At 65.0% G+C, this 57,671-nt stretch carries 49 protein-coding genes and 3 pseudogenes (2 of these 52 running past the window's edge); 35 read left to right on the top strand and 17 right to left on the bottom strand.

Going from position 1 to position 57,671, the window contains the following annotated elements; translation table 11 throughout:
• The 6 genes and pseudogenes from POS17_RS32565 to selO form a co-directional block, all read left to right on the top strand.
• Window positions 1-678, top strand: the 3' portion of a protein-coding gene (locus POS17_RS32565; RefSeq protein ID WP_442963164.1) for a methyl-accepting chemotaxis protein. It extends 195 nt beyond the left edge of the window; 678 of the gene's 873 nt are visible here — the last part of the coding sequence; its start codon lies beyond the left edge, outside the window; the stop codon is at window positions 676-678.
• A gap of 196 nt (window positions 679-874) precedes the next feature.
• Window positions 875-1,645, top strand: a pseudogene (locus POS17_RS32560) (MCP four helix bundle domain-containing protein); the annotation flags it as partial.
• Window positions 1,628-2,500: a methyl-accepting chemotaxis protein gene (locus tag POS17_RS32555; protein ID WP_442963163.1), complete on the top strand. Its 873-nt coding sequence runs from the start codon at window positions 1,628-1,630 to the stop codon at window positions 2,498-2,500. The pseudogene POS17_RS32560 and the gene POS17_RS32555, both read left to right, overlap by 18 nt.
• 166 nt (window positions 2,501-2,666) lie before the next feature.
• The gene (locus POS17_RS02395; protein ID WP_060837197.1) at window positions 2,667-4,409 is read left to right on the top strand and encodes a potassium/proton antiporter; all 1,743 of its coding nucleotides are present in this window, start codon (window positions 2,667-2,669) and stop codon (window positions 4,407-4,409) included.
• Window positions 4,410-4,474: 65 nt separating this feature from the next.
• A complete protein-coding gene (gene mscK, locus POS17_RS02390; RefSeq protein ID WP_060837196.1) occupies window positions 4,475-7,828 on the top strand; it encodes a mechanosensitive channel MscK in 3,354 nt (1,117 codons plus the stop codon).
• Window positions 7,829-7,877: 49 nt separating this feature from the next.
• Window positions 7,878-9,341: a protein adenylyltransferase SelO gene (gene selO / locus POS17_RS02385; RefSeq protein WP_060837195.1), complete on the top strand. Its 1,464-nt coding sequence runs from the start codon at window positions 7,878-7,880 to the stop codon at window positions 9,339-9,341.
• A 1-nt stretch (window position 9,342) separates the two neighbouring features.
• On the opposite strand, the pseudogene POS17_RS02380 reads toward selO, so the two are convergent.
• Window positions 9,343-9,659: pseudogene (locus tag POS17_RS02380) on the bottom strand (helix-turn-helix domain-containing protein); the annotation flags it as partial.
• Window positions 9,660-9,763: 104 nt separating this feature from the next.
• Between POS17_RS02380 and POS17_RS02375 the strand changes: the two are divergent.
• From POS17_RS02375 to trxC, 4 genes are all read left to right on the top strand, one after another.
• The gene (locus POS17_RS02375) at window positions 9,764-10,204 is read left to right on the top strand and encodes an IgaA/UmoB family intracellular growth attenuator (protein ID WP_060837194.1); all 441 of its coding nucleotides are present in this window, start codon (window positions 9,764-9,766) and stop codon (window positions 10,202-10,204) included.
• A gap of 86 nt (window positions 10,205-10,290) precedes the next feature.
• Window positions 10,291-11,235: a hypothetical protein gene (locus tag POS17_RS02370; protein ID WP_060837193.1), complete on the top strand. Its 945-nt coding sequence runs from the start codon at window positions 10,291-10,293 to the stop codon at window positions 11,233-11,235.
• A 26-nt stretch (window positions 11,236-11,261) separates the two neighbouring features.
• On the top strand, window positions 11,262-12,212 hold the full coding sequence (locus POS17_RS02365; RefSeq protein ID WP_060837192.1) for a hypothetical protein: 951 nt from the start codon (window positions 11,262-11,264) through the stop codon (window positions 12,210-12,212).
• 91 nt (window positions 12,213-12,303) lie between these two features.
• A complete protein-coding gene (gene trxC / locus POS17_RS02360; protein ID WP_060837191.1) occupies window positions 12,304-12,738 on the top strand; it encodes a thioredoxin TrxC in 435 nt (144 codons plus the stop codon).
• Between the two features lie 51 nt (window positions 12,739-12,789).
• Here trxC and POS17_RS02355 read toward each other — a convergent pair whose 3' ends face one another.
• Window positions 12,790-13,560 (bottom strand): ParA family protein, encoded by a 771-nt coding sequence (locus tag POS17_RS02355; protein ID WP_060837190.1) that lies wholly within the window; start codon window positions 13,558-13,560, stop codon window positions 12,790-12,792.
• Between the two features lie 339 nt (window positions 13,561-13,899).
• On the opposite strand from POS17_RS02355, the gene POS17_RS02350 reads away from it, so the two are divergent.
• The 22 genes from POS17_RS02350 (at window position 13,900) to POS17_RS02245 (ending at window position 33,073) form a co-directional block, all read left to right on the top strand.
• The gene (locus tag POS17_RS02350; RefSeq protein ID WP_060837189.1) at window positions 13,900-14,625 is read left to right on the top strand and encodes a beta-ketoacyl synthase chain length factor; all 726 of its coding nucleotides are present in this window, start codon (window positions 13,900-13,902) and stop codon (window positions 14,623-14,625) included.
• Window positions 14,601-15,422 (top strand): lysophospholipid acyltransferase family protein, encoded by an 822-nt coding sequence (locus POS17_RS02345; protein ID WP_060837188.1) that lies wholly within the window; start codon window positions 14,601-14,603, stop codon window positions 15,420-15,422. Before POS17_RS02350 ends, POS17_RS02345 begins: the two co-directional genes overlap by 25 nt.
• Complete coding sequence (locus POS17_RS02340) at window positions 15,391-15,663, top strand: phosphopantetheine-binding protein (RefSeq protein ID WP_011058851.1); 273 nt, start codon at window positions 15,391-15,393, stop codon at window positions 15,661-15,663. Before POS17_RS02345 ends, POS17_RS02340 begins: the two co-directional genes overlap by 32 nt.
• A gap of 9 nt (window positions 15,664-15,672) precedes the next feature.
• Complete coding sequence (locus POS17_RS02335) at window positions 15,673-15,927, top strand: acyl carrier protein (protein WP_060837187.1); 255 nt, start codon at window positions 15,673-15,675, stop codon at window positions 15,925-15,927.
• Complete coding sequence (locus POS17_RS02330) at window positions 15,924-16,469, top strand: hypothetical protein (RefSeq protein WP_060837186.1); 546 nt, start codon at window positions 15,924-15,926, stop codon at window positions 16,467-16,469. The genes POS17_RS02335 and POS17_RS02330 overlap by 4 nt, the downstream gene beginning before the upstream one ends.
• The gene (locus tag POS17_RS02325) at window positions 16,466-18,139 is read left to right on the top strand and encodes an ApeI family dehydratase (RefSeq protein WP_060837185.1); all 1,674 of its coding nucleotides are present in this window, start codon (window positions 16,466-16,468) and stop codon (window positions 18,137-18,139) included. The genes POS17_RS02330 and POS17_RS02325 overlap by 4 nt, the downstream gene beginning before the upstream one ends.
• Before the next feature lie 55 nt (window positions 18,140-18,194).
• Window positions 18,195-18,929 carry a glycosyltransferase family 2 protein gene (locus POS17_RS02320; protein WP_060841866.1) on the top strand — a complete coding sequence of 245 codons (735 nt, stop codon included), beginning with the start codon at window positions 18,195-18,197 and terminating at the stop codon, window positions 18,927-18,929.
• Entirely contained in the window at window positions 18,926-19,870 is a 945-nt protein-coding gene (locus POS17_RS02315; RefSeq protein ID WP_060837184.1) for an LpxL/LpxP family acyltransferase, read from the top strand. The genes POS17_RS02320 and POS17_RS02315 overlap by 4 nt, the downstream gene beginning before the upstream one ends.
• The gene (locus tag POS17_RS02310) at window positions 19,851-21,395 is read left to right on the top strand and encodes an HAL/PAL/TAL family ammonia-lyase (RefSeq protein ID WP_060837183.1); all 1,545 of its coding nucleotides are present in this window, start codon (window positions 19,851-19,853) and stop codon (window positions 21,393-21,395) included. Before POS17_RS02315 ends, POS17_RS02310 begins: the two co-directional genes overlap by 20 nt.
• Window positions 21,388-21,813, top strand: a complete 426-nt coding sequence (locus tag POS17_RS02305; protein ID WP_060837182.1) for an acyl-CoA thioesterase — start codon at window positions 21,388-21,390, stop codon at window positions 21,811-21,813. Before POS17_RS02310 ends, POS17_RS02305 begins: the two co-directional genes overlap by 8 nt.
• Window positions 21,810-22,490: an outer membrane lipoprotein carrier protein LolA gene (locus tag POS17_RS02300; RefSeq protein ID WP_060837181.1), complete on the top strand. Its 681-nt coding sequence runs from the start codon at window positions 21,810-21,812 to the stop codon at window positions 22,488-22,490. The genes POS17_RS02305 and POS17_RS02300 overlap by 4 nt, the downstream gene beginning before the upstream one ends.
• Complete coding sequence (locus POS17_RS02295; RefSeq protein ID WP_060837180.1) at window positions 22,474-24,816, top strand: MMPL family transporter; 2,343 nt, start codon at window positions 22,474-22,476, stop codon at window positions 24,814-24,816. Before POS17_RS02300 ends, POS17_RS02295 begins: the two co-directional genes overlap by 17 nt.
• Complete coding sequence (locus POS17_RS02290) at window positions 24,810-26,000, top strand: hypothetical protein (protein WP_060837179.1); 1,191 nt, start codon at window positions 24,810-24,812, stop codon at window positions 25,998-26,000. The genes POS17_RS02295 and POS17_RS02290 overlap by 7 nt, the downstream gene beginning before the upstream one ends.
• Complete coding sequence (locus POS17_RS02285) at window positions 25,987-27,234, top strand: NAD(P)/FAD-dependent oxidoreductase (RefSeq protein WP_060837178.1); 1,248 nt, start codon at window positions 25,987-25,989, stop codon at window positions 27,232-27,234. The genes POS17_RS02290 and POS17_RS02285 overlap by 14 nt, the downstream gene beginning before the upstream one ends.
• On the top strand, window positions 27,231-27,992 hold the full coding sequence (locus POS17_RS02280; protein ID WP_060837177.1) for a class I SAM-dependent methyltransferase: 762 nt from the start codon (window positions 27,231-27,233) through the stop codon (window positions 27,990-27,992). Before POS17_RS02285 ends, POS17_RS02280 begins: the two co-directional genes overlap by 4 nt.
• Window positions 27,989-28,474 (top strand): DUF3261 domain-containing protein, encoded by a 486-nt coding sequence (locus POS17_RS02275; protein ID WP_060837176.1) that lies wholly within the window; start codon window positions 27,989-27,991, stop codon window positions 28,472-28,474. The genes POS17_RS02280 and POS17_RS02275 overlap by 4 nt, the downstream gene beginning before the upstream one ends.
• Window positions 28,471-29,667 carry a beta-ketoacyl-[acyl-carrier-protein] synthase family protein gene (locus POS17_RS02270; protein ID WP_060837175.1) on the top strand — a complete coding sequence of 399 codons (1,197 nt, stop codon included), beginning with the start codon at window positions 28,471-28,473 and terminating at the stop codon, window positions 29,665-29,667. Before POS17_RS02275 ends, POS17_RS02270 begins: the two co-directional genes overlap by 4 nt.
• Complete coding sequence (locus POS17_RS02265; protein ID WP_060837174.1) at window positions 29,664-30,137, top strand: ApeP family dehydratase; 474 nt, start codon at window positions 29,664-29,666, stop codon at window positions 30,135-30,137. Before POS17_RS02270 ends, POS17_RS02265 begins: the two co-directional genes overlap by 4 nt.
• Window positions 30,134-30,862 carry a 3-oxoacyl-ACP reductase FabG gene (gene fabG, locus POS17_RS02260; protein WP_060837173.1) on the top strand — a complete coding sequence of 243 codons (729 nt, stop codon included), beginning with the start codon at window positions 30,134-30,136 and terminating at the stop codon, window positions 30,860-30,862. The genes POS17_RS02265 and fabG overlap by 4 nt, the downstream gene beginning before the upstream one ends.
• Window positions 30,862-32,088 (top strand): beta-ketoacyl-ACP synthase, encoded by a 1,227-nt coding sequence (locus POS17_RS02255; protein ID WP_060837172.1) that lies wholly within the window; start codon window positions 30,862-30,864, stop codon window positions 32,086-32,088. Before fabG ends, POS17_RS02255 begins: the two co-directional genes overlap by 1 nt.
• A 25-nt stretch (window positions 32,089-32,113) precedes the next feature.
• Complete coding sequence (locus POS17_RS02250; RefSeq protein ID WP_060837171.1) at window positions 32,114-32,563, top strand: hypothetical protein; 450 nt, start codon at window positions 32,114-32,116, stop codon at window positions 32,561-32,563.
• 63 nt (window positions 32,564-32,626) lie between these two features.
• Window positions 32,627-33,073, top strand: coding sequence for a hypothetical protein (locus POS17_RS02245; protein WP_060837170.1), 447 nt, complete (start codon window positions 32,627-32,629; stop codon window positions 33,071-33,073).
• Window positions 33,074-33,218: 145 nt separating this feature from the next.
• Here the strand turns inward: POS17_RS02245 and POS17_RS02240 are convergent, their stop codons facing one another.
• Complete coding sequence (locus POS17_RS02240) at window positions 33,219-34,118, bottom strand: LysR family transcriptional regulator (RefSeq protein WP_060837169.1); 900 nt, start codon at window positions 34,116-34,118, stop codon at window positions 33,219-33,221.
• Window positions 34,119-34,240: 122 nt separating this feature from the next.
• Between POS17_RS02240 and POS17_RS02235 the strand changes: the two genes are divergently transcribed.
• Window positions 34,241-35,500, top strand: a complete 1,260-nt coding sequence (locus POS17_RS02235) for an MFS transporter (RefSeq protein WP_060837168.1) — start codon at window positions 34,241-34,243, stop codon at window positions 35,498-35,500.
• A 469-nt stretch (window positions 35,501-35,969) separates the two neighbouring features.
• On the opposite strand, the gene hemE is transcribed toward POS17_RS02235, so the two are convergent.
• The 11 genes and pseudogenes from hemE to pilM form a co-directional block, all read right to left on the bottom strand.
• Entirely contained in the window at window positions 35,970-37,037 is a 1,068-nt protein-coding gene (hemE, locus tag POS17_RS02230) for a uroporphyrinogen decarboxylase (RefSeq protein ID WP_060837167.1), read from the bottom strand.
• A gap of 217 nt (window positions 37,038-37,254) precedes the next feature.
• Window positions 37,255-38,673, bottom strand: coding sequence for an FAD-dependent oxidoreductase (locus POS17_RS02225; protein ID WP_016966156.1), 1,419 nt, complete (start codon window positions 38,671-38,673; stop codon window positions 37,255-37,257).
• A gap of 121 nt (window positions 38,674-38,794) precedes the next feature.
• Window positions 38,795-43,240, bottom strand: coding sequence for a glutamate synthase large subunit (gene gltB / locus POS17_RS02220; protein WP_060837166.1), 4,446 nt, complete (start codon window positions 43,238-43,240; stop codon window positions 38,795-38,797).
• 348 nt (window positions 43,241-43,588) lie between these two features.
• Window positions 43,589-45,172, bottom strand: coding sequence for an SPOR domain-containing protein (locus POS17_RS02215; RefSeq protein ID WP_060837165.1), 1,584 nt, complete (start codon window positions 45,170-45,172; stop codon window positions 43,589-43,591).
• Window positions 45,173-45,182: 10 nt separating this feature from the next.
• Window positions 45,183-46,283: a 3-dehydroquinate synthase gene (gene aroB / locus POS17_RS02210; protein ID WP_060837164.1), complete on the bottom strand. Its 1,101-nt coding sequence runs from the start codon at window positions 46,281-46,283 to the stop codon at window positions 45,183-45,185.
• A 147-nt stretch (window positions 46,284-46,430) separates the two neighbouring features.
• A complete protein-coding gene (aroK, locus tag POS17_RS02205) occupies window positions 46,431-46,949 on the bottom strand; it encodes a shikimate kinase AroK (RefSeq protein ID WP_016966152.1) in 519 nt (172 codons plus the stop codon).
• Between the two features lie 4 nt (window positions 46,950-46,953).
• Window positions 46,954-48,210, bottom strand: a pseudogene (locus tag POS17_RS02200) (type IV pilus secretin PilQ); the annotation flags it as partial.
• A gap of 173 nt (window positions 48,211-48,383) precedes the next feature.
• Complete coding sequence (locus tag POS17_RS02195; RefSeq protein ID WP_060837162.1) at window positions 48,384-48,929, bottom strand: pilus assembly protein PilP; 546 nt, start codon at window positions 48,927-48,929, stop codon at window positions 48,384-48,386.
• Window positions 48,926-49,549, bottom strand: a complete 624-nt coding sequence (locus tag POS17_RS02190; protein WP_060837161.1) for a type 4a pilus biogenesis protein PilO — start codon at window positions 49,547-49,549, stop codon at window positions 48,926-48,928. The genes POS17_RS02195 and POS17_RS02190 overlap by 4 nt, the downstream gene beginning before the upstream one ends.
• Window positions 49,546-50,112, bottom strand: coding sequence for a PilN domain-containing protein (locus tag POS17_RS02185; protein ID WP_060837160.1), 567 nt, complete (start codon window positions 50,110-50,112; stop codon window positions 49,546-49,548). Before POS17_RS02185 ends, POS17_RS02190 begins: the two co-directional genes overlap by 4 nt.
• A complete protein-coding gene (gene pilM / locus POS17_RS02180; RefSeq protein ID WP_060837159.1) occupies window positions 50,112-51,173 on the bottom strand; it encodes a type IV pilus assembly protein PilM in 1,062 nt (353 codons plus the stop codon). The genes POS17_RS02185 and pilM overlap by 1 nt, the downstream gene beginning before the upstream one ends.
• A 217-nt stretch (window positions 51,174-51,390) precedes the next feature.
• Here pilM and POS17_RS02175 point away from each other — a divergent pair, with 217 nt between their 5' ends.
• Window positions 51,391-53,823 (top strand): penicillin-binding protein 1A, encoded by a 2,433-nt coding sequence (locus POS17_RS02175; RefSeq protein ID WP_375136272.1) that lies wholly within the window; start codon window positions 51,391-51,393, stop codon window positions 53,821-53,823.
• 140 nt (window positions 53,824-53,963) lie between these two features.
• Here the strand turns inward: POS17_RS02175 and POS17_RS02170 are convergent, their stop codons facing one another.
• The 3 genes from POS17_RS02170 to rpmE all read right to left on the bottom strand — a co-directional run bounded on the left by POS17_RS02170 (window position 53,964) and on the right by rpmE (window position 56,462).
• Window positions 53,964-55,232 (bottom strand): malic enzyme-like NAD(P)-binding protein, encoded by a 1,269-nt coding sequence (locus POS17_RS02170; protein WP_060837157.1) that lies wholly within the window; start codon window positions 55,230-55,232, stop codon window positions 53,964-53,966.
• 187 nt (window positions 55,233-55,419) lie between these two features.
• Window positions 55,420-56,199 carry a thermonuclease family protein gene (locus tag POS17_RS02165; protein ID WP_060837156.1) on the bottom strand — a complete coding sequence of 260 codons (780 nt, stop codon included), beginning with the start codon at window positions 56,197-56,199 and terminating at the stop codon, window positions 55,420-55,422.
• 41 nt (window positions 56,200-56,240) lie between these two features.
• Window positions 56,241-56,462 carry a 50S ribosomal protein L31 gene (rpmE, locus tag POS17_RS02160; RefSeq protein WP_016962748.1) on the bottom strand — a complete coding sequence of 74 codons (222 nt, stop codon included), beginning with the start codon at window positions 56,460-56,462 and terminating at the stop codon, window positions 56,241-56,243.
• 298 nt (window positions 56,463-56,760) lie between these two features.
• On the opposite strand from rpmE, the gene POS17_RS02155 reads away from it, so the two are divergent.
• Window positions 56,761-57,671, top strand: the start of a protein-coding gene (locus POS17_RS02155; protein ID WP_060837155.1) for a primosomal protein N'. It continues 1,309 nt past the right edge of the window; the window shows 911 of its 2,220 coding nt (coding positions 1-911); the start codon lies at window positions 56,761-56,763; its stop codon lies off the right edge, out of view.

Below are 57,671 nucleotides of genomic sequence, written 5' to 3'. Positions count from 1 at the left end.
CGCAATGCCGTCAGCACCTCCGAAGCCTCGAAGAACGCCACCACCTCCGCCGGCGACGGTCGCGACCTGGTGCAGGAAACCGTGTCCGCCATCGAGCGCATGAGCTCGGACGTACAGAGCACCGCCAGCCTGATCGGCGATCTGGCCAACGAGTCGCGGGACATCGGCAAGGTGCTGGACGTGATCCGCGGCCTGGCCGACCAGACCAACCTGCTGGCGCTCAATGCCGCCATCGAAGCCGCCCGTGCCGGCGAGGCCGGCCGCGGCTTTGCCGTGGTCGCCGATGAAGTGCGCGCCCTGGCCCACCGCACCCAGCAGTCCACCAGCGAAATCGAACGCATGATCGGCAGCATCCAGAGCGGCACCGAACATGCCGTGGACTCCATGCGCAACAGCACCGAACGCGCCGAGTCGACCCTGAACATCGCCCGTGGCGCCGGTCTGTCCCTGGACACCATCAACAGCGCCATCATCGAGATCAACGAACGCAACCTGGTGATCGCCAGCGCCGCCGAGGAACAGGCCCAGGTGGCCCGGGAAGTGGACCGCAACCTGGTGAACATCCGCGACCTGTCGGTGCAATCCACCACCGGGGCCAACCAGACCCGCTCCGCCAGCAGCGAATTGTCGGGCCTGGCCGTGGACCTGAACAATCTGGTGACCCGGTTCCAGCTGTAACACCCCCCCTTGCGTCCTGCTCCAGCCCTCTAGTGCGGGGGCTGGAGCCAGGGGTAGCGGCGCTTGGCGCTGCCGGGGCGGTGCATGGGCGGGCGGCTAAATCCGCGGCGTGACTCAAGACTTTAGTCGTACGACCGATATGTCACGGTAGATCAGTCTCAAGCCCCGCACGGATGCGCCCTTTTTGGTACTCACCATGTCCCTTCGTAATATGAATATCGCTCCGCGGGCCTTCCTCGGTTTTGCCATGATCGGCGGCTTGATGCTGATCCTCGGGGTGTTCGCCCTGAATCAGATGAGCAAGATCCGCGGTGCCGCCGAGGACATCACCCTGAGCAGCGTGCCGAGCATCAAGAGCCTCGACGAATTCACCCAGCTGACCCTGCGCCTGCGGGTGCTGTCCTACCGTTTGCTGGTCAACCGCGAGCCGGATGTGCAGCAAAAGACCGTGGAACTGCTGGAGATGCGCAACCAGCAGATCCGCACGGCCCAGACGACCTATGAAAAGCTGATCAGCAGCCCGGCGGAAAAAGCCGCCTATGACCAGTACGTGCAGTTGCTGGGCCAGTACCGGCAGATCGAAGAGCGGATGAAGAGCCTGTCCCGCAGCAATCAGGTGGACGAGTTGCGCAACCTGCTCAACACCGACCTGCTGAACAACTCCGAAGCCATGAACACCGTGCTCAACCGCCTGCTGGAGATCAACACCCAGCAGACCCTGGACACCAACCAGCAAGCCGCTGAGCAGTACTCCTCGGCCTTCGCTCTGGTGGTGGGCCTGCTGGTGCTGGCTACCGCCCTGACCCTGCTGTTCGCCTGGCTGCTGACCCGCAGCATCACCCTGCCGATCGCCAACGCCCTGAGCGCCGCCGAAGAGATCGCCGAAGGCAACCTGACCCGGCCGATCCGGATCGACGGCAGCGACGAGGCCGGGCGCCTGTTGCAGGCCATGGCCAAGATGCAGGAAAAACTGCGCGACACCCTGCAACGCATCTCCGGCTCCGCCGGCCAACTGGCCTCGGCGGCCGAGGAACTCAACAGCGTCACCGACGAAAGCGCCCGTGGCCTGACCCAGCAGAACAACGAGATCGAGCAAGCCGCGACGGCGGTCAATGAAATGACCAGCGCCGTGGAAGAAGTGGCCCGCAACGCCGTCAGCACCTCCGAAGCCTCGAAGAACGCCACCACCTCCGCCGGCGACGGTCGCGACCTGGTGCAGGAAACCGTGTCCGCCATCGAGCGCATGAGCTCGGACGTACAGAGCACCGCCAGCCTGATCGGCGATCTGGCCAACGAGTCGCGGGACATCGGCAAGGTGCTGGACGTGATCCGCGGCCTGGCCGACCAGACCAACCTGCTGGCGCTCAATGCCGCCATCGAAGCCGCCCGTGCCGGCGAGGCCGGCCGCGGCTTTGCCGTGGTCGCCGATGAAGTACGCGCCCTGGCCCACCGTACCCAGCAGTCCACCAGCGAAATCGAACGCATGATCGGCAGCATCCAGAGCGGCACCGAACATGCCGTGGACTCGATGCGCAACAGCACCGAACGCGCCGAGTCGACCCTGAACATCGCCCGTGGCGCCGGTCTGTCCCTGGACACCATCAACAGCGCCATCATCGAGATCAACGAACGCAACCTGGTGATCGCCAGCGCCGCCGAGGAACAGGCCCAGGTGGCCCGGGAAGTCGACCGCAACCTGGTGAACATCCGCGACTTGTCGGTGCAATCGTCCACCGGCGCCAACCAGACCAGTGCAGCCAGCAACGAGCTGTCGCGCCTGGCCGTGGACCTCAACAGCCTGGTGGCGCGCTTCAGCCTTTGAAGCACCGGGCCAGGCTCGGCAAAGACCCGGCGCACAGCACGTGCGCCGGATCGGCCGGTGCCATTGAAAGCTTTTTGACAGCGGCACATTTCAACAGGTTAGAATCGCTGGCACGCAGACTGCATGGTCAGTTTGCGCCCGCCTTTTTCACCCTGGAGTACTGCCTTTGAATGCGACGACCATCAACAGCCTGTTCTTGATCGGCGCGTTGCTGGTAGGTGCGAGCATTCTGGTGAGTTCACTGTCCTCCCGGCTCGGCATCCCGATTCTGGTGATCATCCTAGCCGTGGGCATGACCGCCGGGGTCGACGGCGGCGGCATCATCTTCAACAACTACCCGACCGCCTACCTGGTGGGCAACCTGGCCCTGGCCGTGATCCTGCTGGACGGCGGCCTGCGCACCCGGGTGGCGAGTTTCCGCGTGGCCCTGTGGCCGGCGCTGTCCCTGGCCACGGTGGGGGTGCTGATCACCACCGGGCTGACCGGCATGGCCGCGGCCTGGCTGTTCGACCTCAATTTGATCCAGGGCCTGCTGATCGGCGCCATCGTCGGCTCCACCGACGCCGCGGCGGTGTTCTCGCTGCTGGGGGGCAAGGGTCTCAACGAACGGGTCACCGCCAGCCTGGAGATTGAGTCCGGCAGTAACGATCCGATGGCGGTGTTTCTCACCGTGACCCTGATCGACATGCTCGCCAGCGGCCACACCGGCCTGCACTGGGGCCTGCTGGGGGACCTGGTCCGCGAATTCGGCATCGGCGCGGTGATCGGCCTGGGCGGCGGCTGGCTGATGCTGCAACTGGTCAACCGCATCCACCTGGCCAACGGCCTGTACCCGATCCTGGTGATCGCCGGCGGCCTGGTGGTCTTTGCCCTGACCAACGCCCTGCACGGCAGCGGCTTTCTGGCGGTGTACCTGTGCGGCCTGGTGATCGGCAACCGCCCGGTGCGCAGCCGCCACGGCATCCTGCACATGCTCGACGGCATGGCCTGGCTGGCACAGATCGGCATGTTCCTGGTGCTGGGACTGCTGGTCACCCCCCACGACCTGCTGCCCATCGCCCTGCCGGCCCTGGGCCTGGCGCTGTGGATGATCCTGTTCGCCCGGCCGCTGTCGGTGCTGGTGGGCCTGGCGCCGTTCAAGGCCTTCCACGGCCGGGAAAAGGCCTTTATCTCCTGGGTCGGCCTGCGGGGCGCGGTGCCGATCATTCTCGCGGTGTTCCCGTTGATGGCCGGGCTGCCCAACGCCCAGCTGTACTTCAACCTGGCGTTCTTCATCGTGCTGATCTCGCTGCTGGTGCAGGGCACCAGCCTGCCGTGGGTGGCCAAGTGGCTGAAGGTCACGGTGCCGCCGGACCCGGCGCCGATCTCCCGATCGGCCCTGGAAGTCCATGTCACCAGCGAGTGGGAGATGTTCGTCTACCGCCTGGGAGCGGAAAAGTGGTGCATCGGCGCCGCCCTGCGGGAGCTGAAGATGCCCGAAGGCACGCGGATTGCTGCGCTGTTTCGCGGCCAGCAACTGCTCCATCCGTCGGGTAGTACCGTGCTTGAGGCCGATGACTTGCTGTGCGTGATCGGCCATGAACACAACCTTCCGGCCCTGGGCAAACTCTTCAGCCAGGCGCCGGAGCGCGGGCTGGACCTGCGCTTCTTCGGCGACTTCGTCCTCGAAGGCGACGCCCAGCTGGGCGCGGTGTCGGCGCTCTACGGGCTCAAGCTCGACGGCCAGGACGCGGACATGCCGCTGGGGGCGTTCATCGCCCAGAAGGTCGGCGGTGCACCGGTGGTCGGCGACCAGGTGGAGTGGAACAACACCATCTGGACCGTGGCGGTGATGGACGGGAACAAGATCGGCAAGGTGGGCGTCAGATTCCCCGAAGGAAGTCGCCCCGGCCCCGGCCTCTTCCTCTAAACTGCGGAGCGCGTCGGACCTGGTCGCGACGCGTCCCCCCATTCCTATTTGCTTGACCGACTTCTATGCCTAACCTGCGTAAATTCTTCGCTGTTGCCCTGCTGGGCCTGAGTCTCTCTGTCGGCGCCGCACAGGGCGGCGATCCGCCCAGTGCCGAGTCGGTCCAGCAAAGCCTGGACAAGATCGCCGAACGCAAATTGCCGGAAGCCGATCAGAAGGCCCTGCAGACCCTGCTGCAAAACACCCTGAATCAGCTGAACAACAAGCAGGACTACGAGCGACGCCTCAGCGACCTGCGCCAGCAGTTGAGCAACGCGCCGCGCCAGACCACGGAAAACCAGCGGGAACTGGCACGCCTGAAGGCCAGCAAAGTGGTGCCGGTGGCCCAGCGCTACGGCTCGCTGGCGGTGTCGCAACTGGAGCAACTGCTGAGCGAACGCACCACCCTGCAAGGGGAGCTGCAAAAGGCCCTGGCCGACGCCAACACCCTGACCATCACCGCCCAGACCCGGCCCGAGCGGGCCCAGGCGGAAATCAGCAGCAGCCAGACCCGCATCCTGCAGATCAACGCCGCACTCAAGTCCGGCAAGGACGGCGGCAAGCTGCTCGGCGCCGATCAACGCAACCTGCTGAATGCCGAACTGGCGGCGATCAACGCCCTGATTCCCCTGCGCCGCCAGGAATTGGCGGGCAACAGCCAGTTGCAGGATCTGGGCAGCAGCCAGCATGACCTGCTGATGGAAAAGACCGCGCGCCTGGAGCAGGAAATCCAGGACCTGCAGACCCTGATCAACCAGAAGCGCCTGGCCCAGTCCCAGGAAACCGTGACCCAGCAGTCCATCGAGGCGCAGAAGGCCGGAAGCAGCAGCCTGCTGGCCACCGAAAGCGCCACCAACCTCAAGCTCTCCGACTACCTGCTCAAGAGCACCGACCGCCTCAACGAACTGACCCAGCAGAACCTGCAGACCAAACAGCAGCTGGACAGCGTGACCCAGAGCGATGCGGCCCTGGACGAGCAGATCAACGTGCTCAAGGGCAGCCTGCTGCTGTCGAAGATTCTCTACAAACAGAAACAGGCCTTGCCACGCCTGAAACTGGACCGCGACCTGGCGGACGAAATCGCCGATATCCGCCTCTATCAATTCGAGGTCAACCAGCAGCGGGAACTGCTGGGCAGCCCCAGCACCTACGTCGACAACCTGCTCAAGAGCCAGCCGCCGGAGCAGGTCACGCCGCAACTGCGCCGGACCCTGATCGACCTGGCGATGACCCGCGCCGATCTGCTGGAGCGCCTGAACCGCGAACTCAGCGCCCTGCTCAACGAGTCCATCACCCTGCAGCTGAACCAGAAGCAGTTGCTGAGCACCTCCCAGAGCCTGCGGGCGACCCTCGACGAGCAGATGTTCTGGATCCCCAGCAACAAGCCCCTGGACGCCGAGTGGCTGCAGGAAGTGCCCCAGCGCCTGCAGAAACAGGTCACCACCCTGCCCTGGGCCTCCAGCCTCAGTGAACTGACCGACGGCCTGGCGCAGCGGCCGTTGCTGTTCCTGCCCCTGGCGCTGCTGATCGGCGCCCTGCTGTGGCGGCGCAAGAACCTCTACGCGCGCCTGAGCAAGGTGCACAAGGACATCGGCCACTTCAAACGCGACAGCCAGTGGCACACGCCGCTGGCGATCCTGGTCAACATTCTCCTGGCGATGCCGGTGACCCTGGGCCTGGCGCTGTGCGGCTATGCCCTGCAGATCGACGCCCGGGGACAGAACGCCAACCTCGGCGCGGCGCTGCTGCAGATCGCCCAGGCCTGGCTGGTGTTCTACACCGCCTATCGGATCCTCGCCCCTGGCGGCGTGGCGGAACTGCATTTCCGCTGGGAAAAACCCCAGGTGGAATTCCTCCAGGGCTGGGTCCGCCGCCTGGGGCTGGTGGTCCTGGCGCTGGTGGCCGTGGTGGCCGTTGCCGAGCACCAACCCGCGGCCCTGGCCGATGACGTGCTGGGCATCGCCGTGGTGCTGACCTGCTACGGGCTGATGGCCTGGCTGCTGAGTCGCCTGCTGCTGAGCAGCCCGGCCCACGAGAATGCCTCGCTGTTCCGCAAGGCGGTGGGCCTGCTGTTCACCCTGCTGCCGATCGCCTTGTTCATCGCCGTGTGCTTCGGCTACTACTACACCGCGCTCAAGCTCAGCGACCGCCTGATCAACACCCTGTACCTGCTGATGTTCTGGCTGGTGATCGAGGCCACCTTCGTTCGCGGACTCGGGGTTGCGGCGCGGCGCCTGGCCTACCAGCGGGCCCTGAGCAAGCGCCAGGCGGCCAAGGAAGCCGGGGAAAGCGGCGACGCGGTGGTCGAAGAGCCGACCATGGACATCGAGAAGGTCAACGAACAGTCCCTGCGCCTGATCCGCCTGGCCCTGCTGGGAGGCTTCATCGCCGCGCTGTACTGGGTCTGGTCGGACCTGATCACGGTGTTCTCCTACCTGGACAACATCACCCTCTACGAATACACCAGCGGCACCGGCGCCAACATGAGCATGGTGCCCATCAGCATCGGCGATGTGATCGGTGCACTGATCATTGTCGGCATCACCTTCGCCCTGGCGCGCAACCTGCCAGGGCTCCTGGAAGTGCTGGTGCTGTCCAAGCTGAACCTGGCCCAGGGCAGCGCCTACGCCACCACCACCCTGCTGTCCTACGCCATTGCCGGGGTCGGCTTCGTCTCGACCCTGGCCACCCTCGGCGTCAGTTGGGACAAGCTGCAGTGGCTGGTGGCGGCCTTGTCGGTAGGCCTGGGTTTCGGCATGCAGGCGATCTTCGCCAACTTCATCTCCGGCATCATCATCCTGTTCGAGCGGCCGGTGCGCATCGGCGACACCATCACCATCGGCAACCTGTCGGGCACGGTGAGCAAGATCCGCATCCGCGCCACCACCATCACCGACTTCGACCGCAAGGACATCATCGTCCCCAACCAGACCTTCATCACCGGGCAACTGATCAACTGGTCGCTGACCGACACCGTGACCCGGGTGACCCTCAAGCTCGGCGTCGACTACGGCTCGGACCTGGACCTGGTGAAAGAGCTGCTGCTCAAGGCCGCCCGGGACAACCCGCGGGTGCTCAAGGAGCCGGAGCCCCATGTGTACTTCCTCAACTTCGGCGAAAGCACCCTGGACCACGAACTGCGCATGCACGTTCGCGAACTGGGGGACCGCAACCCGGTGGTGGACGAGGTCAACCGCTTCATCAACCGCGAGTTCAAGAAGCAGCACATCAACATCTCGTTCCGGCAGATGGAGGTCTACCTGAAGAACCTCCACGGCCAGGAATACAAGATGGTGCCCATCGAGCCGGAGGCCAAGACCATCGTCCCGGTGGCCGAAGGCAAGCCGCTGCAGGAACCGCCGCCAAGCAAACTCGACTAAGGCCTCTATCCCTAGCAGAATGCTCGGACATTCTGCTGGGAGATGGCCGTTGAAAGCCCTCGACGAACTGACCTTCGACAACCGCTTCGCTCGCCTGGGCGACGCCTTCTCGACCCACGTACTGCCCGAACCCCTCGACAACCCCAGGCTGGTGGCAGCCAGCCCGGCGGCCATGGCGCTGCTGGACCTGGACCCGGCCGTGGCCGAAAGCCCGGTGTTCGCCGAGCTGTTCGGCGGACACAAGCTGTGGGCCGAGGCCGAGCCCCGGGCCATGGTCTATTCCGGGCATCAGTTCGGCTCCTACAACCCGCAACTGGGGGACGGTCGCGGCCTATTGCTGGGCGAGGTCTACAACCAGGCGGGAGAACACTGGGACTTGCACCTGAAGGGCGCCGGGCAGACGCCCTACTCCCGCATGGGCGATGGTCGTGCCGTGTTGCGCTCGTCGATCCGCGAGTTCCTCGCCTCCGAGGCCCTGCATGCCCTGGGCATTCCCAGCAGCCGCGCGCTGTGCGTGATCGGCTCGGACACCCCGGTTTGGCGCGAGAAGCAGGAGCGCGGGGCGATGGTCCTGCGCCTGGCGCCGAGCCATGTCCGCTTCGGCCATTTCGAGTACTTCTACTACACCAAGAAACCCGAACAGCAGAAGCAGTTGGGGGAGCATGTGCTGACGCTGCATTTCCCCGAGTGCCTGGAGCAGCCGGAACCCTACCTGGCGATGTTCCGCGAGATCGTCGAACGCAACGCCGAGCTGATCGCCAAATGGCAGGCCTACGGCTTCTGCCACGGGGTGATGAACACCGACAACATGTCGATCCTGGGCATCACCTTCGACTTCGGCCCGTTCGCCTTCCTCGATGATTTCGACGCCCACTTCATCTGCAACCACTCCGATGACCAGGGTCGCTACTCCTTCAGCAATCAGGTGCCCGTCGGCCAGTGGAACCTCAGCGCCCTGGCCCAGGCCCTGACCCCGTTCATCAGCGTCGAGGCATTGCGGGAAAGTCTCGGTCTGTTCCTGCCGCTGTATCAGGCTCACTACCTGGACCTGATGCGTCGGCGCCTGGGCTTCACCCAGGCCGAGGACGACGACCAGAAACTGGTGGAACGCCTGCTGCAACTGATGCAGAACAGCGGCGTCGACTACAGCCTGTTCTTCCGCCACCTGGGGGACCAGGCGCCGGAGCAGGCGCTGGCCCGGCTGCGGGACGATTTCGTCGACCGCGACGGCTTCGATGCCTGGGCCGAGCAGTACCGGGAACGGGTCGCCCGGGATCCGATCCAGGGCCAGGACCTGCGCCGGCAGCGCATGCACGCGGTCAATCCGCTGTACATCCTGCGCAACTATCTGGCGCAGAAGGCCATCGACGCCGCCGAGTCGGGGGATTACTCGCAAGTGCGGCGCCTGCACCAGGTGCTGAGCCGGCCTTTTGAGGAACAAGAGGGCATGCAAGGGTATGCCGAACGTCCGCCAGAGTGGGGCAAGCACCTGGAAATCAGCTGCTCGTCCTGAGTCAGACGAAGGTCTCCATCGACACCTTGAAGCGCTCGGCCAGCCAGCGGACCTGCCGCAGGTTGAGCTGGCGCTTGCCGCTGAGCACTTGCGACACCACCGACTGCGCGCCCACCCCGGGCAGGTCGCTTTGAGTCAGGCCATGTACACCCATCAACGAACGTAGAACCTCCACGGCGCTGACCGCCGGCATCGGATGGTGCTCTTCGTCGTAGGCCTCGATCCAGTCACCCATGATGTCCACCAGCGAAGCCAGTGGGTGCGATTCGTCTTCGCCATGATGTCCAACAGCTCATCGAGTGCCAGGGCCAGCGCCTCGGCCATCGTGCAGAAAAGCGCCAAACACAAGATTGCGCATGGACCCGTCGGCAGCGGATGCGGATAATGCCCGCCCCTGATGTCCAGTACCTGCAAGGATGCGCATGAACCTGTTCCTGACCCTGGTCACCCTGGCTTTGGGCGTGATCACCCTGGTGTCGGCCGTCATCTACCTGAGCCGCCGCGCCAAGTACCGCATGAACCTGCAGGACCTGCGCCTGCACGGTAAACCGCACCGCACCATTACCCAGGCCGAACGGGACGAACTGACCAAACAGACCGCCAGCCTGCAACGTATCCAGGGCAGCGGCGGCATCTCCTACGAGCCGATCAGCGACAGCGTCTATCTGATTAGCGGCGGCACCGCGAGCGACGGGCTGGACCTGCAGGCGCTGTCGATAAAACACGTGTCGATCGCCGGTATTCCCGTGGAATTCCCCTACCCGATGGCCAGCTTCCTGGCTGAAAGCAACCAGGCCGAAGTGGTGATCGCCAAGACGTTCGCCGTGGTCATCGGCCTCAACGGGCATCGCCTGGCCCTGTGACGCACCGGCGGCCCGACTGCCACCTTCACCACTCGCCCATGCCACGAGCCCTGTCCCCCCCCGTCGACACCCTGCAAGAGTCCGCCATGAAACCTCGCTACCTGCTGCTGTTGCCCCTGCTGTTCGCCCTGACCGGGTGCAAGGAAGACTTCGCCACCCTGCACTTCCAGGATTCGGTGCGCTCCGATCCCAAGGCCGGCCCGCAATACTCCGACCAGTTGGTGCACGAGGCGTACAAGCAGAGTATCTACACGGCGCTCCGTGCCCAGGGCCTGGACCCGGATGCCATTGCCCTGGAGCGCGACAAGGAGGATGACAAGGTGATCCAGCTGCGCCTGGTGGACTACTCCCTGAGCCCGGAGCAACGGGGCCGCCTCCGGGCCGTCTTCGAGCAGGTCACCGAGGCGCGCAAGGCCAGCTCGATGAACCTGCACCTGGAACTGGACAACGCCCAAGCCAAGGTCACCCCGTCGGGCAGCAGCGACTTGCCGGACAGACTCGACGCCGGCCTGGCGTTCGAGCCGGAGTTCGGCATGCTGCTGGACCGCAGCTACGAAGACAGCATGCAGGCCATCGTCAACGCGAGCGAAATCCAAGGCCCGGTCAGTTGCAAGATCACCGCGCGCCTGACGCTGCCCATGCCCTTGAAACTGATCGCCTACGAAGCCCTTGAACAGGACAACAGCGAGCGCGGCCTGATCTCCTTGCTGACCCGCAGCGGCAGCATTGCCAAGGTGCCACTCAAGGTGCATTTCGATGACCCGGACCTGAACCGGCTCCTGCAGCAGAAAACCGTCCAGGCCTGGCCATCCAGCTCGAAGATCACCCGGCCCGCACCGGTGCCCCTCGACGAATTCGCCATCGTCATCGGCTCCATCGGCGTCCAGACCCTGACCTCGGCCCTGCCCTTCGACACCCGCAAGGACGAGCTGCAAGCGCTGTGCGATCAAAAGATGCAGACCCTGGGTCGGCCATTCACCTTTCAAATAGGCCGGACCCTGGATCGCTTGACCAGCGTCGACTTCCGCTAAGCGCCATTGCGCAACAAGGACCTCCATTGAACCGACGCCTCTGCACGGCAGCCCTGCTGCTGATGCTGCTGACCGGCTGCAAGCAGACCTACCTGACCCTGCATTTCCAGGACGAAGTGGGCGACCCCAAGCAGGCCCGGATCGTGCCGTACTTTGCAGAGACCATCACTCAGATGGCCACTGGGATCGGCATCGAGCCCGACGCCATCGGCCTGGAGATGGACCGCAAGGACGACAAGACCCTGCATATCAGCCTGGACAGCAGCGTGCCCGACAGCCAGCGCCAGCGTCTGCGGGCGCTGTTTAACGAAATTGTCGAGGCGCGCGCAGCCGGCACCTTCGAGGCCGTTCTGGAGATCGCCCCGGAAACCGGGAAATACACCAGCCCCGAGTACCGCAAAAGAGCCATGGCCTTGCCGCGCCACTTCTCCCTGGCGCTGGAGCCGGTGAAGTACGCCGCGGTGATGTTTCATTACTCGATGGAGGAATTGATCAGCGGCAAGCTCTCGGCCACCGGCACGCCCAACGAGGCGTTTTGCCAATACCAGGCCACCCTCCAGGCGCCGGGCATGCCGTTCAGCCAGATGGGCAGCAAGGCCGGGAGCGGACCAGGGGACTACAACGTGTATCTGGAGTGGAAAGACCACAAGCGCGAACCGGCGCAGTTCTTGTTCGGCAACATCAGGTTCGCCAACCCCATGCTCAACCAGATGCTGTTCGACAACCGCATCCAACTGTCCGCGATCAAGACCTCCTGGGGCTCGCGAGTGGATCGCCGCGCCGACCGCGTCGGCTTCAGTGTCGGTTCCCTGGGCTTGCAGTACCACGAGGATGGGGAGATTTCTCCGTTTCAGCACATAGGCTTCATGGGCAGGTGCGAGGGCATGGCCATGGACCTGGGCCGGCCCTTCACCTTCTACATCGGCCGCTCCATGGACCGTCTGCTCAGCGTCGAACTGGCCCCGCCCAGCACGTGAGGCCATGGCGACACCTGCCCGGCGAGCGCCAACTTGATATTCACCCCGGGCGCCGCCATCTAAGGCGCTCCACCTATTTGCGGAGCCCATCATGTCCGAGCCACTGCTGATTCCCTGCCCGCACTGCAACGGCCTCAACCGCATCCCCGGCGAACGCCTGGGCGATCACCCCAAATGCGGACGCTGCAAGGCCGAGGTCTTGCTGAGCAGGCCTTTTGACTTGAAACAGGGCGACTACGCCAGCCAGATCAAGGGCGACCTGCCGCTGCTGGTGGACGTATGGGCCGACTGGTGCGGGCCGTGCAAATCCTTTGCGCCGATCTTCGCGCAGGCCGCCGCGCAACTGAGTGGCAAGTGCCGGCTGGCCAAGCTGGACAGTGAAGCCAACCCGCAGCTCTCGGGGCAATTGGGCATTCGCTCGATTCCCAGCCTGATCCTGTTCAAGAACGGCCGGGAAGTGGCCCGGCAAAGCGGCGCCTTGCCATTGCCACAACTCTTGGGCTGGTTGCGCAGCCAGGGGATCTAACGCGACGTCATGAGCCGCAGGACACAGCCTGCGCTCACGAGGACTTGAGGGTCAGGCGTTTTCCAGCAGGTTGTGCAGGTCGACGAACTGCTGGGTCAGCTTGTGCCGTGGGTCGAGATGGATCAGCGGCATGCTGGCCTGGTGCGATTCACGCATGCGCACCGAACTGCCCAGGTACACCGGCAGCACCGGCAGACCTTCGCTGATCAACTCATCGAGCATCTGCTGCGGCAGACTGGCCCGGGCCTGGAACTGATTGACCACGATGCCCTCGACCTCCAGGCCCTCGTTGTGGTCTTCCTTCAACTCTTCGATCTCCGCCAGCAGGCCGTACAGCGCCTGACGGGAAAAACTGTCGCAGTCGAAGGGAATCAGCACGCGATCAGCGGCGATCAGCGCCGATACCGCATAAAAATTCAGGGCAGGCGGGGTGTCCAGGTAGATCCGATCGTAATCCTCGACCAGCTCGTCCAGCAGTTTGCGCAGCTTGTTGATCTTGTGCTTGGCCTCGAGCTTGGGCTGCAGGTCCGCCAGCTCGGCGGTGGCGGTCACCACGTGCAGGTTGTCGAAGGGCGTTTCGTAGATATCCACCTGATTCTTCTTGGCGAACGGCCCGGACGACAGGGTCTGCTTGAAGAAATCGGCAATGCCCATGGGAATGTCCTCGCCGGTCAGGCCGGTGAGGTACTGAGTCGAGTTGGCCTGGGCATCCAGGTCCACCAGCAAGGTGCGATAGCCCTCGCTGGCGCTGACCGCCGCCAGATTGCAGGCAATGCTGGATTTGCCGACGCCACCTTTCTGATTGAACACCACACGCCGCATGTCTAGACCTCCCTGTATCAAAGATCACCGAGTGTAGTAGGCCACGTCGGCCCTTAGCTACCTCGACAGCGCAAGACTTTGCGCAGTCCTGGCAGCGCCGGGTCGGGCCGGACCAAGGCTTGGCCACGGCGGCTTGCGCTCAGAGCGGTCCTCGATAGTGGCAAATAGACACCTTCTCTCAGATCAGATTCGGCGTTTTTGCGACCAACAACCCAAGCAGCATTTGCTACAAGCCAGTCGCACCGGGATAATGCGCGCCACTGACGCCTTCGCGTCACCCAGGTCAATCGCCAATCGAAGCGATACACCGCGTCAAGGAAGCCCGCAGGGGCGGGATGAATTCAAGTGATCAAGTTCAACATCGCTCAATGGCGTGCGTGGGCCCCTGGGCTCGAAAGCGTGGACGCCTGGCAGGCCTGGAGCCACCAGCCGACCCTGCCGGAAAGCAGCGATGCCGCTCCCGATGTGTCCTTTCTGCCCGCCATGCAGCGCCGGCGCCTCAGCCGCCTGGCACGCATGGCCTTCAGCGTCGGCTGGCCCCTGGCCGAGGGCCTGGAGCAGTTGCCGCTGGTGTTCATTTCCCGGCATGGCGAAACCCCGCGCACCTTCGACATCCTCAGCGACCTGGCCGCCGAGCAGCCGCTGTCGCCCACCCAGTTCAGCCTGTCGGTGCACAACGCGGTGATCGGCCTGTGGTCGATCATGCGCGGCGAAACCAGCGAAATGACCGCTCTGGCCGCCGCCGGCGATGGCCTGGAACACGGCCTGCTGGAAGCCGCCAGCCTGCTGGCCGACGGCGCGCCCCACGTGTTGCTGGTGATCACCGAGGAGCAGCCGCCCGAAGCCTATGCCAGCTGGATCGACGACGTGCCGTTCCCCTACGCCCTGGGCCTGCTGCTGACGCCGGGCGACGACTGGCAGCTGTCGCTGGGCTGCGACGACGGTCAAACCCCCAAGGCCCCGTGGCCCCACGCCCTGAACCTGCTGCGCCTGCTGCTCGGTGCACAGAACACTTGCCAACATGCCTGGATGAATCGTGTATGGACCTGGCAACACAAGCACTGAGCGCCAAGGGCCGCAATGCCTACCACTGGCGCCTGATGGCCACCGCTCTGAGCTTTGCACTGTTCGGAATAGGTGGTTTGTGCCTGCGCCTGGTGATTTTCCCGCTGCTTGCCTGCCTGCCCGGCGATGCCCACAGCCACCGCCAGCGGGCGCGCAACACCGTGAGCCGGCTGTTCTGGCTGTTCATCCGCTTCATGGCCAAGAGCGGCGTGCTCACCTATGAGGTGCAGGGCGCCGAACGGCTCGGGCGACCGGGGCAGATGATCATCGCCAACCACCCGTCGCTGATCGACGTGGTGTTCCTCATCGGCCTGGTGCGCGACGCCAACTGCGTGGTGAAGCAGAGCCTGTGGAGCAACCCCTTCACCCGCGGCCCGGTGCGCGCTACCCAGTACATCAGCAACGACGGCAGCCTGGACATGCTCGATGCGGCCTCCGGGGCACTGCAGGAAGGCCAGACCCTGATCGTCTTTCCCGAAGGCACCCGCACCCAGCCCGGCAGCGCCCCCGCCTTTCATCGGGGGGCTGCGGCCATTGCCCTGCGCGGTGCGAAAATCATCACGCCAGTGGTGATCCGGGTCAGCCCCACCACCCTGACCAAGGCCGAGCCCTGGTACCGCATTCCACAACGCCGTGTGCACTTCAGTTTTCACGTCGGTGCCGATATAGACCCACAGACCTTTGCAGCCCAAGGCCCGGCGCCCCAGGCTTCGCGCAAGCTCAATGAGCACTTGCACCACTACTTCATTAAGGAGCTCGCCAGAGATGAGCGATACACACCCGGACCTGATGCTTGAAATCAAACTGCTGATCATCGACGCCCTGGGCCTCGAAGACATCAGCGCCCAGGACATCGGCAACGATCAGACGCTGTTCGGCGAAGGCCTCGGCCTGGACTCGGTGGACGCCCTGGAACTGGGCCTGGCGATCCAGAAAAAGTACGGCATCAAGATCGATGCCGACGCCAAGGACACCCGCAACCACTTCAGTAACGTGGCGAGCCTTGCGGCGTTCGTCACTGCAAAACAGGCAGCTTGAGAACCGACCATGCAAACCCGTGACGACATCTTCAACACCCTGCGCGATGCCCTGGTCGAACTCTTCGAACTGGCCCCCGACAGCATCAGCCTGGACTCCAACCTGTACCAGGACCTGGAAATCGACAGCATCGACGCCGTCGACCTGATCGACCACATCAAGCGTCAGACCGGCAAGAAAATCGCCGCCGAGGAATTCAAGTCGGTGCGCACCGTCAACGACGTGGTCGAGGCGGTCTACCGTCTGGTCCAGCCGGCCGCATGAGCCGGCTGATCGGCCTGGGCTTGTTGCTGGCCGGCCTGCTTTACCCCTTCGCGGTGTACTTCGGCATGGAGCACTTCGCGCCCTGGCAGTTCGGTCTGCTGCTGGGCGGCCTGTGGCTGGCCCGGGCGCTGACCGGCGAACGCCGCCCCGGCAGCCTGTGGATGGCCATTGTGGCAATCGCGTTCTGCCTGCTCCTGGCCTGGTTCGACAACCCGGCGCTGCTGCGCTGGTACCCGGTGCTGATCAGCAGCTTCATGCTCGGTCTGTTCGGCCTGAGCCTGAAATATGGCCCGCCGGTGGCGGAACGCCTGGCGCGCCTTGGCGAGCCGGACCTGCCGGAAAAAGCCATCCGCTATACCCGCCAGGTGACCATCGCCTGGAGCGTGTTTTTTCTCTGTAACGGCGTGCTCGCCGCGGCCCTGACCCTGTGGGCGCCGCTGAGCTGGTGGACGTTGTACAACGGCCTGATCGCCTATGGGCTGATGGGTCTGCTGTTTGCCATTGAATGGCTTTTACGACAACGGGTACGAGGCCGTAGATGAACTGGATTGCCCTTGAGCGGCTGTTGCTCAAGACCCAAGCACCGCGCGTGGTCAGTGCCCAGCCCGGGATCGACCTGCAGGGTCTGCAGCAACAGGCCCTGAGCCTGGCCGCCGCCCTGCAGCAGCGCGGCGTGAGCCGCCTGGCGCTGCACCTGGAAGACGCCGTGGACCTGGCCGTGGCCCTGCTCGGCGCCTGGCGTGCCGGGGTCAGCGTGCTGCTGCCCGCCGACCTGCAGCCCCAGACCCGCCAACGCTGGGCGGCGGACGTCGACCTGTGGCTGACCGATCAGGACACGCCGCTGCAGCAGTTGCAGGCCCAGCCCCTGGAGCCGGCCGAGCTGGACCTGGACGCCTGCCGGTTGAGCCTGTGCACCTCCGGTTCCAGCGGCGAGCCCAAGCGCATCGACAAAAGCCTGCGCCAGCTGGCCAACGAGGTCCAGGCCCTGGAGCACCTGTGGGGCGCCGACCTGGGCCCGGCCTGGATCATCGGCAGCGTCGCCACCCAGCACATCTACGGTTTGCTGTTCCGCGTGCTCTGGCCACTGTGCGCCGGGCGCCCCTTCGTGCGCCGCCAGTTGCCCTTCCCCGAAGACCTGCAACGGGCCAGCCGCGAATGCCCGGCCTTCGCCTGGGTGGCCAGCCCCGCGCTGCTCAAACGCATGGGCGACAACCTCGACTGGCCGGCCCTGAGCCCGGTGCGCCGGGTGTTCTCTTCCGGTGGCGCCCTGCCGGCCGAAGCCGCCGACAGCCTGCAGCAACGGCTGCAGCAGTGGCCGACGGAAATCCTCGGCAGCTCGGAAACCGGCGGTATCGCCTGGCGCCAGGGGGCGGACCTGTGGCAACCCTTCGCCGACGTCCGCCTGAGCCAGGACCCTGACGGCGCACTGCTGATCGCCTCACCCTATCTGCCGCCCGGGCATGTCGAACACACCGCCGACGCCGCGCGCATTGCCGCCGACGGCCGCTTCGAACTGCTGGGCCGCCTGGACCGCATCGTCAAACTGGAAGAAAAGCGCCTCTCCCTGCCCATGCTGGAACAGGCCCTGGAAAGCCACGACTGGGTGGCGGAAGCGCGCCTGGGGGTGGTCGAAGACAACCGCGCCTACCTCGGCGCCCTGCTGGTGCTCAGCGAATCCGGCCTGCATGCCCTGCGCAATCAGGGTCGGCGTCACCTGACCCAGACCCTGCGCCAGCACCTGTCCCGGCACTGTGAGGCCCTGGCCCTGCCGCGACGCTGGCGCCTGGTGCGGCAACTGCCGCTGAACAACCAGGGCAAGCTGCCCCAGGCCGAGGTCCAGGCCCTGCTGCTGGCGCCGCGCCCCAAAGCGCCGGAGGTGCTGGAACAGCTGCAGCACGCCAATGAATGGCAACTGCAACTGGCGGTTCCGCCGGACCTGGCCTACTTCAGCGGGCACTTCCCCGCCACCCCGGTGCTGCCGGGGGTCGTGCAAGTGGACTGGGCCCTGGCCCTGGGCCAGCAACTGCTCGACCTGCCGGGCCGCTTCGCCGGCATGGAAGTGCTGAAGTTCCAGCAACTGGTGCGCCCCGGTGATCGTATCCAGCTCAACCTGCGCTTCGATGCCCAGCGCCAGAAACTGTATTTCGCCTACCTCAATGACGGCGCTCCTTGCTCCAGTGGGCGGATCGTTCTGGAGGCCAGCTGTGGATAAGTTGCAGGAAATGGAACCCGGCACCCCGGCTCCTGCCGTGCAGGGGCCTGCGGCCATGCATAGGCCTTGTGCGGTGATTCCGGTGTACAACCATGAAACCGCCGTGCCCGCGGTGATCGATGCGCTCCTGGCCCGGGGCCTGCCCTGCGTGCTGGTGGACGATGCCAGCAGCCCGGCCTGTGCGGCGGTGCTGGAACAAATGGCCGGGCGCGAGCAGGTGTTCCTGATCCGCCTGGCGGTCAACCAGGGCAAGGGCGGCGCGGTCATGGCCGGCCTGCGCGAAGCCGCGCGGCTGGGCTTCAGCCACGCCCTGCAAGTGGACGCCGACGGCCAGCACGACCTCACGGATGTGGATCACTTCATCCAACGCTCCCAAGCCCATCCCGAAGCGCTGATCTGCGGTTATCCACAGTACGACGCCAGCGTGCCCAAGGGCCGCCTGTACGCCCGCTACCTGACCCATGTCTGGGTCTGGATCAACAGCCTGTCGCTGCAGATCCCGGATTCCATGTGCGGCTTCCGGGTCTATCCCCTGCCTGCGGCGCTGGCGCTGATCGACTCGGTGCAACTGGGCCGGCGCATGGACTTCGACCCGGAGATCCTGGTGCGCCTGTCATGGCGCAACCAGCCCATGCACTGGCTGCCGACCCGGGTGCACTACCCGCAGGACGGCCTCTCGCACTTTCGCCTGTTCCACGACAACGCGCTGATTTCCAAGATGCACGCCAAGCTGTTCTGCGGCATGTTGGCGCGCCTGCCGCTGATCCTCTGGCGCCGGTGGCGCCCATGAGCCAGACGCCCCCCAACGAACACTGGGCCGAGCACCAGGAGCGCGGCAGCTTCTGGCTGATGAAGCTCACCGCCTTCGGCGTGCGGGTCCTGGGACGCCGCGTCCTGAGCCCGGTGCTGTACGTCATCGTGTTCTATTTCTTCCTGTTCGGCCGCCGCGCCCGGCGCAGCATCTGGCAGTACCAGCAGCGTCTGGCGCAATGGAGCGGGCGCGCAGAGTTGCGCCCCAGCCACGGGCGGGTGTTCGCTCAGTTCATGGCCTTTGCCGATGCCCTGCTGGACAAGCTCGACGTGTGGAACGGCAAGCTGCGCATCGAACAGATCGAGATCATCGACCCGGCGATGCTGCGCCACCAACTGCGCGGTGAACGCGGGCAACTGCTGGTGGGCGCGCACCTGGGCAACCTGGAAGTCTGCCGGGCCCTGGCCGAGCTGGGGGAGCAGGTGACCATGAACGTGCTGGTGCACACCAAGCACGCCGAACGCTTCAACCGCCTGCTGGGCGAAGCCGGGGCCAGCAACCTGCGGCTGATCCAGGTCAGCGAGCTGGACCCGGCGATCATGCTGCAACTGAGCCAGCGCCTGGATCGCGGCGAGTGGCTGGCGATTGCCGGCGACCGCGTGCCGCTGCACGGCGGGCGCAATGTGCGGGTGGATTTCCTCGGCCATCCGGCGGCCTTCCCCCAGGGCCCCTGGCTGCTGGCGGGGCTGCTCAAGTGCCCGGTCAACCTGCTGCTGTGCCTGAAACAGCAGGGCCGCTACCAGGTGACCCTGGAACCCTTCGCCGAGGCCGTGCAGTGGAAGCGCAACGACCGCCAGCAGGTGATCGCCCAGTGGACCGCCCGCTACGCCGAGCGCCTGGGCCAGTACTGCCTGCAGGCACCGCAACAATGGTTCAACTTTTACCCATTCTGGAAGACCGATGACGACCTCGACCCATGAGCCGGTAACCTTCGGCGAACACCCCCTGCGCATCGAAGACGTGCTGGCCCTGGCCAATCGCCAGGCGCCGACCCGCCTGCAAGACGACGCCGCCTGGCGCCAGCGGATCGCCAAGGGCGCGCAGTTCCTCGATTCCCTGCTGGACAAGGAAGGGGTGATCTATGGCGTGACCACCGGCTATGGCGACTCCTGCGTGGTGGCCGTGCCGCTGCAGCACGTCGAGGCCCTGCCCCGGCATCTGTACACCTTCCACGGCTGCGGCCTGGGCAAGCTGCTGGACGCCCAGGCCACCCGCGCGGTGCTGGCGGCGCGCTTGCAGTCGCTGTGCCACGGCGTGTCCGGGGTGCGGGTAGAACTGCTGGAACGCCTGCAGGCCTTCCTCGACCAGGACATCCTGCCGCTGATCCCCGAAGAGGGTTCGGTGGGCGCCAGCGGCGACCTGACGCCGCTGTCCTATGTGGCGGCGACCCTGTCCGGCGAACGCGAGGTGCTGTTCCGTGGCGAGCGTCGTGAGTCCGCCGACGTGCACCGCGAGCTGGGCTGGGAGCCCCTGGTGCTGCGGCCCAAGGAAGCCCTGGCGCTGATGAACGGCACCGCGGTGATGACCGGGCTGGCCTGCCTGGCCTTTGCCCGGGCCGACTACCTGCTGCGCCTGGCGACCCGCATCACCGCCCTCAACGTGGTGGCCCTGCAAGGCAACCCGGAGCACTTCGACGAGCGCCTGTTCGCCGCCAAGCCGCACCCGGGGCAGATGCAAGTGGCCGCGTGGCTGCGCCAGGACCTGGCGATCGATGCACCGACCGCGCCCCTGCACCGCCTGCAGGACCGCTACTCGCTGCGCTGCGCGCCCCACGTGCTCGGGGTGCTGGCCGACAGCCTGAACTGGCTGCGTAGCTTTATCGAAACCGAACTCAACAGCGCCAACGACAACCCGATCATCGACGCCGAAGCCGAGCGCGTGCTGCACGGCGGGCACTTCTATGGCGGCCACATCGCCTTTGCCATGGACAGCCTGAAGAACCTGGTGGCCAACGTCGCCGACCTGCTGGACCGGCAACTGGCGCTGCTGGTGGACGTGCGCTACAACCACGGCCTGCCGAGCAACCTGTCCGGCGCCAGCGCCGAACGCGCCATGCTCAATCACGGCTTCAAGGCGGTGCAGATCGGCGCCAGCGCCTGGACCGCCGAAGCCCTGAAGAACACCCTGCCGGCCAGCGTGTTCTCGCGCTCCACCGAGTGCCACAACCAGGACAAGGTGAGCATGGGCACCATCGCCGCCCGCGACGCCATCCGGGTGCTGGAACTGACCGAACAAGTGGCCGCCGCCACCTTGCTCGCGGCCAACCAGGGCGTCTGGCTGCGCCGCCAGGAAGCCGATGCCCGGCCGTTGCCGCCGGCCCTGGACGCCATGCACCGGCAACTGGCCGCGGACTTCCCACCGGTGATCGAGGACCGCGCCCTGGAGCGCGAACTGCGCCTGTGCCTGCAGCGCATCGCCGAACAACACTGGAGGCTGCATGCGTAGCAAGGGAGTGATCCACGCCGACACCCAGGTGCTGGTGCCGTTCTTCGACGTCGACACCATGCACGTCGTCTGGCACGGGCATTACGTCAAGTACCTGGAAGTGGCCCGCTGCGCCCTGCTGGACAAGCTCGGCCACAACTACAACCAGATGCTCGAATCCGGCTACGCCTGGCCGGTGATCGACCTGCAACTGCGCTACGTGCGCGGCGCGGTGTTCGGCCAGACCCTGAACGTGCGCGCCAGCCTGGTGGAGTGGGAGAACCGCCTGAAGATCAACTACCTGATCACCGACCTGGCCAGTGGCGAGCGCCTGACCCGCGCCAGCTCGGTGCAGGTGGCGGTGGAGATCGCCAGCCGGGAGATGCAGCTGGCCTCGCCCAAGGTCTTCACCGACGCCGTCGCGAGGGCCCTGCCGTGACCGTGGGAGCGAGCTTGCTCGCGAAGCGGGTCGGCCTGTCTGCCCAGTGCTCGGCGCTGCGCACCGTACTGCGGCGGTTCGCGAGCAAGCTCGCGCCTGCACTCTGGGTGCTGTGCTGTGTTCCGGGCCTGGCCCAGGCCTTCGACCTGCAACAGCTGAGCGATCAGCTGGCGCGGCCGGAGGTGATCCACGGCCGCTTCGTCCAGGAGAAACACCTGCGTGCCCTGCCCCAGCCGCTGACCAGCAAGGGCCACTTCGTCCTGGCGAAAAACCACGGCCTGCTGTGGCTGCTGCAAACCCCGCTGCAACAGGACTACCGCATCACCGCCCAAGGCATTGCCCGGCGCGATGCCGGCGGCTGGCAGATGCTCCCCGGCAAGAGCGCCGGGGCCGAGCAGAACCGCCTGTTCCTGGCCGTGCTGCAAGGCGACAGCAGCGGCCTGCAACGGGACTTCGAGCTCAAGCTGCAAGGCAGCGCCGAAGACTGGCACCTGCAGTTGATCCCCCGCTCCCTGCTGCTGAAACAGATCTTCAACCAGATCAACATCGACGGCGGCGCACTGGTGCAACGCATCGAACTGCTGGAAGCCCAGGGCGACCGCACCCTGCTGATCATGCAGGACAGCAGCAGCGCCGAGCCGCTGAGCGCGACGGAGCAACATGATTTTGCCGAGTGAACGCTGGCTGCCCCGTGCTTTCCTGATCCTGCTGCTGGCGGTGCTGGCCCTGGGTGCCTGGCAATGGCGCCACGGCGCGCCGCTGTCGGCCAACCTCATGGAACTGGTGCCCGGCACCGCTCCCGATGCCCTGGAGCTGCAGGCCGAACAACGCATGCAAGAGCCGCTGAACCGGGAAATCCTGGTGCTGGTGGGTCACGCCGAGCGCCCGCAGGCGCTGAACATGGCCCGCCAGTTGGCCGAGCAGTGGCAGGCCAGCGGGCTGTTCGACAAGGTGCAGTGGAACCTTGAGGCCGACCTGCCGGCCTTGCGCAAGCAATTGCTCCAAGGACGACTGGCGATGCTCGCGGCCAAGGACCGGGAGCAGTTGATCAACCAGCCCCAGGCGTTCATCGAGCAGCGGGTGCAAAGCCTGTTCGACCCCTTTGCCGGCTTCTCCCTGGTGCCGAGCCAGGATGACTGGCTGGGCCTGACCGGACGCATCCAGAACAGCCAGCCGCAACATGGCGCGGTGCAGCTGGATATCGGCAGCGGCGCCCTGGTGGCCGAAGCCGAGGGCCGGCACTGGGTGCTGCTGCGGGCCCATACCCGCGGCAACGCGTTCGACATGCAGTTGCCCCTGCAAGTGGCCGAGCTGCTGCGCCACAGCCGGGAACAGGCGAGCCAGGGCGGGGTCCAGCTGCTGGCCGCCAGTGGCCTGCTGTACGCCGCCAACGGTCAGCAGCAAGCCAGCCGCGAGATCACCTGGGTCGGCGGTGGCGCGACCCTGGGAATCCTGTTGCTGCTGCTCCTGGCCTTCCGCCGCTGGCGGGCCTTGCTGGCCTTCGTTCCGGTGCTGGTGGGCATGCTGTTCGGCGCGGTGGCCTGTGTCGCCCTGTTCGGCCACATGCACGTGATGACCCTGGTGCTGGGGTCGAGCCTGATCGGCGTGGCCGTCGACTACCCGCTGCACTACCTGTCCAAGAGCTGGAGCCTGAAGCCCTGGCGCAGCTGGCCGGCCCTGCGCCTGACCCTGCCGGGGCTGAGCCTGAGCCTGATCACCAGTTGCATCGGTTACCTGGCCCTGGCCTGGACCCCGTTCCCGGCCCTGACCCAGATCGCCGCGTTCTCCGCCGCCGGCCTGCTGGGGGCCTACCTGTCGGCGGTGTGCCTGCTGCCGGCGCTGCTCAAGGGCGTCGAACTGCGTCCGGCGCAATGGCCGCTGCGGGTCGCCGAAGCGTTGCTCAGGGTGCGTGAAGCGCTGCTCAAGCGTGTGCCGAGCCCGGCGCTGCTGGCCCTGTTGGCGCTGTTCTGCGCGGGCGGCCTGTGGCAACTGGAAAGCAAGAACGATATCCGCCAGTGGGTCGGCGCACCGCCGCAACTGCTGCAAGAGGCCCAGGCCATTGCCCGGATCACCGGCTATCAACCCACCAGCCAGTTCTTTCTGGTGCGCGCGGCCAGCCAGGAGCAATTGCTGCAACGTCTGGGCGCCCTGGACGAACGCCTGCAGCAACTAGTGAACCTGGGCAAGCTCAAGGGCTACCTGTCCCTGGAGCAACTGCTCAGCCAGGCCCGGGACCAGCAGCGGCTGCGCCAGGCGCTGCAGCAACTGCCGCAGTTCTGGCAGCCACTGCTGGCCCTGGGCGTGCCCCTGGAGGCGTTGCAGGCCGAGTTGCAGCAACTGCAGGAACTGCCGCCCAGCGATATCGACAGCGCCCTCAACGGCCCCCTGGCCGAACCCTATCGCCCATTGTGGCTGGGGCCCAATGCCGACGGCGTGGCCGCCATGGTCAGCCTGCAAGGGTTGAACGACGCCGCCCTGCTGCGGGTTCAGGCCGACGATCTGCCCGGGGTGCAACTGGTGGACCGCCTCGGTGAATTGAACCGGGTGTTCGCCGCGACCCAGGTCAGCGCCGCCGAACTCAAGCTGGCCTCCTGTGTGCTGATCGTCCTGCTGCTGATCCTGCCCTTCGGCTTCGGGGGCGCCTTGCGCCTGGTGGCGCTGCCGCTGCTGGCCGCCTTGTGCAGCCTGGCCAGCCTCGGCTGGCTGGGCCAGCCCCTGACCCTGTTCAGCCTGTTTGGCCTGTTGCTGGTGACGGCCATCAGTGTCGACTACGCGATCCTCATGCGCGAGCAGATCGGCGGTGCCGCGGTGAGCCTGCTGGGCACCCTGCTGGCGGCCCTGACCACCTGGCTGTCGTTCGGCCTGCTGGCGGTGTCCAGCACCCCGGCGGTGAGCAACTTCGGGCTGGCGGTGAGCCTGGGGCTGGCCTTCAGCTTTATCCTCGCGCCCTGGGCCGGCCACACGCCGCACCCGACGCCCGAGGCGGAGCGCGGCCCATGCTGATCCTGCTGTTCTGGCTGCTGGTCCTGGGGCTGTTCGCCCTGGCCACCCATCTCGGGCGGCACCTGGGCCTGATCCCGATCGTCAGCCAACTGCTGCTGGCGACCTTCGGCCTGCCCCTGCTGATGCTGCTATGGATCGAGCCGCACTGGCAGCTTGACGGCGCGCAACTGGTGGCGCCGCAGTGGCTCAAGCACCTGTACGGCCTGAGCTTCGCCCTGTTGCTGGGGCATATCCTCAGCGACGTGATCGACCTGCGCCTGGATCGCCAGAGCCTGAAGATCGCCGTGCCGAGCTTCGGCATTCCCTTCGCCTGCGGCCTGGCCACGGCCTTCTGGCTGCTGCCGGCGCAACCCTGGATCAGCTCCCTGGCGGTGGGCCTGCTGTTCGCCATCACGGCGATCCCGGTGCTCTACCTGTACCTGCGGCACATCCAGTACCCGCCCGCCGCCACCCGGCGCCTGGTGCAGACGGCGATCCTCATCGACCTGACCTGCTGGAGCCTGTTCGCCCTGGCCCAGGGCAGCCTGCACCTGAGCAGCCTGCTGCTGCCCCTGGCCGGCGCCTGCCTGCCGTTGCTGCTGCGTGGCCTGGGCCTGCGCCAGCCGCTGCTGCACAGCCTGGGGTTCTTCGGCCTGCTGGTGGTGGCCGAGCACTACAAGCTCAATGCGCTGATCTTCGGCATCGGCTACCTGCTGTGCATGGCCGCCCTCAAGCTGCCGCTGGTGCTGCCGTTAAAGGCTGCCTGGATGAACCGCTTGCAGAGCAGCATCGCCATCCCGCTGATCCTCACGTTCGGCATCGTGCAGATCAATGTGCACAGCGCCATGGACAGCCTCGGCTGGGTGCAACTGGCAGCGCTGCTGGTGCTGCCGATTGCCAGCAAGCTGCTGGGCAACTGGCTGGGCCTGCGCTGGGCCGGCGCCTCCTTCACGGGCGCCAGCCGCTGGCGGGAAAGCCTGCTGCTGAACATTCGCGGCTTGAGCGAGATCGTCTTTCTCAACCTGCTGCTGCAACAACAGCTGATCAGCCCGGCGCTGTACTTCGCGCTGATGCTCATGGGCCTGATCGCCACCCTGCTGCCGGCCCTGGCCGGGATGCACCGAACGCCCCCGGCAGCGACCCACGCTGCCCCCTTGAATCTGAACATCGCCAAACCGGCAAGGAGCCCCAGTGCCAACAGTTGAAATGCAACGTCGCCAGGTCGTGGTGATCGGTGCCGGCCCCTCGGGGGCCATCGCGGCCGCGCTGCTCAAGCGCCAGGGCCACGACGTGCTGATCGTCGAGCGGCAACATTTCCCGCGTTTCTCCATCGGCGAAAGCCTGCTGTCCCACTGCCTGGATTTCGTCGAGGAAGCCGGGATGCTGGAGGCCGTGCAGGCCGCCGGGTTCCAGTTGAAAAACGGCGCGGCGTTCGCCTGGGGCGAGCACTACAGCACCTTCGATTTCGGCGACACCTTCAGCCACGGCAAGCCCACCACCTTCCAGGTGCAGCGCGCCGACTTCGACAAGCTGCTGGCCGATCAGGCGGCGCTGCAAGGGGTCGAGATCCGCTACGGCGAGGAGATCATCGCGGTGGACGTGGCGCGGCCGTTGCCGCAGCTCGACTGCCGTCGCGAGGACGGCAGCCAGTACCGCATCGAAGCCGACTTCATCCTCGACGCCAGCGGCTACGGCCGGGTGCTGCCGCGCCTGCTGGAGCTGGAGGCGCCGTCGAACTTCCCGGTACGCCGGGCGGTGTTCACCCATGTCGAAGACCGCATCGACTGCGAGCATTTCGACCGCAACAAGATCCTCATCACCACCCACCCGGAACACCGCGACATCTGGTTCTGGAGCATCCCCTTCAGCAACGGCCGCTGTTCGGTGGGCGTGGTGGCCGCCGATGAACACTTCGCCGGGCGCGATGGCGACCTGGACGCCTGCCTGCGCGGTTTCATCGAGCAAACCCCGAGCCTGGCCAGGGTCCTGGAAAACGCCGAATGGGACACCCCGGCGCGGACCATCGGCGGCTACTCGGCCAACGTCACCACCCTGCACGGCCCGGGCTTCGCCCTGCTGGGCAATGCCGCGGAGTTCCTCGATCCGGTGTTCTCCTCCGGGGTGACCATCGCCATGCGCTCGTCGAGCATGGCCGCCGCCGTGCTGCACCGGCAGTTGCAGGGCGAAAGCGTCGACTGGGCGAGCGAGTTCGCCGAGCCGCTCAAGCGCGGCGTCGACACCTTCCGCTGCTACGTCGAGGGCTGGTACGCCGGCACCTTCCAGGACGTGATCTACCACCCGGGCAGCTCGCCGGAAATCCGCCGCATGATCAGTTCGATCCTCGCCGGTTACGCCTGGGATGAACGCAACCCCTTCGTCAGCGAGCCCAAGCGCCGGCTCAAGGCCCTGTCGGAAGTCTGCGCGAGGGACGTGGCATGAGCGAGCAAAGCGACCAGTACCTGAGCCCCAGCTACGTCGAGGAAACCCGCTTCGGTTTCTGGTTCCTGCGCAGCCACACCTGGCAGCACCATGTGCTGCGGGTGGCAATCAACGACCTGCGCTCGCTGTTCGACGGCGAGCCGCCCGCCCATCCGGTGCTGCTGGATGCCGGCTGCGGCCAGGGCAAGTCGTTCCAGCACCTGCGCCAGGTGTTCGCCCCGCAGCGCCTGATCGGCATCGACGCCGACCCTCACAGCCTAAAGCTCAGCGCCGAAGAAGCCCGGCGCCAGCAATTGCAGGTGGAGCTGATCGGCAGCGACTGCGCGACCCTGCAACTGGCCGACGCCAGTGTCGACCTGCTGTTCTGCCACCAGACCTTCCATCACCTGGTGGAACAGGAAAAGGCCCTGGCCGAGTTCTACCGGGTGCTCAAGCCTGGGGGCTACCTGCTGTTCGCCGAATCCACCGAGGCCTACATCGATACCTGGGTGATCCGCTGGCTGTTCCGCCATCCGATGCATGTGCAGAAAAGCGCCGCCGAATATTTGCAGATGATTCGTCGGCAGGGCTTTGAATTCGGCCCGCAGAACGTGTCTTATCCCTACCTGTGGTGGAGCCGCGCCAAGGACTTCGGCCTGCTGGAGCGCCTCGGTCTGCGCCAGCCGCCGCCGGTGGGCCAACGCGAGGAAACCCTGGTCAACGTGGTGGCGCGCAAGCCTCTGGATGCCAGCGTTGCCGGGGCAGGTGAGTCGGCATGATCCGCGCTCTGCTGCTCGGTTGTGTCCTGTTGCTGAGCGCTTGCGTCAGTCAGGCTCCGCTGCCCGAGCGCATGCCCACCCTGGCGTTGCCATTGCAGCTGCATGTCGAGCGCCAGGCCGACGGACAACGCCAGGACTGGCTGCTGGTGATCCAGGCCGAAGGCCCGGAGCTGCGCTGGTCGCTGATGGACCCCCTGGGCATCCCCCAGGCCCGCCAGCGCCTGGTGGCCGGCCACTGGCAGGCCGACGGTCTGCTACCGCCCAACCCGGAAGCTCGGGAGCTGTTCGCCGCCTTGCTGTTCGCCCTCACCCCCAAGGCCGAACTGCGGGCCAACTACCCCGGCGCCCTTGAGCAAGGCACTCGACGCACCCTCGGCCCACGCTGGCGGATTGACTATCAACAACCTCTGGATTTCGAGTTGAACCTGCCCCAAGGCCCGCATTACCACATCAGCCCACTGAGCACCGGGGGCATGCCATGACGGCCTACCTCAATGCCCTCGGAGTGATCTGCGCCCTGGGGCGCAATCGCCGGGAAGTCGCCCGCAGCCTGTGGGCCGGGGACTGCTCGGGCCTGCGCGCCGAAAGCCACTGGGTGCCCGACCGCAGCCTGCCGGTGGCGGCGGTGCGCGGCGCGCTGGCCAGCATGCCCGCCGGGCTGCAGGCGCAGAGCAGCCGCAACAACCAGCTGTTGTTGGAGGCCACGCTGCAGATCGAGGACGACATCCGCCAGGCGATCCGGCGCTACGGCCGCGGCCGCATCGGCATCGTCCTGGGCACCAGCACCTCGGGCATCGACGAGGCCAGCCGCGGCATTGCCCGCTATCTGCAGGACCGGCAATTCCCGGCGGACTACGACTACCGCCAGCAGGAACTCAGCGCGCCGGCCAACTTTCTTGCCGACTGGCTGCAACTGTGCGGCCCGGCCTATGTGATTTCCACCGCCTGCACCTCCAGCGCCCGGGCCCTGATCAGCGCCCGGCGCCTGCTGGACCTGGGCCTGTGCGACGCCGTGCTGTGCGGCGGGGTCGACAGCCTGTGCAAGCTCACCCTGAACGGCTTCAGCGCCCTGGAAGCGGTGTCCGGGCAGCGCTGCAATCCGTTCTCGCGCAACCGTGACGGGATCAACATCGGCGAGGCGGCAGTGCTGTTCCTGATGAGCAGGGAGGCCGCCGGCGACGCCCCTGTGGCCCTGCTCGGCGGTGGCGCCAGCTCCGATGCCTACCATATTTCCGCCCCGGCCCCCGATGGCCGCGGTGCCTTGCAGGCCATGGGCCTGGCGCTGCGCAGCGCCGGCCTGCAGCCGCAGCAGATCGACTACCTGAACCTGCACGGCACCGCCACCCAGCACAACGACGCCATGGAAAGCCTGGCGGTGGCCCAGCTGTTCCCCGAGGGCCTGCCCTGCTCCTCGACCAAGCCGATGAGCGGCCACACCCTGGGCGCCGCCGGAGCCCTGGAAGCGGCGTTCTGCTGGCTGGCCCTGAGTGCCGACAACCCCGACCAGGCGCTGCCGCCCCATGTCTGGGACGGCGCGGCCGACCCGGCCCTGCCGCCCCTGCACTGGGTGACCCCGGCCGACCGCCTGGCGGCGCATTCACCACGCCACCTGATGAGCAACTCCTTCGCCTTCGGTGGCAACAACGTCAGCCTGATAATCGGAGACGCCCCATGATCGACTGGCCGCTCGCCGAACTGCTGCCCCACGCCGGGGACATGATCCTCATCGATCAGGTCCTGGACTTTGATGAAGAACAGATCCGCACCCGCCTCCAGGTTCGCCCCGGCGGCCTGTTCAATCGCCCCGACGGCAGCCTGCCGGCCTGGGTCGGGATCGAGCTGATGGCCCAGAGCGTGGCCGCCTACGCCGGCTGTCGCGCGCGCCAGCAAGGCCTGCCGGTGGAGCTGGGCTTTTTGCTGGGCACTCGCAAGTTCGAATGCAATGTCGAGCACTTCCCGGTCGACAGCCTGCTGGAGATCCACGCCCTGCGCTCCCTCGAAGACGACAACGGCATGGGCGTGTTCGAATGCCACCTCAGCGGCCCCGGCATTGCCGCCACGGCGCGCCTGAACGTGTACCGTCCGCCCCAGGCCGCCGACTATCTGCATGAAACACCTGCCTCTTCTACAGGAACTCCCTCATGACTGACTCCGTACTGGTCACCGGCTCCAGCCGTGGCATCGGCCGTGCCATCGCCCTGCGTCTGGCCCGGGCCGGTTATGACCTGGTGCTGCACTGCCGCAGCGGCCGCAGCGAAGCCGAAGCCGTCAAGGGCGAGATCGAAGCCCTGGGCCGCGGCGCCCGCATCCTGCAATTCGATGTATCGGACCGGGAGGCCTGCCGGACCGCCCTGGAGGCCGACGTCGAAGCCCATGGCGCCTATTACGGCGTGGTGCTCAATGCCGGGCTGACCCGCGACGGCGCCTTCCCGGCCCTCAGCGAAGACGACTGGGATCAGGTGCTGCGCACCAACCTCGACGGTTTCTACAACGTCCTGCACCCGGTGATGATGCCGATGATCCGCCGCCGCGCCGCCGGACGCATTGTCTGCATCACCTCGGTGTCGGGGCTGATCGGCAACCGCGGCCAGGTCAACTACAGCGCCTCCAAGGCCGGCCTGATCGGCGCCGCCAAGGCCCTGGCCATCGAGCTGGGCAAGCGCAAGATCACCGTCAACTGCGTGGCCCCGGGGCTGATCGACACCGCCATGCTCGATGAGAACGTGCCGGTGGACGAGCTGATGAAGATGATTCCCGCCCAGCGCATGGGCACCCCGGAAGAGGTGGCCGGGGCGGTGAACTTCCTGATGTCCGCCGAGGCCGCCTACATCACCCGCCAGGTGCTGGCGGTGAACGGGGGCCTGTGCTGATGAAACGCGTGGTCGTCACCGGCATGGCCGGCATCACCTCCCTGGGCAGCGACTGGGCCAGCATCGCCGAGCGCTTTGCCGCCAACCGCAGCGGCATCCGGCGCATGGACGAATGGGACCGCTTCAGCGAACTCAACACCCGCCTGGCCGGCCCCATCGATGACTTCCAGGTGCCGGGGCACTGGACCCGCAAGCAACTGCGCAGCATGGGCCGGGTTTCGCGGCTGGCGGTCGGTGCCGCCGAGCAGGCCCTGGCCGATGCCGGGCTGCTGGGCGACCCGTCGATCAAGGACGGGCGCATGGGGGTGGCCTGCGGCTCTTCCACCGGCAGCACCGACGAGATCAAGGCCTTCGGCAACATGCTGCTGAACTCGGTGGCCGAGGGGCTCAACGCCAACTCCTACGTGCGCATGATGCCCCACACCACCGCGGCCAATATCAGCATTTTCTTCGGCCTGACCGGGCGCCTGATTCCCACCTCCAGCGCCTGCACCAGCGGCAGCCAGGGCATTGGCTATGCCTACGAAGCGATCAAGTTCGGCCGTCTGCCGCTGATGCTCGCCGGCGGCGCCGAAGAGCTGTGCCCCACTGAAGCCATGGTGTTCGACGCGCTCTATGCCACCAGCCTGAAAAACGATGCGCCACACACCAGCCCCCGGCCCTACGACACCGACCGCGACGGCCTGGTGATCGGTGAAGGCGGCGGCATGCTGGTGCTCGAAGAGCTGGAACACGCCCTGGCCCGGGGCGCGCGGATTCACGCGGAAATCGTCGGCTTCGGCAGCAACGCCGACGGCCAGCACACCACCCGTCCCGAGCAGAGCACCATGCGCCGGGCCATGGAGCTGGCGCTGGAAGACGCGGCCCTGGCCCCCTCGGCCATCGGCTACGTCAACGGCCATGGCACCGCCACCGAGCAGGGCGATATCGCCGAGACCCTGGCCACCAACAGCCTGTTCGGCAGCCGCATGCCCATCAGTTCGCAGAAGAGTTTTCTCGGCCACACCCTGGGCGCCTGCGGCGCGCTGGAATCCTGGTTCAGCATCGAGATGCTCAACCGCGACCTGTACGTGCACACCTGCAACCTGGACCAGGTCGACCCACGCTGCGGCGAGCTGGACTACCTGCAGGACGGCTTCCGGGCCATGAGCCACGAATTCGTGATGAACAACAACTTTGCCTTTGGCGGGGTCAACACCTCGTTGATCTTCCGCCGCTGGCCTTAACGCCCAACCCCACTGGAGAAATGGAATGTCCTCCCTGTTTCGCGCGACGCTGATCCTCCTGGTCCTGCTGAGCACGGCCGCCTGCACCAGCAAACCGATGTACACCCCGAACCGGGTGATCCCGACCACCATCCAGGCCAGCCAGGAGCAGGTCAAACAGGCGATCCTGAAGAACCTGGTGGCCCGCAAGTGGACCGTGCAGCGCATCAGCCCGGAGCTGATCCAGGCCGAGATCACCGTGCGCGGGCAGTTCCACGCCGAGATCGATATTCCGTACAGCGCCAGCGCCTACAAGATCGTCTACCGCGACAGCCGCGACCTGAACTACAAGGACGGCAAGATCCACAAGAACTACATCCGCTGGGTGCGCCTGCTGGACAAGGGCATCCTGCGCGAGCTGCGGGACAACCAGAACGAGCGGACCGCGCAACAACTGTCAGACGCTGCGACCAAGAGCTTCCCGGCCGGCCAATGATCATCCCCCTGTGACCCCGGTCACCGGGCTGCTTTGCCCCCTTTTCAAGTCAAGGAGACTGCGATGCGTTTGAAGACCCTGGCGGCAACCGCCACCCTGCTGCTGTGCACCCTGCCCGGCGTCAGCCAGGCCCGCGACACCACCCTGTTCCTGCCGTTCGACAAGGTGGTCGCCGAGGCCATCAGCACTGGCAAGATCGATGGCAGCGTGAAGTTCTACCTGGCGGGCAACAAGCCGGCCGGCAAGGTCAGCGTGCTCAGCCCGGGCGCGGTGACCAACAAGAAGACCAACGCCTTCGGCAAGGCCGATCAGGTGGCCTGCGAGTGGGCCCTGCAATCGGCGCTGATCACCCTGCATGAAGCGGCGAAGAAAGTCGGGGCCAACGCCGTGACCGACATCGCCAGCTTCTACAAGAGCCGTGAGCGCAAGGACGCCAGCACCTATGAGTGCCATGCCGGCGCCATCATGGCGGGCGTGGCGCTGCGCGGGGATCTGTCCAAGGTTCAGTGAACCGTTGCGGACCGCGAAGGGCGCCTTGGGGCGCCCTTTTTTGTGGGCGTGCCTCTAGCCGGCAGCCTTCACCTCCGCCTGGGGCCCGAGTGTGCAGGTCAACGCGCGGATAACCCCTGCGTGACCAGCGCCGGCACGCCCAGACTCAGGACGCGGCCCCGGTCTTGCGCGTCAGGAGTTCGACAAAGGCCCTGGCCATGGGTGAGCACTGATCCTTGCGCTGCACCAGCCACACCGCGGTCATGGCTTCGGGGTCCAGCAGCCGGCGGTAGACCACGCCGTCGATGCGCATGCGCTGGTAGGACGCCGGCAGCACCGAAACACCGAGGCCCGCCGCCACCAGGCCGATGATGGTCATGGCCTCCGCCGCCTCCTGGGCAAAATGCGGGGTGAAGCCGGCGTCCCGGGACAGGCTGAGCAATTGGGCATACAGGCCGCTGCCGTAGCTGCGGGGGAAGAACACAAAGGGCTCCTGGGCCAGCGCCGCCAGGTGCAGCCCCTCTTCAGTGCCGCCTGCCAGCGGGTGCTTGGAACTGAGCACCGCCACCAGCGGCTCGCGCAGCAGCTCCACCACCGACAGCGAGTCCGGCAATGGCAGGGGCCGCATGATGCCGACCTGGATCGACTGGTCCACCAGCGCCTCGGCCACCTGGGTGCTGCTCATTTCCTTGAGCTTGAGGTGCACCGCCGCAAAGCGCTGGCGAAAGGCGAAGATCGCCTGGGGAATGGTCGAGTTGAACGGCGCCGACGAGGTGAAGCCGATCTTCAGTTCCCCCAGCTCACCCAATTGCGCGCGCCGGGCCACGTCCGCCGCCTTGTCCACCTGGGCCAGCACCAGGCGCGCCTCTTCGAGGAACAGGCGTCCGGCTTCGCTGAGCTCGACCCGACGATTGGTGCGCTCGAACAGGCGGGCGCCCACCTCCTGCTCCAGGGCCTGGATCTGCTGGCTCAGCGGTGGCTGGGAAATGCCCAGGACCTGGGCCGCGCGGCCGAAATGCAGCTCTTCGGCGACGGCGATGAAGTAGCGCAAGTGACGCAATTCCATGGGGCGGCTCCATTGAGTCGTTAAAGCTATCAAACAGGTCGAACAATATATTGGAAAGGAACATTAGCCAGCTATATGCTTTTTTCCATTGCCTGACCGGCTGCGCTCCCCCCGAGGTTCCCGTGAAAATCGCTGTCGCCCCCCTTGCCCACGAAATCCCCTCCACGCCCGCGGACGAGGTGCTCGCCCAGCTCAACGAGGTGTACATCGAAAAAGGCACGCCGCTGTTCATGCGCACGGTGCTGGCGTTGTTCTCCGGGGGCTTTGCCACCTTCGCCCTGCTGTATTGCGTGCAACCGATGATGCCGCTGCTGTCCACGGAGTTTTCCATCAATGCGGCCCAGAGCAGCCTGATCCTCTCGGTCGCCACCGGCATGCTGGCCATCGGTCTGTTGATCACCGGGCCGATTTCCGACCGCATCGGCCGCAAGCCGGTGATGCTCGCCGCCCTGCTGGCCGCCGCCCTGTGCACCATCGCCAGTGCGCTGATGCCCAGCTGGCACGGGGTGCTGCTGATGCGGGCGCTGGTGGGGCTGTCCCTGAGCGGGCTGGCGGCAGTGGCCATGACCTACCTGAGCGAAGAGATCCACCCTCAGCACATCGGCCTGGCCATGGGCCTGTACATCGGCGGCAACGCCATTGGCGGCATGAGCGGACGGCTGATCACCGGAGTGCTGATCGATTTTGTCAGCTGGCACACGGCGATGCTGGTGATTGGCGGCCTGGCCCTGCTGGCGGCGGCCGTGTTCTGGCGCATCCTGCCGGAGTCGCGCAACTTCCGCCCGCGCTCGCTGCACCCGCGTAGCCTGCTGGACGGCTTTACCATGCACTTTCGCGACGCCGGCCTGCCCTGGCTGTTTCTCGAAGCGTTCCTGCTGATGGGGGCCTTCGTCACCCTGTTCAACTACATCGGCTATCGCCTGCTGGCCGAGCCCTATCACCTGAGCCAGGCCCTGGTCGGCCTGCTGTCGGTGGTCTACCTGTCGGGCATCTACAGCTCGGCGAAGATCGGTGCCCTGGCCGACCAGTTGGGCCGGCGCCGGGTGCTGTGGGGCACCATCGTGCTGATGCTCGCGGGCATTGCCCTGACCCTGCTCCCCCCACTGGCCCTGGTGCTGGTCGGAATGTTGCTGTTCACCTTCGGCTTCTTCGGCGCCCACTCGGTGGCCAGCAGCTGGATCGGCCGCCGCGCCACCAAGGCCAAGGGCCAGGCCTCTTCGTTGTACCTGTTCAGCTACTACGCCGGGTCGAGCATTGCCGGCACCGCGGGCGGGGTGTTCTGGCACCTGGCGGGGTGGAACGGCATTGGCCTGTTCATCGGTGCGCTGTTGCTCGGGGCACTGCTGATTGCCATGAAACTGGCGAAACTCCCGCCGTTGTGACGCCTGGCCTGTGTGCAGGCGTTCGTCAGGCAGGTGCAGGTCTCTAGGGCCCTTTCGCCAGCAAGCCGGCTCCTACACGGATCGGGTCTGTGCAGACGGGCCCTTGTGGGAGCTGGCTTGCCAGCGAAGGCGGCCACCAGGCAGGCGCAAGTCTCAAGGACCTATTCGCCGGCAAGCCGGCTCCTACACGGATCGGGTCTGTGCCGGCGGGCCCTTGTAGGAGCTGGCTTGCCAGCGAAGGCGACCGCCAGGCAGGTGCAGGGCTCGAGGGCCTATTCGCCGGCAAGCCGGCTACTACACGGATTGGGTCTGTGCCGGCAGGCCCTTGTGGGAGCTGGCTTGCCAGCGAAGGCGGCTACCAGACAGGTGCAGGTCTCGAGGGCCTATTCGCCAGCAAGCTGGCTCCTACAAAAAAGTGTTCGCCAATGAAAACGCCCGGCAGGTGCCGGGCGTTTGTATGGGGTGACGCTTATGCGTGGTATTGCGCCGACAACTCGTGCACCGCTTCCAGGAAGGCCCCGGCGTGCTCCGGCTTCACTTCCGGGGTGATGCCATGGCCCAGGTTGAACACATGGCCGCTGCCCTGGCCATAGCTGGCGAGGATACGCGCAACTTCGCCACGGATCGCCTGCGGGTTGGCGTAGAGCACGGTGGGGTCCATGTTGCCTTGCAGGGCGACCTTGCTGCCGACGCGGCGGCGGGCTTCGCCGAGGTCGCAGGTCCAGTCCAGGCCCAGGGCATCGGCGCCGGCATCGGCAATGCTTTCCAGCCACAGGCCGCCGCCCTTGGTGAACAGGATCACCGGCACCTTGCGCCCGTCGTGCTCGCGGATCAGGCCGCTGACGATCTTGCGCATGTAGGCCAGGGAGAACTCCTGATAGGCCGCCGCCGAGAGGCTGCCGCCCCAGCTGTCGAAAATCTGCACCGCCTGGGCACCGGCCAGGATCTGCCCGTTGAGGTAGGAGGTGACCGACTGCGCCAGCTTGTCCAGCAGCAGGTGCATGGCTTGCGGGTTGTCGTAGAGCATGGCCTTGGACTTGCGGAAGTCTTTCGACGAACCGCCTTCGACCATGTAGGTGGCCAGGGTCCAGGGGCTGCCGGCAAAACCGATCAACGGCACGCGGCCATTGAGTTCGCGACGAATGGTGCTGACCGCATCCATCACGTAACCCAGGTCCTTTTGCGGATCGGGAATCGGCAGGGCTTCGATGTCGGCCAGGGTGCTGACCACTTTCTTGAAGCGCGGGCCTTCGCCGGTCTCGAAGTACAGGCCTTGGCCCATGGCGTCGGGAATGGTCAGGATGTCGGAGAAGAGGATTGCCGCATCCAGCTGGGGATAGCGGTCCAGAGGCTGCAGGGTGACTTCGCAGGCGAACGCCGGGTTCATGCACAGGCTCATGAAGTCACCGGCATTGGCACGGCTGGCGCGGTATTCAGGCAAGTAGCGCCCAGCCTGACGCATCATCCACACCGGGGTGACGTCTACGGGTTGCTTGAGCAGGGCACGAAGGAAACGGTCGTTCTTCAGGGCAGTCATGTCGGCATCCGGAAAAAAAGTGGGGGCATTTTCTCAGAGCCGGGCATAAAAGGCACGGCAAGAGCCGTTTCTTTATGTCTATGAGGTCAATTTGTCGCGCCACAACCTACGTACCTGTAGGAGCGAGCTTGCTCGCGATGGGGGCGCATCAGGCAACATCGGTGGTTGGCTGATACACCGCTATCGCGAGCAAGCTCGCTCCTACAAGGGATGGCGGTCAGACGCCCAGGTAGTCGAGGATGCCTTCGGCGGCGTTGCGCCCTTCGAAGATCGCCGTCACCACGAGATCAGAACCACGCACCATGTCGCCACCGGCGAAGATCTTCGGGTTGCTGGTCTGGTGCTTGTACTGACCTTGTTCAGGTGCAACGACCCGGCCCTGGCTGTCGGTCTGGATCTGGAACTGCTCGAACCACGGCGCCGGGCTCGGGCGGAAACCGAAGGCGATGACCACGGCGTCGGCCGGGATGATCTCCTCGGAACCGGGGATCGGCTCGGGGCTGCGGCGGCCACGGGCGTCCGGTTCGCCGAGACGGGTCTCGACCACCTTCACGCCTTCGACCTTGTCTTCACCGACAATCGCGATCGGCTGGCGGTTGTAGAGGAATTTCACGCCTTCTTCCTTGGCGTTCTTCACCTCTTTGCGCGAGCCGGGCATGTTGGCTTCGTCACGGCGGTAGGCGCAGGTCACCGACTTGGCGCCCTGGCGAATCGAAGTGCGGTTGCAGTCCATCGCGGTGTCGCCACCGCCCAGCACCACCACCTTCTTGCCCTTCATGTCGACGAAGTCTTCCGGCGACTTTTCAAAGCCCAGGTTGCGGTTGACGTTGGCGATCAGGAAGTCCAGGGCGTCATACACCCCCGGCAAGTCCTCGCCGGCAAAGCCGCCCTTCATGTAGGTGTAGGTGCCCATGCCCATGAACACCGCGTCGTATTCGGCGAGCAGTTGCTCCATGGTCACGTCCTTGCCCACCTCGGTGTTGAGGCGGAACTCGATGCCCATGCCGCTGAAGACTTCGCGACGATTGCTCAGCACGGTCTTTTCCAGCTTGAACTCGGGGATGCCGAAGGTCAGCAGACCACCGATTTCCGGGTTCTTGTCGAACACCACCGGGGTCACCCCGCCGCGCACCAGCACGTCGGCGCAGCCCAGGCCCGCCGGGCCCGCGCCGATGATCGCCACGCGCTTGCCGGTGGGCTTGACCTTGGACATGTCCGGGCGCCAGCCCATGGCGAAGGCGGTGTCGGTGATGTACTTCTCCACCGAACCGATGGTCACCGCGCCGAAGCCGTCGTTGAGGGTGCAAGCACCCTCGCACAACCGGTCCTGCGGGCAGACCCGGCCGCAGACTTCCGGCAGGGTGTTGGTCTGGTGCGACAGCTCGGCGGCGGCGAGGATGTTGCCCTCGGCCACCAGCTTGAGCCAGTTGGGAATGAAGTTGTGCACCGGGCACTTCCATTCGCAGTACGGGTTGCCGCAACCCAGGCAGCGGTGGGCCTGGTCGGCCGACTGCTGGGGTTTGAAGGGCTCGTAGATTTCCACGAACTCTTTCTTGCGCTGACGCAACAGTTTCTTCTTCGGATCCTTGCGCCCGACATCGATGAACTGGAAGTCGTTATTCAGACGTTCAGCCATTTTCAAAAACCTCTATACAGCAGCTGCAAGCTCTAAGCTGCAAGCCGCAAGTCGATCACGTATGCCCGGCAAACCTCGCACTGCTTCATTTGCAGATTGAGGCTTGCCACTTGCAGCTGCTTTATTGCGGACTCGCACGAGTACTGGTGAGCAGAGACTTCAGGTTCGCTGCCTTGGGTTTGACCAGCCAGAAGCGACGCAGGTAGTCGTCGAGGTTCTCGGCCAGTTCACGCCCCCACTCGCTGTCGGTTTCCGCGACGTACTCGTTCAGCACGTTTTGCAGGTGGCTGCGATAGGCTTCCATCGCTTCGCCACTGATCCGCTGGATTTCCACCAGTTCGTGGTTGACCCGGTCAACGAAGGTGTTGTCCTGGTCGAGCACGTAGGCGAAACCGCCGGTCATGCCCGAGCCGAAGTTGTAACCGGTCTTGCCCAGTACGCAGACGAAACCACCGGTCATGTACTCGCAGCAGTGATCGCCGGTGCCTTCCACCACGGTGTGGGCACCGGAGTTGCGCACAGCGAAACGCTCGCCCGCGGTGCCAGCGGCGAACAGCTTGCCGCCGGTGGCGCCGTACAGGCAGGTGTTGCCGATAATGGCGCTGTCCTGAGTCTTGTAGACGCTGCCCTTGGGCGGAACGATGACCAGCTTGCCGCCGGTCATGCCCTTGCCCACGTAGTCGTTGGCATCGCCTTCCAGGTACAGGTTCAGGCCGCCGGCGTTCCACACGCCGAAGCTCTGGCCCGCAGTGCCCTTGAAGCGGAACGTGATCGGCGCCTGGGCCATGCCCTGGTTGCCGTGGAGCCGGGCGATCTCGCCGGAGATGCGTGCGCCGATGGAACGGTCGCAGTTGCAGATATCCAGTTCGAACTCGGCTCCGCTCTTGTCGTTGATCGCCGAACGCGCCATGTCGACCATTTTTTCGGCCAGCAGGCCCTGGTCGAACGGTGGGTTGCGGTCCACCTGGCAGAACTGCGGCTTGTCCGCCGGGACGTGATCGCTGCCCAGCAACGGGGTCAGGTCCAGGTGGTGCTGCTTGGCCGTCTGGCCCTCCAGCACCTCCAGCAGATCGGTGCGGCCGATCAGCTCTTCCAGGGAGCGCACGCCGAGCTTGGCCAGCCACTCACGGGTTTCTTCGGCGACGTAGGTGAAGAAGTTCACCACCATGTCGACGGTGCCGATGTAGTGATCCTTGCGCAGCTTCTCGTTCTGGGTGGCGACGCCGGTGGCGCAGTTGTTCAGGTGGCAGATGCGCAGGTACTTGCAGCCCAGGGCGATCATCGGCGCGGTGCCGAAGCCGAAGCTTTCGGCGCCAAGGATGGCCGCCTTGATCACGTCGAGGCCGGTTTTCAGGCCGCCGTCGGTCTGCACCCGGACCTTGCCGCGCAGGTCGTTGCCGCGCAGGGTCTGGTGAGTTTCCGCCAGGCCCAGTTCCCACGGCGCGCCGGCGTACTTGATCGAGGTCAGCGGCGAAGCGCCGGTGCCGCCGTCATAGCCGGAGATGGTGATCAGGTCGGCATAGGCCTTGGCCACGCCGGCGGCGATGGTGCCGACACCGGCTTCCGCCACCAGCTTCACCGAAACCAGGGCCTGAGGGTTGACCTGCTTGAGGTCGAAGATCAGCTGCGACAGGTCTTCGATGGAGTAGATGTCGTGGTGCGGCGGTGGCGAGATCAGGGTCACGCCGGGCACGGCGTAACGCAGCTTGGCGATCAGGCCGTTGACCTTGCCGCCAGGCAGTTGGCCGCCTTCGCCGGGCTTGGCGCCCTGGGCCACCTTGATCTGCAGCACTTCGGCGTTGACCAGGTATTCCGGGGTCACGCCGAAACGGCCAGTGGCCACTTGCTTGATCTTGGAGCTCTTGATGGTGCCGTAGCGCGCCGGATCTTCGCCGCCTTCACCGGAGTTGGAACGCGCACCGAGGCGGTTCATGGCTTCGGCCAGGGCTTCGTGGGCCTCGGGGGACAAGGCGCCCAGGGAGATGCCCGCGGAGTCGAAGCGCTTGAGGATCGACTCCAGGGGCTCCACTTCGCTGATGTCCATGGGCGTGTCCAGGGTCTTCACCTTGAACAGGTCACGGATCATCGACACCGGGCGGTTGTCCACCAGCGCGGTGTATTCCTTGAACTTGGCGTAGTCGCCCTGCTGCACGGCGGCTTGCAGGGTGTTGACCACGTCCGGGTTGTAGGCGTGGTATTCGCCACCGTGGACGAACTTCAGCAGGCCGCCTTGCTGGATCGGCTTGCGCGGGCTCCAGGCTTCGGTCGCCAGGGCTTTCTGCTCGGCTTCGATGTCGACGAAACGCGCACCCTTGATCCGGCTCGGTACGCCACGGAAGCTCAGGTTGCAGACTTCCTCGGACAGGCCGATGGCTTCGAACAGCTGCGCGCCACGGTAGGAAGCGATGGTGGAGATGCCCATCTTCGACAGGATCTTCAGCAGGCCCTTGGTGATGCCCTTGCGGTAGTTCTTGAACACCTCATAGAGGTCGCCCAGCACTTCACCGGTACGGATCAGGTCGCCCAGCACTTCGTAGGCCAGGAACGGATAGACCGCCGAGGCACCGAAACCGATCAGCACCGCAAAGTGATGCGGATCGCGGGCAGTGGCGGTTTCCACCAGGATGTTGGAGTCGCAACGCAGGCCTTTTTCGGTCAGGCGGTGGTGTACCGCGCCCGTGGCCAGGGAAGCGTGGATCGGCAGCTTGCCCGGAGCGATATGGCGGTCGCTGAGGACGATCTGGGTGCGACCGGCGCGCACGGCCTCTTCCGCCTGATCGGCGACATTGCGGATCGCCGCTTCCAGGCCGACGCTTTCGTCGTAGTTGAGGTCGATGATCTGCCGCTCGAAGCCCGGGCGGTCGAGGTTCATCAGCGAGCGCCACTTGGCCGGGGAGATCACTGGCGAGCTGAGGATCACGCGCGAGGCGTGCTCGGGCGATTCCTGGAAGATGTTGCGCTCGGCACCGAGGCAGATCTCCAGGGACATGACGATGGCTTCGCGCAGCGGGTCGATCGGCGGGTTGGTGACCTGGGCGAACTGCTGGCGGAAGTAGTCGTAAGGGGTGCGCACGCGCTGGGACAGCACCGCCATCGGCGTGTCGTCGCCCATCGAACCCACTGCTTCGTAGCCTTGCTCGCCCAGCGGACGCAGGACCTGGTCACGTTCTTCGAAAGTGACCTGGTACATCTTCATGTACTGCTTGAGCTGGTCGACGTCGTAGAAGGCCGAACCGTGGTCGTTGTCTTCCATGGTGGCCTGGATGCGCAGGGCGTTCTTGCGCAGCCATTGCTTGTACGGATGGCGCGATTTCAGACGGTTGTCGATGGCGTCGGTGTCGAGGATCTGCCCGGTTTCGGTGTCCACGGCAAAGATCTGCCCCGGACCGACCCGGCCCTTGGCGATCACGTCTTCGGGCTGGTAGTTCCAGACGCCGATCTCCGAAGCCAGGGTGATGAAGCCGTTCTTGGTGGTGACCCAGCGGGCCGGACGCAGGCCGTTGCGGTCCAGCAGGCAGACGGCATAGCGGCCATCGGTCATGACCACGCCGGCCGGGCCGTCCCAGGGCTCCATGTGCATGGAGTTGTATTCGTAGAACGCCCGCAGGTCCGGGTCCATGGTCTCGACGTTCTGCCACGCCGGCGGAATGATCATGCGCACGCCGCGGAACAGGTCGATGCCGCCGGTGACCATCAGTTCGAGCATGTTGTCCATGCTCGAGGAGTCGGAACCCACGCGGTTGACCAGCGGCCCGAGTTCTTCCAGATCCATCAGATCGTTGCTGAACTTGGTGCGCCGGGCCTGGGCCCAGTTGCGGTTGCCGGTGATGGTGTTGATCTCGCCGTTGTGGGCGAGGAAGCGGAATGGCTGGGCCAGCGGCCATTTCGGCAGGGTGTTGGTGGAGAAGCGCTGGTGGAACACGCAGATCGCGGTTTGCAGGCGCGGATCACCCAGGTCCGGATAGAAGGCGGCGAGGTCCGCCGGCATCATCAGGCCTTTATAGATGATGGTCTTGTGGGAAAAGCTGCAGATGTAGTGATCGGTGTCGGCAGCGTTGGCGACCGAGGAGCGACGACGGGAGCTGAACAGCTTGACGGCGAAATCCTGATCGCTCAGGCCTTCGCCACCGATGAACACTTGCTCGATCTGCGGCAGGCGCTCCAGGGCTAGACGCCCGAGCACACTGGTATCGATCGGCACTTTGCGCCAGCCCAGCAGTTGCAGGCCAGCGGCCAGGATCTCGCGGTTCATGTTTTCGCGAGCGGCTTCGGCCTTGGCCGGATCCTGGTTGAAGAACACCATGCCCACTGCATATTGCTTGGGCAGATCGGTGCCGAAATGCTCCTTGGCGACGGCGCGCAGGAACAGGTCGGGCTTTTGCATCAGCAGACCGCAACCGTCGCCGGTCTTGCCGTCCGCGTTGATCCCACCGCGGTGGGTCATGCAGGTCAGGGCCTCAATGGCCGTTTTCAACAGGGTATGACTGGGTTCGCCCTGCATATGGGCTATCAGGCCGAAACCACAGTTATCCTTAAATTCATCTGGTTGGTACAGACCTGCTTTCATAGACACTTTCTCACCAGGCTGCCTCTTATCGAGACAAATTTCTTTTCAATTCAACCACTTACCATCCACGCCGAACGTACGCCGACTTTGCGGGGGCAAAAGGGAGGTCATTGTACACACCGACACAAAGCCCCACAAATTTGGCGACGATCTGTCGCAAATTTATGTCGCATTTATGAACGTTTTAAAGCGATATGCTGTGCTAGTCAAAAAGTTTTGCTTTTGACTGCCGCGACTCAAAAACTACTGTGACGCAGACACCACAAGGCACGCGGCCTGTAAGGCAGCATGCCGATGCGGAAATTTGAGGTTGCCGGGAGAGGCGGCCTGGGTAAGGCCGCCGAATCTTCAGCGAGTTGTTGCCAGTTCTTGTTGAACGCTAGCGACAGTGCGAGGCCAAGGTTTACCAGCCTGAACCTTCGCTGGCAAGGATTTGATGGCGCTGACCGCGGCATCGCGGCTGGAGAAGTTGCCGTAGGTGATCACATACAGCGGCTTGCCATTGAGGACTTTCTTGAAGTAACGGTACTCGCCGCCCTGCTCCTTGACGAAGCTCTGGGCCGTGGCTTCCGAACTGGTGCCAAGGATCTGCACCACGTAGTTGCCCGGCGCTTGACCGGCGTACCAGCTGCCACCGGCGGCCTTGGCCACGGTGACCGGCTTCTCCGCCGGCTTGGCGGCTGGAGCAGGCTTGGCGGCAACCGGTTTTTCCACCGGCTTGGGCGCTGGCGTCGGCTTGGCGGTGGCGACCTGGGTCGGCGCCGGGGTTGGCCGCGCAGCCGGAGTCGGTGCCGGACCGGCCACGGCGCCGGCAGGTGGCGCGGTGGTGGTCACGGTGGGCGGAACCGCGCTGGAGCCTTCCACCGGAACCCCGTCATCCCCCTCGGTAATGCCGCCTGCGGCTTCCGCCAGAGGACCACGCATCACTGGCTGCGACTGGCCGACCAACGGCAGAGGCATCGGTTGGGATGAACCGGCGAACTCCACAGATGGACTGCCATTGGCATTTGGCGTCGGCGTCTGCCCCAGCGGCAACTGCGCCTGTTCATTGGTCGGCGTACCGCTGGTCGGTGCCTTGCTGCGCCCCGGCATCAGCCAGGCGGCAGCCACGGCCACCACCACTACAGCGGAAATGGCCAATACGTGTTTCTTCGGCATGTTGAACCCCATACTTGGACGCTTGACCGCAGAGCGGCTGGCGATCATGGCTTCGATCATTGCATCCCTGGCGACCTGGTTGATGTTGCCCGGCCAGCCATCGGAGCTTTCGTGAATATCACTGATCTGATCTGCGGAGAAAAGTTCGATGCCCTGACCCGCGCCTTCGAGGCGCTGGGCCAGATATTCGCGGGTTTCCTCTTCGGTGTAGGGCTGCAGTTCGATGACGTGGAAGCGTTCTTCCTCGGTGCTCAACTGATCCAGGGTGGCGATCAGCGACGACTCGCCGAACAGGAAGACATGAGGGCGGCCTTCCGGAGCCCCTGCCGCCAGAGCCAGCAGGGCCTCGAGCGCGGACTCGTCGAGCTGCTCGGCATCATCCACCAACAGATAGACTTCCTGGCCGGTCAGGGCCAGTTGCACCACCTGGGCCAGAATCGCGCCGATCTCGGCCTGGGCCACATTCAGCGCCTGGGCCACCTGGCGCAACACGCCGGCGGCATCGCCGGCACCGCGGGCGGAAACCACCACGCTCTGTACCGACTGCTTGTTGGTGCTGGCAACCAGCGCCTGGCGCAGCAGGGTCTTGCCGCTGCCCTGGGGGCCGGTCACCACCAGCAATAACTGGCTATAGCGAGCCAGGTGATGCAATTGCCCCAACACAGGCTTGCGTTGGGCAGGAAAGAATTTGAAGCCAGGAACCCGGGGAGCGAAAGGATCATGGCTCAACTGGTAATGGCCGAGGAAAGCCTCGTCGGCGTGCAAACTAGTCATCGGGATTTTATTAACCTTTAAGCTGAGCCAGGGCGCGGTAATCCGCTCCCAGCGTGGCCTGTAAAACCTCTTTCGGATAATCGTCGGTCACTACGGCTTCGCCCATGCGGCGCAACAGCACCAGACGCAAACGACCGTCGATCACTTTCTTGTCAATTGCCATGTGTTCGAGAAAATCCGCTTCAGTCATCTCTTCAGGCGGGATGACCGGCAGGCCCGCGCGCTGGAACAGGCGAATACCGCGGTCACGCTCCTGGCAGGTGATCCAGCCCAGGCGTGCAGACATTTCCAGGGCCATGACGGTGCCCGCGGCAACCGCCTCACCATGCAGCCAGACACCGTAGCCCATGTGGGTTTCGATGGCATGGCCAAAGGTGTGCCCCAGGTTGAGGGTGGCGCGCACCCCGGACTCACGCTCGTCGGCCCCCACCACGGCGGCCTTGGCCGCACAGGAGCGTTCGATGGCGTAAGTCAGCGCCTGCTGGTCCAGGGCCCGCAGGCGATCGACGTTTTCTTCCAGCCAGGTGAGGAAGGGTTCGTCGCAGATCAGGCCGTACTTGATCACTTCCGCCAGGCCCGCCGACAGCTCGCGGCTGGGCAGGGTATTGAGGCTGGTGGTGTCGATCAGCACCACGTTCGGCTGGTAGAAGGCGCCGACCATGTTCTTGCCCAGCGGATGGTTGATACCGGTCTTGCCGCCCACCGAAGAGTCCACCTGGGACAGCAGAGTGGTCGGGATCTGGATGAAGTCCACGCCGCGCTGATAGCAGGCAGCGGCAAAGCCGGCCATGTCGCCGATCACGCCGCCACCGAGGGCAATCAGGGTGGTGCGCCGATCATGACGCGCGGTCAGCAGGCCATCAAAGATCAACTGCAGGGTCTCCCAGTTCTTGTGGGCCTCGCCATCGGGCAGGACCACCGAGATCACCGAGTATTGCTCCAGGCTGCGGGTCAGGCGCTCAAGGTACAGCGGCGCGACCGTTTCATTGGAAATGATCGCCACTTGCCGTCCGGCGATATGTGGCACCAGCAGCTCGGGCCGGTCCAACAATCCTTCACCAATGTGAATCGGGTAGCTGCGCTCGCCTAGATCGACCTTAAGTGTCTGCATGTGTCCCCACAGTGAAGATGGAAGCAGGCGTGTGTGCCTTGTATTGACGATGGGCCTCGTCAGGTCTTCTGACGCTGCCCGATAGCTCTGCGCCACACCCTGGCGGTCATGGCGCGACGCCGAGAATAGCGCATTTCGCTCGGCGCATTAACGGGGTGGCAGCTGCTGCAGGCGCTCCAGGATGTCCAGCACCACCATTCGCGGCGGCCGCTCATCGGTTTCCACCACCAGATCGGCGATTTCCCGATAAAGCGGATCGCGGACTTCCAGCAAGTCGCGCAGGGTCTTGGCCGGATCGGCGGTGCGCAGCAAGGGACGATTGCGGTCCCTGGCAGTCCGACCAACCTGTTGCTCCACCGAGGCATGCAGATAGACCACTCGTCCGCCGGCATGCAGTGCCCGACGATTGGCCTCGCGCATGACCGCGCCACCACCGGTGGCCAGCACTACGCCGTCGGTGCCACAGAGCTCGGCGATCATTGCCTGCTCGCGATCGCGAAAGCCCGGTTCGCCTTCCTTATCGAAGATCCACGGGATGTTCGCGCCTGTACGCAGTTCAATTTCCTTATCGGAATCTTTGAATGGCAGGCGCAGCTCTTTGGCCAGTAAGCGGCCTATGGTGCTTTTTCCAGCCCCCATCGGCCCAACAAGAATCAAATTTCGCACAGAATCAACGACTCACAGCAATCGCCTGGTTGTTCATGATACGCGGAGTGAGAAATACCAGCAGCTCGGATTTTTTCTCCGACACCACGTCACGCCGGAAAAGGCGGCCAAGATACGGCACATCGCCAAGAAATGGCACTTTATCTACAACCTTGCTCTGGGTATTGGAAAAAACCCCGCCAATGACGATGGTTTCTCCGTCACGGACCAGGACCTTGGCATTGACCTCGTTCTTCTTGATCGGCGGCACATCCTGGACCTTGTTCAGGTAGTCCGGCTCGTCCTTGGTGACCTTGACCTCCATGATGATGCGGTTGTCGGGGGTGATCTGCGGCGTCACCTCAAGGGACAGCGAAGCCTCCCGGAACGACACGGACGTGGCGCCACTGGAACTGGCTTCCTGATAGGGAATCTCGGTGCCCTTGAGGATCCTCGCGGTTTCCTTGTCGGAGGTGACCACCCTGGGCCGGGAAACAATCTCGCCATTGCCGGTCTTTTCCATGGCGCTCAGTTCCAGGTCCAGCAGCACGTTGTCGGAGAGGTAGGCGATGTCGATGCCCGAGGTATTGGCCACAGCCCCAAGGTCGACGAACGGCGCGCTGCCACTGCCCGGCGCCCCGACCGCCGATGAACCGCCGCCCTGCACCCCGGAAGCCTGCCAATGGCCCCTGTTGCGCAGCGAACCGCCCCAGCGCACTCCCAGGCTCTTGTTGTAATCGAGGTTGGCCTCGACGATCCGTGCCTCGATCATCACCTGGCGCACCGCAACGTCCAGCTGGCCAACGATGCGCCGCAGCTCATCGAGGCGCTCCTGGGTCTGGTAGGCAATGATGTTGTTGGTGCGCTCGTCCACGGTGATCGAGCCCCGTTCGCCCGCCTGGTCCTCGGTGCCGGTCACCGAATGGAACAGCTTGGCGATGTCCGCGGCCTTGGCGTAGTTGACCTGTAGCAGCTCCCGGCGCAGCGGTGCCAGATCCTGCAACCGCTTCTGCGACTCCAGTTCCTGACGTTCCCGGGCGGCCATTTCATCCGCCGGGGCCACCAGCAAGACATCACCCACCTGGCGCTTGTCCAGGCCCTTGGTCTTGAGCACCAGATCCAGGGCCTGATCCCAGGGCACACGCTGCAGGCGCAGGGTAATGCTGCCTTGCACCGTGTCGCTGGCCACCAGGTTGAGGCCCGTGAAGTCGGCGATCAGTTGCAGCACCGAACGCACCTCGATGTCCTGGAAGTTCAACGAAAGCTTGGCGCCGCCATAAGCAGGCCCGGCCACAGCGCCGCCGAGCGAGTGCGTCGGGGCTGGGTCCCCCGCCTGAAGCGGCGCGGATGCCCGAGCGGCCTCAGCGGCCGGAGTGGTCTTGAGTTCGGCGGCGCCGACCAGCGGTGCCAGCAGCGCCATCCATAGCGCCACACCGATGGCTGAAACAGTCCTGTTCATTGTGCAGACTCCACCTGAGAGTGTTTTTTCAGCAGCAGCGTCCGTGGTCGTTCCTGCCAGCCCCCCGCCCCATCGGCAACAATTTCCAACACCTCGACCCGTGACTCGCTGATCGCCACGATCCGACCTTCGCTTCGCCCCAGGTAGTCGCCGATCTGCAACCGGTGGACACCCTCGGCACTGCGCAACAGGGCGAAGCTGGCGCTGGTGCCGGACATGGTTCCGACCATCTGCAACCGCTCGATATCAAAGCCCTCCAGATACTGCCGGGGTCGCTGCGGATCCGGCCGGACTGCCTGCTCGCTCCATCGACGCTCGACGCGTTCGACGCTCTGCGGGGGCTGGAACGGGCTGCGCAGCCCACTGGCGTCATAGGTGAAAGCGGGGCTGGAGCGGACAACCGGCAGCGGCTCAATCGGCTCCGGCGCTTGCCGGCGCATCTGCTTCATAAAAGCCTGGGTTTCAGCGAAGTCGGCGGCCCCCTCGCACCCGCACAAGCCCAGACCAAAGCAGGCCCACATCAGCCAGCACCAGGCCTTCATGAGTGCGGTTCCGGGCTGTCGTAGCTGTAGGTTCGCGCCCCGATGCTCAAGCGCAAGCGCGCAGGATCACCCGCTTCCAGGGGCCTGAGCTGAAAATCATGCAAGGTAACGATTCGCGGCAGCCCGGCGACGCCGCTGACGAAGGTCGCCAGATCGTGATAGCCACCTGTCACCGTGATCTGGATCGGCAGCTCGACATAAAACGGACGCGGTACGGGCGGTTGCAACTTGATCTCTTCGAGCGCCAGACCGCTGCCCAAGCCCAGGCGACTGATGTCTTCAAGCAACCCCGGGACTTCGCCGTCGCTGGGCAACTGATGCAGCAACTGCTCGAAACGGCTGCGCAGGGCCGCGAGCTGCGCCCGATACAGCTCGAGATTGGCCACTTGCCGAGCCTTGCTGGCGAACTGCTGCTTGAGGCGGGTTTCTTCGTGACGCACCTGCTGCAGTTGCCGCAGATGAGGGCTCAGGTAAAGGCCGTAACCTGCTGCCAGGATCACCAGCAGAAGCAAGGCCGCCGTCAGCGCCCTCAACGGCGCAGGCCAGGAGCCGAGGTTGCTCAGCTCCAGCTCTCGCAAATCGGTGCCACGCAGCTGCGCCAGCCACCCGCTCGGCCTCATCGCTTCGTCTCCTCAGGCAGCGGCGGCATCAACCCGACACTGAGCCGAAACAGATGGCTCGGCTGCGGCTGCACCTCGCTGGTCTTTTTCACTTCGGCCAGGCTGGGAGCGGCAAATCCTGCGGTCGCCTGCAGATTGCGCAGCAAATCGGAGATCCGGCCATTGGCCTGGGCAACTCCACTGATACTCAAGTTCTGCCCCTGCAGATCGACTTCGGTGAAATGCAGGCCATCGGGCACGCTGCGGGTCAACTCCTGGAACATCCGTACCCGGGTCGAGCGGCTGTCTTGCAGGGCCTCGATAACCTGCATGCGCTCAAGCAGTTGCTGGCGTTGAGCCTTGAGCTCGCGAACAGCGGCGATCTGCTGATCCAGGTCCACGTTCGCCTGCTCCAGGTACTGGTTGCGGGCCTGCTGCCGAGCACTCACGCGCTCGATGCCGACATCAATCAGCAGCACCAGCCCCAAGCCCAGCAGCAGGATGACTGCCACTATCTGCAAAAAGCGCCGCTGTTGCTGCGCCCGCGCAGCTTCCCGCCAGGGAAGAAAGTTGATCCGGGCCATCAGTCGAACCCTCTCAGGGCCAGACCGCAGGCCAGCAGCAGCTCAGGCGCCTGTTCGGCGAGCGCCTGGGCATCGACCCGGGGCCCGACACTCATGCCGACGAACGGATTGGCAAGGGCCGTGGCTATCCCCAGTTGCTGTTCGATCCGCCGCTCCAGCCCGGCAAGGCGCATGCCCTCGCCAGCCAGCAGCAACCACTGCACCGGTTGCCGCTGTGGCGACTCGGAGAACTGTTGCAAGGCGCGCTGGACGTTGTGCAGCAAGTCCTGCTCAAAGGGCCGCAGCGCCTCCTCGAGACAGACTGACGGCAAACCTCCCTGGCGCTCGGCTCGCAGCGCCTGATCCAGGGTCAACGAGAAACGCTGCCCAAGGACCTGGGTCAGCTGCCGACTACCGAACAGCTGCTCGCGGCTGTAAATGATTCGCCGGTCGCGCATCACACTGAAACTGCTGACGCCCGACCCCACGTCCAACAGCGCCACCGCAGACTGCGTGGCCGCCGGACTCTGCGCCGTCAACAGCGCCAGGCAACGCTCCAGGGCCAGGGGTGCGCTCTCCACCACCTGCGGCGTCAGGCCGGCCCGGGCCAGCAGCGCCTCCCGGGCTTCGACCGTCTCGTGGCGACAGGCCACCAGCAACACCTGGACCCGCCGGGGATTGCCCGGCACCCTGCCCTGCACCTCAAAGTCGGTGGCCACCTCTTCCAGGGGATAGGGAATGTACTGGCCCGCTTCCAGACTGAGCTGGTACTCCAACTCCGCTTCATCCAGTTCCGCCGGCATGTCGATCAGTTTGCTGATCACCGCTTCACCGGGCACCGCCACCGCGGCCGCCTTGAGGCGACTGCCGCTTGTGCGCCAGGCCTGGCATAACGCCACGGCCTGCGCCTCGGCGTCGACACCGCCCGATTCGAGAAATGAGTCGGGTGCCAGGTCTTGCCGGGCATACGCCTCGACCCGGTAGCCCCGGCCCTCCCGGCTCAAAGACAGGAGCCTGACCGATGTGGCGCCGATATCGATCCCCAACAGGGAACTCGACTTTCTGCTGAAGACTCCAAGCACACCAATTCCCTTTGCCTATCCGTGACTTACGAACCCCAGGAGCAGCAGCGCATTCAATCGCCACACCTTGACAGACGGGCAAATGACGCTCTCGGCGGAAAATGCTTATAATGCCCAGCGTTTTTTCCCGCTTTTCCTGCTGCGTGGGTCGGTCCCTGATTACCTTGAATGCCCTGACGCCTAATTCATTCCTTTCTCTGGAAATCCAAAAGCCTTGATTCGTCTGCTGAAGTTTTTCGGGTGGTCCATCGTCGCTGTGTTCTGCGGGCTGCTTCTCGCCCTCTCCGGTGCGTTTCTTTATCTTAGTCCCGGCCTTCCATCGGTTGAGGCCCTGAGAAGCATCCAGTTGCAGATTCCTCTGCGGGTGTACAGCAGCGACGGCAAGTTGATCGCAGAATTTGGCGAAATGCGCCGTACCCCCATACGTTTCGCCGAAATTCCACCCAACTTCATCAATGCGTTACTAAGTGCTGAAGACGACAACTTCGCTAACCATTACGGAGTTGACCCCAGCAGCCTGATGCGCGCCGCGACCCAGTTGGTCAAGAGCGGACACATCCAGTCCGGCGGCAGCACCATCACCATGCAGGTGGCGAAGAACTTCTTCCTCAGCAGCGAGCGCAGCTTTTCGCGCAAGACCACCGAGATTCTCCTGGCCCTGCAGATCGAGCGGCAGCTGACCAAAGACGAGATCCTCGAGCTGTACGTCAACAAGATCTACCTGGGCAACCGCGCCTACGGGATCGAGGCGGCAGCCCAGGTGTACTACGGCAAGTCCATTCGCGACGTGAGCCTGGCGCAGATGGCGATGATCGCCGGCCTGCCCAAGGCCCCTTCGCGCTTCAACCCGCTGGCCAATCCGGCGCGCAGCAAGGAGCGCCGCGACTGGATCCTCGGCCGCATGTACAAGCTGGGCAAGATCACCGAAGCGGCCTACACCGAAGCCATCAACGAGCCGCTGAACGCCAGCTACCACGTGCCGACGCCGGAAGTGAACGCGCCGTACATCGCCGAGATGGCCCGCGCCGAGATGGTCGGCCGTTATGGCAGCGACGCTTATACCGAAGGTTTCCGCGTCACCACCACCGTGCCCAGCGACCTGCAGGAGATGGCCAATACCGCGGTCCAGGAAGGCCTGATGACCTACGACCAGCGCCACGGCTACCGTGGTCCTGAGTCGCGCCTGCCCGGCAAGACCCATGCCGCCTGGGCCACAGAGTTGACCAAGCAGCGGACCATCAGCAGCCTGGAACCGGCGATCGTCACTCAGGTCGAGAAGAACGGCCTACAGGTGCTGACCCGCAACGGCGAGGAACATGTGGCCTGGGAGAGCATGAAATGGGCCCGGCCGTTCCTCAACACCAACAGCATGGGCGCCGCTCCTCGCCAGCCGGCGGACGTGGCCCAGGTCGGCGACCTGATTCGCGTGCAGCGCCAGGCGGACAACTCCCTGAAGTTCAGCCAGGTCCCGGTCGCCCAGGGCGCCCTGGTGACCCTGGACCCGCAAAACGGTGCGATCCGCGCCCTGGTCGGTGGCTTTGCCTTCGAGCAGAGCAACTACAACCGCGCGATGCAAGCCAAGCGCCAGCCCGGCTCGAGCTTCAAGCCGTTCGTCTATAGCGCGGCCCTGGACAATGGCTACACCGCGGCCAGCCTGGTCAACGACGCGCCGATCGTGTTCGTCGACGAGTACCTGGACAAGGTCTGGCGGCCGAAGAACGACACCAACACCTTCCTCGGCCCGATCCGCATGCGCGAAGCGCTGTACAAGTCGCGCAACCTGGTGTCGATCCGCCTGCTCCAGAGCATGGGCGTGGACCACACCATCGACTACATCAGCAAGTTCGGCTTCAACAAGCAGGACCTGCCGCGCAACCTGTCCCTGGCCCTGGGCACCGCGACCCTGACCCCCATGGAGATCGCCACCGGCTGGAGCACCTTTGCCAACGGCGGCTACAAGATCACCCCGTACATCATCGACAAGATCGAAAGCCGCAACGGCGAGCTGCTGTTCAGCGCCAACCCGCCCAGCGTCCCCACCGGGAACACCGCCAGCAGCGGCATCGCGGCGCCAGAGCACAACTTCACGGTCAACACCGTGGCCGGCGAAAACCCGGTACAGGCTCCGGTACAGACGCCCGCCGTCGCCGAACGGATCATCGACGGACGCACCACCTACATCCTCAACAGCATGCTCGAGGACGTGATCAAGCTGGGTACCGGGCGCCGAGCCCTGGCCCTGGGCCGTTCGGACCTGGCCGGCAAGACCGGTACCACCAACGAGTCCAAGGACGCCTGGTTCTCCGGCTACAACGCCGACTACGTGACCACGGTCTGGACCGGTTTCGACCAGCCGGAAAGCCTCGGACGTCGCGAATACGGCGGCACGGTGGCCCTGCCGATCTGGATGAACTTCATGGGCGCCGCCCTCAAGGGCAAGCCGCCGCACACCCAGGCCGAACCGGAAGGCATCCTCAGCCTGCGGGTCGACCCGGTCAGCGGCCGCGCCGCCACCCCGGGCACACCGAATGCCTACTTCGAGCTGTTCAAGAGTGAAGACACCCCACCCTCGGTCAACGAGCTGGGCAATGGCGTCGCACCGGGCAGCCCGCTGCCGGCGGACGAAGCGGCGCCGATCGACCTCTTCTAAGAGCAGCGGCAAGCTGCAAGTGATCGGCGGCAAGCAAGAGCGCGCCCCGCTCTTGCAGCCGGAAACTTGCAACTAGCCGCTGATTGCCTGCCCATAAAAAAGCGACCGGCTCGATTGGCCGGGTTTTTTATGGGCGGCTGTTAGCCGTTGAACACATCGTCCACGCTCTTGAGCGGGTAGTTCTTCGGATACGGCAGGGTCGCCACGCCGGTCTCGATAGCGGCCTTGGCCACGGCATCGGAGATCACGGTGATCAGACGGGCATCCATCGGCTTCGGAATGATGTACTCACGACCGAATTCCAGCTTGATGCCGCCGTAGGCGTCGCACACTTCCTGAGGCACTGGCAGCTTGGCCAGTTCACGCAGGGCGTTGGCCGCGGCGATCTTCATTTCTTCGTTGATGCGCTTGGCGCGAACGTCCAGGGCACCACGGAAGATGAACGGGAAGCCCAGTACGTTGTTCACCTGGTTCGGGTAGTCCGAACGGCCGGTGGCCATGATCACGTCGTCACGGGTGGCGTGAGCCAGCTCTGGAGCGATTTCCGGATCCGGGTTCGAGCAGGCGAACACGATCGGATTCGGCGCCATCGACTTCAGGCCTTCAGCGCTCAGCAGGTTCGGACCGGACAGACCGACGAACACGTCGGCGCCTTGCAGGGCGTCGGCCAGGGTGCGCTTGTCGGTGGTGTGGGCGAAGACTGCCTTGTACTGGTTCAGGTCGTCACGGCCAGCGTGGATAACGCCGGTACGGTCAACCATGAAGATGTTCTCGATCTGTGCGCCCATGCTCACCAGCAGTTTCATGCAGGAGATGGCGGCCGCACCGGCGCCCAGGCAGACGATCTTGGCATCGGCCAGGGTTTTGCCAGCGATTTCCAGGGCGTTGATCATGCCGGCAGCGGTCACAATCGCGGTGCCGTGCTGGTCATCGTGGAACACCGGAATGTCGCACTGCTCGATCAGAGCACGTTCGATCTCAAAGCACTCTGGCGCCTTGATGTCTTCCAGGTTGATGCCACCGAAGGTGATGGAGATGCGCTTGACGGTGTCGATGAAAGCCTGCGGACTTTCGGAATCGACTTCGATGTCGAATACATCGATGCCGGCGAAACGCTTGAACAGCACGCCCTTGCCTTCCATCACCGGCTTGGAGGCCAGTGGGCCGAGGTTGCCCAGGCCGAGAATCGCGGTGCCATCGGAAATGACGGCAACCAGGTTGCCTTTGCCGGTGTACTTGTAGGCCAGTTCCGGATCGCGAGCGATTTCGCGTACCGGCTCGGCTACGCCGGGGCTGTAGGCCAGCGCCAGATCACGAGCGGTAGCAGTGGCCTTGGTGAGCTCGACACTCAGCTTTCCTGGACGAGGATTGGCATGATATTCGAGAGCGGCAGTTTTCAAATCAGACATGTGGGCATTCCGCTTTTTACTGTTGGACAGACGGACCGCCGAGGATACGCGTGTCGCATAGTCCCTACAAGACTGCCCAGTCACCCCTGTCAAGGCCCGTAGCGTACGACTTTGGGCCAAGAGCCACGGGGTACAAGGCTTTCAACTGTTCACAATCCAATTAAAAAATGTCTACAATTTTTCTTTATCAGAGAAGTCTGAGCATGGAAACGTCAGTCAGCGACAACATCCAGCCTGCCCCGCTCGACCTGAAACCGCCGGAACGCGAACGTGCCAGCACCCAGCCCCGAGCCTCGATCCGCCGCCCGGAAAGCCCCTTGAGCCACTGACGATCGAAACGTCCCAGAACATTGGGTGCAATACGCAATACAACTGCACCGCGCAATGTGATCCAAACCCCGCCACGATTGCGTTCGACCTTGCTCACACGCCCCTCGAGCACGACAAAGCCGGAACGGCGGATCTGCTCCGCTTTCAGTACAGCTGAACGGCGCCAGAGGCCCAGCCCCGCTCGACGCGCGTGGTTTTCCGCAGCCTGCTGACAAGCGACCAGAGCGACGTTCGGCACGATGGCGATCTGATAGGCAAGCCCTTCGGCAATCAACCGGGCTTCCAGATTGGTCCCGCTGACGTCGTAGACATGGGCCAGCGTCCGCCCATGGCGATCGTGCCGCTCGCGCCCGGGCAACAAGCCGACCCGACCACCGCTCTGCGCCACCAGGCGCTGCAAACGTTGCCGCGCCGCCACCGCGAATGGCTCGGCCGGGCGCCCCCGACTGGCCAGCTCCGGCGCATTGAGGCCGATCATGCGCACGCTGCGACCATCCTTGAGACGCAGGGTATCGCCATCCACCACCCGCTGGACCGCTGCGGGAATCAGCCCCTCGGGGGCCGGGCAAAACGCCTGGGCGGCGGTCAGCCAAATCGCGGACACAAAAAAGGCGCCCACATGGGACGCCTTTTTCATCAGCGAGGAAAGTCGGTATCGGCTTTCCAGAACGATCAGCCTCAGGCCTTTTTCGTTGCGCCGAAAGCACCGAAGCGCGACTTGAACTTGTCGACACGACCGCCAACGTCCAGAGTCTTTTGCTTACCGGTGTAGAACGGGTGGCACTCGTTGCACACGTCCAGGCTCAGAGGCTTGGCCAGGGTGGAGCGAGTTTCGATGACGTTACCGCAGCTGCAGGTAGCGGTAACGGCTTCGTATACTGGATGGATATCGGCTTTCATGGTGTATTCCTCAGGCTAGCGTGCCGCCACCCAACACTATTGTTGAATACCGCACGAATTAGGGCGCGGATTCTACCAGACCGCGTCAAACGCGCAAGAGATCCTGAGTACCCCCCATCAGAAAAAGCCGGCGCAACCTTGACAGCCCCGGCTTTGCCACGCACTGCACTGCGGTGCCTGCTCGGCCGCGGCAAAACCTCCGCAGACCGGGGAGCACGCACGCTTATACAGGACACCCCACGGCTCGTCTGTTAGGCTCCGGAGCCTATTTACCGTCCGCTCATCGAGATTGTCCCGCGTGCCCGACGCCATTCTGCGCCTCGCCCTGCCTTCGCCTCTGCGCCGCCTCTTCGACTACCGTGCCCCGGCCGGTGTGCTGCGCGCCCAGCTGCATCCGGGGATGCGCCTGCGAGTGCCCTTCGGTCGCCGGGAAATGATCGGCATCCTGGTGGAAGTGGCGGATCACAGTGAAGTGCCGGCCGACAAGCTCAAGCCGGCCCTGGCCCTGCTGGACCCCACGCCACCGCTGCCCCCGGCCCTGTTCAAGCTGTGCCTGTGGACCGCCCAGTACTATCAGCACAGCCTCGGCGACACCCTGAGCTGGGCCTTGCCGGTGCTGCTGCGCCAGGGCGAGCTGGCCGAGGCCCGCCAGGAACGCTTCTGGTCGATAGCCCCCGGCGCCCGCCTGGATGACCCGCGCATCGCCCGCGCCCCGCGTCAGCGCGAAGCACTGGCCACCCTGGCCCAACACCCCCATGGCGTGCCCCACGCTCTGCTGAGCAAGCTGATGCTGAGCAAGGACAGCCTGGACCTGTTGCTGGCCAAGGATCTGGTGCAGGTAGAAGTGCGCAAGCACGCGCCAGGCGTGCGCCATGAACACTGGCTGGCCCAGCCCGAGCTGCCGCTCAACAGCGAGCAGCGCGCCGCCTACGAAGCGATCCGCGCCGGGTTCGACAGCTACCACGCCTTTCTTCTGGCCGGGGTCACTGGCAGCGGCAAGACCGAGGTCTACCTGCAGTTGATCCGCGAAACCCTCGAAGCCGGCAAACAGGCCCTGGTGCTGATCCCGGAGATCAACCTGGGGCCCCAAACCCTGGCGCGCTTCGAACAGCGCTTCAACGCCCGCATCGCCCTGCTGCACTCGGCGGTCAATGACCGCGAACGCCTGGATGCCTGGCTCGCCGCCCGGGATGGCGAGGCCGACATCAT

The sequence above is a fragment of the Pseudomonas sp. Os17 genome (assembly GCF_001547895.1).
Taxonomy (GTDB): Bacteria; Pseudomonadota; Gammaproteobacteria; order Pseudomonadales; family Pseudomonadaceae; genus Aquipseudomonas.
Note: the sequence above shows the minus strand (reverse complement) of the source record. Positions and strands in the feature narration are given on the sequence as shown.

Coding starts and splice junctions, on each gene's coding strand:
- POS17_RS02315 (WP_060837184.1), top strand. CDS start 18,926: ATGAGCCAGACGCCCCCCAACGAACACTGGGCCGAGCACCAGGAGCGC.
- POS17_RS02345 (WP_060837188.1), top strand. CDS start 14,601: ATGGACCTGGCAACACAAGCACTGAGCGCCAAGGGCCGCAATGCCTAC.
- POS17_RS02305 (WP_060837182.1), top strand. CDS start 21,388: ATGCGTAGCAAGGGAGTGATCCACGCCGACACCCAGGTGCTGGTGCCG.
- POS17_RS02330 (WP_060837186.1), top strand. CDS start 15,924: ATGAGCCGGCTGATCGGCCTGGGCTTGTTGCTGGCCGGCCTGCTTTAC.
- POS17_RS02295 (WP_060837180.1), top strand. CDS start 22,474: ATGATTTTGCCGAGTGAACGCTGGCTGCCCCGTGCTTTCCTGATCCTG.
- POS17_RS02245 (WP_060837170.1), top strand. CDS start 32,627: ATGCGTTTGAAGACCCTGGCGGCAACCGCCACCCTGCTGCTGTGCACC.
- POS17_RS02320 (WP_060841866.1), top strand. CDS start 18,195: ATGCATAGGCCTTGTGCGGTGATTCCGGTGTACAACCATGAAACCGCC.
- POS17_RS02375 (WP_060837194.1), top strand. CDS start 9,764: ATGAACCTGTTCCTGACCCTGGTCACCCTGGCTTTGGGCGTGATCACC.
- POS17_RS02250 (WP_060837171.1), top strand. CDS start 32,114: ATGTCCTCCCTGTTTCGCGCGACGCTGATCCTCCTGGTCCTGCTGAGC.
- POS17_RS02325 (WP_060837185.1), top strand. CDS start 16,466: ATGAACTGGATTGCCCTTGAGCGGCTGTTGCTCAAGACCCAAGCACCG.
- POS17_RS02195 (WP_060837162.1), bottom strand. CDS start 48,929: ATGAAGGCCTGGTGCTGGCTGATGTGGGCCTGCTTTGGTCTGGGCTTG.
- gltB (WP_060837166.1), bottom strand. CDS start 43,240: ATGAAAGCAGGTCTGTACCAACCAGATGAATTTAAGGATAACTGTGGT.
- POS17_RS02215 (WP_060837165.1), bottom strand. CDS start 45,172: ATGACTAGTTTGCACGCCGACGAGGCTTTCCTCGGCCATTACCAGTTG.
- POS17_RS02310 (WP_060837183.1), top strand. CDS start 19,851: ATGACGACCTCGACCCATGAGCCGGTAACCTTCGGCGAACACCCCCTG.
- POS17_RS02290 (WP_060837179.1), top strand. CDS start 24,810: ATGCTGATCCTGCTGTTCTGGCTGCTGGTCCTGGGGCTGTTCGCCCTG.
- POS17_RS32555 (WP_442963163.1), top strand. CDS start 1,628: ATGGCCAAGATGCAGGAAAAACTGCGCGACACCCTGCAACGCATCTCC.
- POS17_RS02270 (WP_060837175.1), top strand. CDS start 28,471: ATGACGGCCTACCTCAATGCCCTCGGAGTGATCTGCGCCCTGGGGCGC.
- POS17_RS02240 (WP_060837169.1), bottom strand. CDS start 34,118: ATGGAATTGCGTCACTTGCGCTACTTCATCGCCGTCGCCGAAGAGCTG.
- POS17_RS02340 (WP_011058851.1), top strand. CDS start 15,391: ATGAGCGATACACACCCGGACCTGATGCTTGAAATCAAACTGCTGATC.
- POS17_RS02170 (WP_060837157.1), bottom strand. CDS start 55,232: ATGTCTGATTTGAAAACTGCCGCTCTCGAATATCATGCCAATCCTCGT.
- aroB (WP_060837164.1), bottom strand. CDS start 46,283: ATGCAGACACTTAAGGTCGATCTAGGCGAGCGCAGCTACCCGATTCAC.
- POS17_RS02355 (WP_060837190.1), bottom strand. CDS start 13,560: ATGCGGCGTGTGGTGTTCAATCAGAAAGGTGGCGTCGGCAAATCCAGC.
- POS17_RS02280 (WP_060837177.1), top strand. CDS start 27,231: ATGAGCGAGCAAAGCGACCAGTACCTGAGCCCCAGCTACGTCGAGGAA.
- POS17_RS02335 (WP_060837187.1), top strand. CDS start 15,673: ATGCAAACCCGTGACGACATCTTCAACACCCTGCGCGATGCCCTGGTC.
- POS17_RS02370 (WP_060837193.1), top strand. CDS start 10,291: ATGAAACCTCGCTACCTGCTGCTGTTGCCCCTGCTGTTCGCCCTGACC.
- POS17_RS02275 (WP_060837176.1), top strand. CDS start 27,989: ATGATCCGCGCTCTGCTGCTCGGTTGTGTCCTGTTGCTGAGCGCTTGC.
- POS17_RS02185 (WP_060837160.1), bottom strand. CDS start 50,112: ATGGCCCGGATCAACTTTCTTCCCTGGCGGGAAGCTGCGCGGGCGCAG.
- hemE (WP_060837167.1), bottom strand. CDS start 37,037: ATGACTGCCCTGAAGAACGACCGTTTCCTTCGTGCCCTGCTCAAGCAA.
- trxC (WP_060837191.1), top strand. CDS start 12,304: ATGTCCGAGCCACTGCTGATTCCCTGCCCGCACTGCAACGGCCTCAAC.
- POS17_RS02225 (WP_016966156.1), bottom strand. CDS start 38,673: ATGGCTGAACGTCTGAATAACGACTTCCAGTTCATCGATGTCGGGCGC.
- POS17_RS02265 (WP_060837174.1), top strand. CDS start 29,664: ATGATCGACTGGCCGCTCGCCGAACTGCTGCCCCACGCCGGGGACATG.
- mscK (WP_060837196.1), top strand. CDS start 4,475: ATGCCTAACCTGCGTAAATTCTTCGCTGTTGCCCTGCTGGGCCTGAGT.
- rpmE (WP_016962748.1), bottom strand. CDS start 56,462: ATGAAAGCCGATATCCATCCAGTATACGAAGCCGTTACCGCTACCTGC.
- fabG (WP_060837173.1), top strand. CDS start 30,134: ATGACTGACTCCGTACTGGTCACCGGCTCCAGCCGTGGCATCGGCCGT.
- POS17_RS02165 (WP_060837156.1), bottom strand. CDS start 56,199: ATGAAAAAGGCGTCCCATGTGGGCGCCTTTTTTGTGTCCGCGATTTGG.
- POS17_RS02255 (WP_060837172.1), top strand. CDS start 30,862: ATGAAACGCGTGGTCGTCACCGGCATGGCCGGCATCACCTCCCTGGGC.
- POS17_RS02190 (WP_060837161.1), bottom strand. CDS start 49,549: ATGAGGCCGAGCGGGTGGCTGGCGCAGCTGCGTGGCACCGATTTGCGA.